The sequence below is a fragment of the Paenibacillus beijingensis genome (assembly GCF_000961095.1).
GTDB classification, from domain to species: Bacteria; Bacillota; Bacilli; order Paenibacillales; family Paenibacillaceae; genus Paenibacillus_O; species Paenibacillus_O beijingensis.
Map to the genome: position 1 here is coordinate 3,509,558 of NZ_CP011058.1, position 57,671 is coordinate 3,567,228.

At 53.1% G+C, this 57,671-nt stretch carries 50 protein-coding genes and 3 pseudogenes (1 of these 53 cut by a window edge); 41 read left to right on the top strand and 12 right to left on the bottom strand.

The genetic code is table 11. The annotated features are described in order from the left end of the window. Window positions 1-121, bottom strand: partial view of a 2Fe-2S iron-sulfur cluster-binding protein gene (locus tag VN24_RS15905; protein ID WP_052702992.1) — the start only. Its footprint begins 266 nt before the window's first position; 121 of the gene's 387 nt are visible here — the first part of the coding sequence; its start codon is at window positions 119-121; its stop codon lies off the left edge, out of view. A gap of 45 nt (window positions 122-166) precedes the next feature. Here VN24_RS15905 and VN24_RS28220 point away from each other — a divergent pair. From VN24_RS28220 to VN24_RS15915, 3 genes and pseudogenes are all read left to right on the top strand, one after another. Next, a pseudogene (locus tag VN24_RS28220) lies at window positions 167-760 on the top strand (IMEF encapsulin system ferritin-like cargo protein); the annotation flags it as partial. A gap of 48 nt (window positions 761-808) precedes the next feature. Next, window positions 809-1,654, top strand: coding sequence for a family 1 encapsulin nanocompartment shell protein (locus VN24_RS28225; protein WP_045673370.1), 846 nt, complete (start codon window positions 809-811; stop codon window positions 1,652-1,654). A 273-nt stretch (window positions 1,655-1,927) separates the two neighbouring features. Then, window positions 1,928-2,413: a hypothetical protein gene (locus VN24_RS15915; RefSeq protein ID WP_148505258.1), complete on the top strand. Its 486-nt coding sequence runs from the start codon at window positions 1,928-1,930 to the stop codon at window positions 2,411-2,413. A 104-nt stretch (window positions 2,414-2,517) separates the two neighbouring features. On the opposite strand, the gene VN24_RS15920 is transcribed toward VN24_RS15915, so the two are convergent. Beyond that, window positions 2,518-3,210, bottom strand: coding sequence for a class I SAM-dependent methyltransferase (locus VN24_RS15920; protein WP_045671195.1), 693 nt, complete (start codon window positions 3,208-3,210; stop codon window positions 2,518-2,520). A 226-nt stretch (window positions 3,211-3,436) separates the two neighbouring features. Here VN24_RS15920 and VN24_RS15925 point away from each other — a divergent pair, with 226 nt between their 5' ends. From VN24_RS15925 to VN24_RS15945, 5 genes are all read left to right on the top strand, one after another. Then, window positions 3,437-4,153, top strand: a complete 717-nt coding sequence (locus VN24_RS15925) for a response regulator transcription factor (protein ID WP_045671196.1) — start codon at window positions 3,437-3,439, stop codon at window positions 4,151-4,153. Then, on the top strand, window positions 4,150-5,400 hold the full coding sequence (locus VN24_RS15930; RefSeq protein ID WP_148505259.1) for a sensor histidine kinase: 1,251 nt from the start codon (window positions 4,150-4,152) through the stop codon (window positions 5,398-5,400). Before VN24_RS15925 ends, VN24_RS15930 begins: the two co-directional genes overlap by 4 nt. A 192-nt stretch (window positions 5,401-5,592) precedes the next feature. Further along, window positions 5,593-6,369 (top strand): ABC transporter ATP-binding protein, encoded by a 777-nt coding sequence (locus VN24_RS15935; protein WP_045671197.1) that lies wholly within the window; start codon window positions 5,593-5,595, stop codon window positions 6,367-6,369. Continuing rightward, window positions 6,344-8,299, top strand: a complete 1,956-nt coding sequence (locus VN24_RS15940) for an FtsX-like permease family protein (RefSeq protein ID WP_045671198.1) — start codon at window positions 6,344-6,346, stop codon at window positions 8,297-8,299. The genes VN24_RS15935 and VN24_RS15940 overlap by 26 nt, the downstream gene beginning before the upstream one ends. 305 nt (window positions 8,300-8,604) lie before the next feature. Further along, entirely contained in the window at window positions 8,605-9,108 is a 504-nt protein-coding gene (locus VN24_RS15945; protein ID WP_052702993.1) for an extracellular solute-binding protein, read from the top strand. A gap of 59 nt (window positions 9,109-9,167) precedes the next feature. Here the strand turns inward: VN24_RS15945 and VN24_RS15950 are convergent, their stop codons facing one another. Then, the gene (locus VN24_RS15950; protein ID WP_045671199.1) at window positions 9,168-10,391 is read right to left on the bottom strand and encodes an IS110 family RNA-guided transposase; all 1,224 of its coding nucleotides are present in this window, start codon (window positions 10,389-10,391) and stop codon (window positions 9,168-9,170) included. 241 nt (window positions 10,392-10,632) lie between these two features. Here VN24_RS15950 and VN24_RS15955 point away from each other — a divergent pair, with 241 nt between their 5' ends. The 5 genes from VN24_RS15955 (at window position 10,633) to sda (ending at window position 13,887) form a co-directional block, all read left to right on the top strand. After that, window positions 10,633-11,295: an extracellular solute-binding protein gene (locus tag VN24_RS15955; protein ID WP_052702994.1), complete on the top strand. Its 663-nt coding sequence runs from the start codon at window positions 10,633-10,635 to the stop codon at window positions 11,293-11,295. 48 nt (window positions 11,296-11,343) lie between these two features. Then, the gene (locus VN24_RS15960) at window positions 11,344-11,706 is read left to right on the top strand and encodes a sugar ABC transporter permease (RefSeq protein WP_045671200.1); all 363 of its coding nucleotides are present in this window, start codon (window positions 11,344-11,346) and stop codon (window positions 11,704-11,706) included. Window positions 11,707-12,165: 459 nt separating this feature from the next. Beyond that, on the top strand, window positions 12,166-12,576 hold the full coding sequence (locus VN24_RS28230) for a carbohydrate ABC transporter permease (protein WP_238590710.1): 411 nt from the start codon (window positions 12,166-12,168) through the stop codon (window positions 12,574-12,576). A gap of 237 nt (window positions 12,577-12,813) precedes the next feature. Next, window positions 12,814-13,485, top strand: coding sequence for a YheC/YheD family protein (locus VN24_RS15970; protein ID WP_193790073.1), 672 nt, complete (start codon window positions 12,814-12,816; stop codon window positions 13,483-13,485). Between the two features lie 258 nt (window positions 13,486-13,743). Continuing rightward, window positions 13,744-13,887 carry a sporulation histidine kinase inhibitor Sda gene (gene sda / locus VN24_RS15975; RefSeq protein ID WP_045671201.1) on the top strand — a complete coding sequence of 48 codons (144 nt, stop codon included), beginning with the start codon at window positions 13,744-13,746 and terminating at the stop codon, window positions 13,885-13,887. Between the two features lie 360 nt (window positions 13,888-14,247). On the opposite strand, the pseudogene VN24_RS15985 reads toward sda, so the two are convergent. Next, window positions 14,248-15,066, bottom strand: a pseudogene (locus VN24_RS15985) (NAD(P)/FAD-dependent oxidoreductase); the annotation flags it as partial. Window positions 15,067-15,417: 351 nt separating this feature from the next. Here VN24_RS15985 and VN24_RS15990 point away from each other — a divergent pair. Both VN24_RS15990 and VN24_RS15995 read left to right on the top strand, forming a co-directional pair. Next, on the top strand, window positions 15,418-16,611 hold the full coding sequence (locus tag VN24_RS15990; RefSeq protein ID WP_045673375.1) for an NAD(P)/FAD-dependent oxidoreductase: 1,194 nt from the start codon (window positions 15,418-15,420) through the stop codon (window positions 16,609-16,611). Next, complete coding sequence (locus VN24_RS15995) at window positions 16,611-16,871, top strand: hypothetical protein (protein ID WP_045671203.1); 261 nt, start codon at window positions 16,611-16,613, stop codon at window positions 16,869-16,871. The genes VN24_RS15990 and VN24_RS15995 overlap by 1 nt, the downstream gene beginning before the upstream one ends. Window positions 16,872-17,314: 443 nt before the next feature. Here the strand turns inward: VN24_RS15995 and hemQ are convergent, their stop codons facing one another. After that, complete coding sequence (gene hemQ, locus VN24_RS16000) at window positions 17,315-18,061, bottom strand: hydrogen peroxide-dependent heme synthase (protein ID WP_045671204.1); 747 nt, start codon at window positions 18,059-18,061, stop codon at window positions 17,315-17,317. Between the two features lie 650 nt (window positions 18,062-18,711). On the opposite strand from hemQ, the gene VN24_RS16005 reads away from it, so the two are divergent. The 3 genes from VN24_RS16005 (at window position 18,712) to dnaI (ending at window position 21,724) form a co-directional block, all read left to right on the top strand. Continuing rightward, a complete protein-coding gene (locus VN24_RS16005; RefSeq protein ID WP_082083796.1) occupies window positions 18,712-18,999 on the top strand; it encodes a YuiB family protein in 288 nt (95 codons plus the stop codon). A gap of 122 nt (window positions 19,000-19,121) precedes the next feature. Beyond that, the gene (locus VN24_RS16010) at window positions 19,122-20,663 is read left to right on the top strand and encodes a replication initiation and membrane attachment family protein (protein WP_045671206.1); all 1,542 of its coding nucleotides are present in this window, start codon (window positions 19,122-19,124) and stop codon (window positions 20,661-20,663) included. A 104-nt stretch (window positions 20,664-20,767) separates the two neighbouring features. Continuing rightward, a complete protein-coding gene (gene dnaI, locus VN24_RS16015; protein WP_045673376.1) occupies window positions 20,768-21,724 on the top strand; it encodes a primosomal protein DnaI in 957 nt (318 codons plus the stop codon). A gap of 188 nt (window positions 21,725-21,912) precedes the next feature. Here the strand turns inward: dnaI and VN24_RS16020 are convergent, their stop codons facing one another. Beyond that, window positions 21,913-22,497 carry a hypothetical protein gene (locus VN24_RS16020; protein WP_045671207.1) on the bottom strand — a complete coding sequence of 195 codons (585 nt, stop codon included), beginning with the start codon at window positions 22,495-22,497 and terminating at the stop codon, window positions 21,913-21,915. A 141-nt stretch (window positions 22,498-22,638) separates the two neighbouring features. Between VN24_RS16020 and VN24_RS16025 the strand changes: the two genes are divergently transcribed. Continuing rightward, window positions 22,639-23,586, top strand: coding sequence for an alpha/beta hydrolase (locus VN24_RS16025; RefSeq protein WP_052702995.1), 948 nt, complete (start codon window positions 22,639-22,641; stop codon window positions 23,584-23,586). Window positions 23,587-23,592: 6 nt separating this feature from the next. On the opposite strand, the gene VN24_RS16030 is transcribed toward VN24_RS16025, so the two are convergent. Then, entirely contained in the window at window positions 23,593-23,991 is a 399-nt protein-coding gene (locus VN24_RS16030) for a bleomycin resistance protein (RefSeq protein ID WP_045671208.1), read from the bottom strand. A gap of 184 nt (window positions 23,992-24,175) precedes the next feature. Between VN24_RS16030 and VN24_RS16035 the strand changes: the two genes are divergently transcribed. The 5 genes from VN24_RS16035 (at window position 24,176) to VN24_RS16055 (ending at window position 28,489) form a co-directional block, all read left to right on the top strand. Beyond that, the gene (locus VN24_RS16035) at window positions 24,176-24,847 is read left to right on the top strand and encodes a hypothetical protein (protein WP_148505260.1); all 672 of its coding nucleotides are present in this window, start codon (window positions 24,176-24,178) and stop codon (window positions 24,845-24,847) included. 535 nt (window positions 24,848-25,382) lie between these two features. Next, entirely contained in the window at window positions 25,383-26,492 is a 1,110-nt protein-coding gene (locus VN24_RS16040) for a sulfate ABC transporter substrate-binding protein (RefSeq protein ID WP_045671210.1), read from the top strand. A gap of 29 nt (window positions 26,493-26,521) precedes the next feature. Continuing rightward, window positions 26,522-27,355 (top strand): sulfate ABC transporter permease subunit CysT, encoded by an 834-nt coding sequence (gene cysT, locus VN24_RS16045; protein ID WP_045671211.1) that lies wholly within the window; start codon window positions 26,522-26,524, stop codon window positions 27,353-27,355. A 51-nt stretch (window positions 27,356-27,406) separates the two neighbouring features. Further along, window positions 27,407-28,297 (top strand): sulfate ABC transporter permease subunit CysW, encoded by an 891-nt coding sequence (gene cysW, locus VN24_RS16050; protein ID WP_045671212.1) that lies wholly within the window; start codon window positions 27,407-27,409, stop codon window positions 28,295-28,297. Between the two features lie 3 nt (window positions 28,298-28,300). Further along, window positions 28,301-28,489, top strand: coding sequence for a YezD family protein (locus tag VN24_RS16055; RefSeq protein ID WP_045671213.1), 189 nt, complete (start codon window positions 28,301-28,303; stop codon window positions 28,487-28,489). A 121-nt stretch (window positions 28,490-28,610) separates the two neighbouring features. On the opposite strand, the gene VN24_RS16060 is transcribed toward VN24_RS16055, so the two are convergent. Both VN24_RS16060 and VN24_RS27425 read right to left on the bottom strand, forming a co-directional pair. Continuing rightward, a complete protein-coding gene (locus tag VN24_RS16060) occupies window positions 28,611-28,955 on the bottom strand; it encodes a DUF898 family protein (protein ID WP_045673378.1) in 345 nt (114 codons plus the stop codon). A 566-nt stretch (window positions 28,956-29,521) separates the two neighbouring features. After that, window positions 29,522-29,674, bottom strand: a complete 153-nt coding sequence (locus tag VN24_RS27425) for a YqzM family protein (protein ID WP_148505262.1) — start codon at window positions 29,672-29,674, stop codon at window positions 29,522-29,524. A gap of 284 nt (window positions 29,675-29,958) precedes the next feature. Here VN24_RS27425 and uvrC point away from each other — a divergent pair, with 284 nt between their 5' ends. Beyond that, entirely contained in the window at window positions 29,959-32,007 is a 2,049-nt protein-coding gene (gene uvrC / locus VN24_RS16065) for an excinuclease ABC subunit UvrC (RefSeq protein ID WP_045671214.1), read from the top strand. 585 nt (window positions 32,008-32,592) lie between these two features. On the opposite strand, the gene VN24_RS16070 is transcribed toward uvrC, so the two are convergent. Continuing rightward, entirely contained in the window at window positions 32,593-34,212 is a 1,620-nt protein-coding gene (locus tag VN24_RS16070; RefSeq protein ID WP_045671215.1) for a CPBP family intramembrane glutamic endopeptidase, read from the bottom strand. A gap of 264 nt (window positions 34,213-34,476) precedes the next feature. Between VN24_RS16070 and VN24_RS16075 the strand changes: the two genes are divergently transcribed. Then, window positions 34,477-35,823 (top strand): TrkH family potassium uptake protein, encoded by a 1,347-nt coding sequence (locus VN24_RS16075; protein WP_045671216.1) that lies wholly within the window; start codon window positions 34,477-34,479, stop codon window positions 35,821-35,823. Window positions 35,824-35,829: 6 nt separating this feature from the next. Here VN24_RS16075 and VN24_RS16080 read toward each other — a convergent pair whose 3' ends face one another. Further along, a complete protein-coding gene (locus VN24_RS16080) occupies window positions 35,830-36,741 on the bottom strand; it encodes a LysR family transcriptional regulator (RefSeq protein WP_045671217.1) in 912 nt (303 codons plus the stop codon). Window positions 36,742-36,974: 233 nt separating this feature from the next. Here VN24_RS16080 and VN24_RS16085 point away from each other — a divergent pair, with 233 nt between their 5' ends. From VN24_RS16085 to VN24_RS16155, 15 genes and pseudogenes are all read left to right on the top strand, one after another. Then, complete coding sequence (locus tag VN24_RS16085; protein ID WP_045671218.1) at window positions 36,975-37,646, top strand: succinate dehydrogenase cytochrome b558 subunit; 672 nt, start codon at window positions 36,975-36,977, stop codon at window positions 37,644-37,646. Between the two features lie 106 nt (window positions 37,647-37,752). After that, the gene (sdhA, locus tag VN24_RS16090) at window positions 37,753-39,498 is read left to right on the top strand and encodes a succinate dehydrogenase flavoprotein subunit (protein WP_045671219.1); all 1,746 of its coding nucleotides are present in this window, start codon (window positions 37,753-37,755) and stop codon (window positions 39,496-39,498) included. Between the two features lie 26 nt (window positions 39,499-39,524). After that, window positions 39,525-40,289 carry a succinate dehydrogenase iron-sulfur subunit gene (sdhB, locus tag VN24_RS16095; protein WP_045671220.1) on the top strand — a complete coding sequence of 255 codons (765 nt, stop codon included), beginning with the start codon at window positions 39,525-39,527 and terminating at the stop codon, window positions 40,287-40,289. 518 nt (window positions 40,290-40,807) lie between these two features. Further along, a pseudogene (locus tag VN24_RS16100) lies at window positions 40,808-41,183 on the top strand (VOC family protein). A 212-nt stretch (window positions 41,184-41,395) separates the two neighbouring features. After that, window positions 41,396-42,628 (top strand): MDR family MFS transporter, encoded by a 1,233-nt coding sequence (locus tag VN24_RS16105; RefSeq protein WP_045671221.1) that lies wholly within the window; start codon window positions 41,396-41,398, stop codon window positions 42,626-42,628. A 101-nt stretch (window positions 42,629-42,729) separates the two neighbouring features. After that, window positions 42,730-42,912, top strand: coding sequence for a tautomerase family protein (locus tag VN24_RS16110; protein ID WP_045671222.1), 183 nt, complete (start codon window positions 42,730-42,732; stop codon window positions 42,910-42,912). An 8-nt stretch (window positions 42,913-42,920) separates the two neighbouring features. After that, window positions 42,921-43,880 carry an ABC transporter permease gene (locus tag VN24_RS16115; RefSeq protein WP_045671223.1) on the top strand — a complete coding sequence of 320 codons (960 nt, stop codon included), beginning with the start codon at window positions 42,921-42,923 and terminating at the stop codon, window positions 43,878-43,880. A gap of 4 nt (window positions 43,881-43,884) precedes the next feature. Next, entirely contained in the window at window positions 43,885-44,769 is an 885-nt protein-coding gene (locus VN24_RS16120; RefSeq protein ID WP_045671224.1) for a carbohydrate ABC transporter permease, read from the top strand. A 129-nt stretch (window positions 44,770-44,898) separates the two neighbouring features. Next, window positions 44,899-46,485, top strand: a complete 1,587-nt coding sequence (locus VN24_RS16125; RefSeq protein ID WP_045671225.1) for an extracellular solute-binding protein — start codon at window positions 44,899-44,901, stop codon at window positions 46,483-46,485. A 125-nt stretch (window positions 46,486-46,610) separates the two neighbouring features. Continuing rightward, on the top strand, window positions 46,611-47,657 hold the full coding sequence (locus VN24_RS16130) for a response regulator transcription factor (RefSeq protein WP_045671226.1): 1,047 nt from the start codon (window positions 46,611-46,613) through the stop codon (window positions 47,655-47,657). Next, entirely contained in the window at window positions 47,657-49,471 is a 1,815-nt protein-coding gene (locus VN24_RS16135; RefSeq protein ID WP_420798576.1) for a cache domain-containing sensor histidine kinase, read from the top strand. The genes VN24_RS16130 and VN24_RS16135 overlap by 1 nt, the downstream gene beginning before the upstream one ends. Window positions 49,472-49,491: 20 nt before the next feature. Further along, complete coding sequence (locus VN24_RS16140; RefSeq protein WP_045671228.1) at window positions 49,492-50,259, top strand: SDR family NAD(P)-dependent oxidoreductase; 768 nt, start codon at window positions 49,492-49,494, stop codon at window positions 50,257-50,259. After that, a complete protein-coding gene (locus tag VN24_RS16145; RefSeq protein ID WP_045671229.1) occupies window positions 50,256-52,373 on the top strand; it encodes a heparinase II/III domain-containing protein in 2,118 nt (705 codons plus the stop codon). The genes VN24_RS16140 and VN24_RS16145 overlap by 4 nt, the downstream gene beginning before the upstream one ends. A gap of 5 nt (window positions 52,374-52,378) precedes the next feature. After that, window positions 52,379-54,685 carry a DUF4962 domain-containing protein gene (locus VN24_RS16150; RefSeq protein ID WP_045671230.1) on the top strand — a complete coding sequence of 769 codons (2,307 nt, stop codon included), beginning with the start codon at window positions 52,379-52,381 and terminating at the stop codon, window positions 54,683-54,685. 398 nt (window positions 54,686-55,083) lie between these two features. Then, window positions 55,084-56,454: an FAD-dependent oxidoreductase gene (locus tag VN24_RS16155; protein ID WP_045671231.1), complete on the top strand. Its 1,371-nt coding sequence runs from the start codon at window positions 55,084-55,086 to the stop codon at window positions 56,452-56,454. A 54-nt stretch (window positions 56,455-56,508) separates the two neighbouring features. Here VN24_RS16155 and VN24_RS16160 read toward each other — a convergent pair whose 3' ends face one another. After that, a complete protein-coding gene (locus tag VN24_RS16160) occupies window positions 56,509-57,561 on the bottom strand; it encodes an S-layer homology domain-containing protein (RefSeq protein WP_045671232.1) in 1,053 nt (350 codons plus the stop codon). Window positions 57,562-57,671 lie beyond the last annotated feature (110 nt).

Sequence of the window (57,671 nt, forward strand, 5' to 3'; positions counted from 1 at the left end):
TGCCCGATATTGCAGTTCTTGATACCGTCTTTGGAATCCCGGGGGGAGTCGACGTTTTATGTTGTTGATTGACAACAACCGAGCTTGGCACTAAAGAGCCGACCGTCAATTTTCGATTCATAATCGGCATCTCCTTTCCAAGTGACAACGAAGTGTTATAAAATGAATGAAACAAGTAAATACTAGTTCAATAGCGAGAAAGGGGGAGAAACGATTGCAGCGAATCGCACAGTTAAGAGATATGTTTACCGTCACCAAAGAGAATATCCAATATTTTATGAACTTGATCAGTCCGATTATTGCAAACGCTGTCGATGAGCATCAACGGATGTACTTTCATCACATTTTCGAAGAAGAAGAACAGCATTTGGAGCGTCTGGAACTATTTCTCCCTAAGTTGGCCGAGCTGGCTATCGTTTCTCCGAACGAAGCTGCCGAGCGCAAATTGATAGGTTTGCTGCAGGATATCAACCTGGAAACGTTCGGGCAGCATAATTTTCTGGAGCACCTTGAACTGATGCTATTCCACTTTACATCCGGCGAGACCAACCAGAAGCTGCACGGAATGATTGACCAAACGAAACGTGATTACCTTATTATAAAAGATATTTTGTTTCAATTGAATGAAGAATTTCTTCCGGAAGCCAATCGTGCCAAAGCATCCGATCATCATGACGTGCACAGCGCGGCTCATCAAAGCCCCGTTTCAGCCGATTTCAATTGGAAGAACGAAGCGCCGGCAAGAAAAGGATTAACGGTTGGCAGCTTGAAAGGAATGAAAAAAGAGCAATTTTTCCGGAGGGTTACGATGGCAAACAAAGTCGATATTTATCCCGACTCCCCGCTAAATGCGGCGCAATGGGAGCAAATGAATGAAACCATTATTGAGGCCGCCCGCAAACAATTGATCGGCAGACGGTTTATCGAAATCTATGGTCCGATCGGAGAAGGCATCCAGTCGATCAATGTCGACATCTTCGACGAACTTCAGGGCGGGGGAATCGACGTTCACGGCAGTAAACTTGAACTTTCCGTCCCAAGCCGGAGAAGGAACTTGACCATACCGATGCTGTACAAAGATTTTACGCTGTATCGAAGAGATTTTGAATTGGCGAAAAGTCTTTCCATCCCGCTTGACTTAAGTCCGGCTGCCAATGCGGCAACGCAGTGCGCAAGACTTGAGGATGAGCTGATCTTCCAAGGCTCGGAAGAATTCGATCTTCCCGGGTTAATGAATGTTAAAGGCCGTCTGACCCACATTATCGAGAATTGGATGGAATCGGGAAAAGCGTTTGAAGATGTCGTAGAGGCAACCCGTAAATTACAGCAGGTGGGACAAACCGGGCCGTACGCGCTTGTGTTGTCGCCCGAATTATACGCATCGTTGCATCGTGTCCATCAAGGAACCAATGTTCTGGAGATCGAGCATGTGAAGGAGCTCGTAACCGACGGCGTATTCCAGTCTCCGTCGCTTAAAGGCCGATCCGGAGTGATGGTCAATACAGGGCGCCACAATTTTGACTTGGTCATCGCCGAGGATTTCGACAGCGCCTTCCTTGATTCGGAACATTTGAATTTTCTGTTCCGGGTTTATGAGACGATCGTGCTCCGCATCAAGCGGCCAATTGCGATTTGTACGTTTGAAGAAGCTTAAGTTTTGCATGCTCTCCTTTGTGGAGGGCATGCTTTTTATTTTTCTTGAATAATAACAGGAAGAAAATCATAAGTTAAGCACTGAGATGAGAATTTTGGGAATGAGAATCATTCTTGACAAATGCGACCGCCTTATACTATGATGGTCTCAAGATAATGAGAATCATTATCGCGAAGAAACGATCAAACTGCTGCTGTATTTCTGTTGTTCTTGCTCTTCTTTGCTTGTTTCGTACTGGGATATTTGAACTTCAACAGGAATTAACTGCATAAGATGGAGGCTATTATGATTACGTCAATTAATGGTTTGCAGGATATTCATACCGTGATACGAAATGAGCGAAAAGTCGGGGGAGCAGTAGAGGCAGAGCGAATCCGCTTATGTTCTGGCGAAGAATATGCTTATCCTGTCATAACAAGCGTGGATACCGATGGAAAAACAATCTATTCGATCGGTTTTTTTACCAATGACGGAACACGAATTATCGCAAATATAAGTGAGGTCGCCCAGATCTCCCAGCCGTCGCATAAATGGCTAAAGGATTTGGTCAATACAAATTATAAGTCGTTCAAGATCGGTCAGAAAGTAAACTATTTGCTTCGGCTTTGTGAACTGAACGAGGGAAGCGCAACTTCGATTTTTCGAGCGGAAGTGGAAAGAATCGTGGAAGATATCGGTGCAGATTCGATTGCGCATGTGAAAAATGCGCATCCAATCCTGCAGCATTCCGCCAAAATACTGCCGATGCGCATCGCCTAAGAACTAAAATCGGGAGCAAGATGCTGTCCCGTTTCATAAGCTTCAAAACAACGAACCGGTCAAAGGCTGATCTTGACCGGTTCGTTTGCTTGGAGAGTAGAAATTCAGCCCGGGGTTTTCCGGCCGAACATGACAACGAAGTTGAAATATTTGTACATACAGTCCACATCCGCAAAACCGGCTTCCTTCAGCCAACTTAGCTGCTCGTCCAAAGGCGACATTTTATCCAGCTTCGTCCGTTCATAGGCGGACAGGATCGCTTTTTCGGGCAGCCCGCTGCGTTCGACCTTTTGCTTCCAATCCTCCTTATAAAGCGTCTCCAGATACGGAGTGCTTCCGAGAACCTGGTCCGCATTAACCATTACCCCGTCGTCATTCAGGAGCGAGTAGATCTTCTTGTACAACGCCTTTTTTTCGATGTCCGTCAAATGATGAATGGAGAGGGACGAAATGACGATGTCGAAAGAACCGCTATAATCGTGCGTTGTGTAATCATCTGCGATGTAAGTCACATTTGGGCGATCGTTAAAGCGTTTTTTAGCGACCTCCAGCATTTTCTCTGAAATATCGATAAGCGTCACATTGGCCTCAGGATATTTCTCCAGCAGAAAGGCTGAAAAAAGTCCCGTCCCGGCGCCGATATCCAATATGGTCGGCGAATCTTTCGCCGTCGCGGCCAGCGATACCGCAATGTTGTAAAAATCGTCGAAGCAAGGGATCAGTTTTTTTCGCTGAAAGTCGTAGTCAAGCGCAATTTCATCAAATCGGGCGATTACGTTATGCCGGCCGTTGTCCATGTTCAATCTCCTCCGCTTAAAGTAATTTCCTTTCATTCCCTGTCATTATCATAACAAAAGGAATCGTTATTAAACAAATATATAATATTTATCTTATTTATAGTTTCTTTCTATAAATGGGATTTATTCGCTTGCGCATGCCGCAATGGTTTACTATAGTGACAGGACGGATGAAAACCGCCGACGCTGACTTGAGGTTTACATATATTTCAGGAGGACAACAGCAATGTATCGTATCTTGATCGTAGAGGATGATGAGAAGATCGGCGCGCTGCTTCAAAGCTATATTTGCAAATACGGCTTCGAGGCGATCATCGCCAAACGGCTGAACAAGTTGAACGCGGAGTTTGAAGAAACGGCTCCGCATTTGGTGCTGATGGACATCAACCTGCCTTTTTTCGACGGCTTTTATTGGTGCCGCCAGTTTCGCGTCCGCTCGAATGCGCCCGTTATCTTTATTTCCGCGCGGGCGGGGGAGATGGATCAGGTGATGGCGATCGAAAACGGAGGCGACGATTATTTGACGAAGCCGATTCATCTGGACCTGATGATCGCCAAAATCAAAAGCGCGCTTCGCCGCGCTTACGGCGAATATGCGTCGGCTTCGGCGGCCGGCAAAGCGGCCGGGCCGTCCTGCGGCGGCCTCCGTCTCGACAACGGGCGCAGCCATCTCGAGTGGTCGGACCGCCTTGTAGAGCTGACCCGCAACGAGCGGCTGCTGGCGGAATGTCTGCTGGAAGCGGAAGGTCGGATTGTTTCCCGCGAACGGCTGCTGGAAGCGCTCTGGGACGATGTTCAGTTCGTCGACGACAATACGCTGACGGTGAACGTGACCCGGCTGCGCAAAAAAATGGAGGAGCTCGGGCTTTCGGAAGCGCTCGAAACGGTGCGCGGACAAGGGTACCGGCTGCGGACGGAAACGTTGGCGGACAGGACGGTATGAGGAGCGGATGGACGTATGTGCTGGACAGGCTTTTTTACATCGTCTCTTTTCTGGCTGCAATCGGAGTCGGGTGTCTCATCTGGATATTGGACCGAACCGCTGCGCGGACAAGGGTACCGGCTGCGGACGGAAACGTTGGCGGACAGGACGGTATGAGGAGCGGATGGACGTATGTGCTGGACAGGCTTTTTTACATCGTCTCTTTTCTGGCTGCAATCGGAGTCGGGTGTCTCATCTGGATATTGGACCGAACCGCTGCGGGCAGCGGCTATTACGGGTGGACACTGCTTTATTTTGTGCTGCTGTCCGTTTTTGCGCTCGTGCTTTTTCTGGCGGCGGATTACGCCCGCCACAAACGTTATTTGCGCCAGCTGCAGGCGGCGCTTGCGCAGGCGGGCGATCCGCAAGCTCTGCAGCAGCTGAACGCGGGCGTCACGCGTGAGCAGCGCGCCGTGCAGGAGTTGCTTGCCGCCCGCCATCTGGCCTATCACAATGCGCTGGATGCATACAAGAAACGACAGGAGTTTCACCATCATTTTATCCATCAATGGGTTCACCAGATGAAGACGCCTGTTTCGGTCATCGATCTGATCGCGCAGCAGGAGAGCGGCGGCGGGCTGTCCGGAGCGGAAGCGAAGGCGTTGCTGCTGAGCGTCGGCGAAGAGGCGGAACGGCTCGCACGAGGGCTGGAGCAAATGCTGAACACGGCCCGCCTGGACAAATTCGAGCTCGATCTGCATCCGAAGCGGCTAGCGCTGCACGAGGCGGCGCGCAGCTGCATCAATACGCATAAGCGGCTTCTTATTCGCGGGAGCATTTTTCCGCAGGTGGAGGGCGAGGCTTGGGCGGAAACGGACGAGAAATGGCTGGCTTTCATTCTGAACCAGCTGATCGCGAACGCCATCAAATATTCCCGTCCGAAACCGGGCAGCAAGCGGCTGACAGTAAAAGTCGGGCACGCTCTGAACGGCGTCGCGACGGTGACCGTGCAGGATGAGGGCATCGGCATCCCGTCCCAAGACTTGCCGCGCGTGTTCGATCCGTTCTTTACGGGCGAGAACGGCCGCTCCAGCGAGGAGTCCACCGGGATGGGATTGTATCTTGTTCAGCAGGTGTGCCTGAAGCTCGGCCACCGGATCCGGATCGAATCGGCGGAGGGACGGGGAACGGCGGTGACCGTTGAAATAAGCGGCGGCGGAATTCACGGGATGGCGCGGGAGATGCAAACTTTTGCGGAAGAACGGTGAATGGTGAATGGGGAACGGAATGTCGGCGTAATTTTTCAAGGTTGCGCTTAAGGGTGTAAGGTACGGTGCTGTAAAGGTGACAACATTGTAAGGTTAGGGGCTCCGAATGAAAGGCAAATCGATGGGTAGAGGCTTCTATTCCGTTTATACTTGACATTAAGCTACTCCATTCGGAAAGGAAGTACCGCTCTTATGAATGTTTTGAACGTACAAGGCGTCGGCAAAATTTACAGTACGCAAGGGAATGTGAATTACAAAGCACTGGATGGAATCGATCTGCGGGTGGATGCGGGCGAATTCGTCGGGGTAATGGGACCGTCGGGAAGCGGCAAAACGACGCTGCTCAATATGCTGGCTACAATCGATAAGCCGACAACCGGATCGATCGAAATTAACGGAGTGAACCCGTCCATGCTGGGGGAGAAAAAGCTGGCGCTGTTCCGGCGCCGCGAGCTCGGCTTCGTATTCCAGGATTTCAACCTGCTCGACACACTCAGCATAAAAGAAAATATTGTACTGCCGCTCGTGCTGGACGGCCTTCCGCCGAAACGGATCGAAGAAGCGCTGGCGCCGTGCGCCGAGCTGCTTGGCATCACCGCCATTCTCGGCAAACGTCCCTATGAGGTGTCGGGCGGGCAGAAGCAGCGCGCGGCGATCGCCCGGGCCATCATTCACAAGCCGGCGCTGCTGCTGGCCGATGAGCTGACCGGCAATCTCGATTCCAAGGCGGCCAAGGATGTGATGGAATCACTCCAAGATATGAACGAAAAGTTTGGAGCGACGGTGCTAATGGTCACCCACGACCCGTTCTCGGCCAGCTACTGCCGGCGGATCGTGTTCATCAAGGACGGCCGTTTCTTCTCGGAGATTCGCCGCGGGACGAACCGGCAGACGTTTTTCCAGCAAATATTGGACGCGCTGAGCGTGTTGGGAGGGAATTTCGATGACGTTCCGTTCGCTCGCGCTTAGCAACATCAAAGGGAATCTGCGGACATACAGCGCTTTTTTTCTCAGCAGCGTGTTCTCGGTTCTCATCTTTTACTTGTACGCGGCGTTCCTGTTTCACCCCGACATCGTGAACGGCAACATTGCGGCGGCGGGCAAAGTGACGACGATGATGCAGGTGTGCGAATATTTGATCGTCATCTTCTCGTTCTTCTTTGTGCTCTATTCCAATTCGGCTTTTTTGAAAACACGGACGAAGGAGTTCGGACTGCTGACGCTCTTTGGCACGACTCGCGGCCAGCTGCGCATAATGGTGCTCTATGAGAGCGCTGCCCTGGCCGTCGTTTCAATCGCAGCCGGAATCGGTCTCGGCATGCTGCTGAGCAAGCTGTTTTTCATGGGGCTTGGCGTACTGCTGAATTCGGACGTTTCCATCCTTTTCGCGGTACCTATGAAAGCGGTCTGGCTTACGGCGGGCGGATTTTTTCTGCTGTTCATGCTCATATCGTCGGCAACGGTCCTCCGTGTCGGGCGGAAGCAAATTATCGATCTGCTTCAGGAAGCGCGCAAGCCGAAGCAGCCGCCCACTTTCTCGCCGCTGTTGTCGCTGCTCGCCTGCGTATGCCTTGCGGCCGGGTATACGATGGCGCTCAAGATGACGATGATGAATTTCACTTTGTTTGCGCTCCCGGTAATCGGGCTTGTGACGCTTGGGTCTTATTTTTTGTTCACCCAGCTCAGCGTCGCCCTGATCCGGCTGCTTCAGCGCAGCACTCGCTTTTTCTACAACCGCACCAACCTTATTACCGTATCCCAGCTCGCGTTTAAAATGAAAGACAATGCCCGAATTTTGTTTGCCGTATCGATTATGAGCGCGGTGATGGTGACGGCCGTCGGCTCGGTTTACTCGATCCAGAAAGTGAGCCGGGATCAGCTGCTCGAGCACGTCCCTTATACGGTCGGTTTTTTGGAACGCGGCCTGAACACGCATGAAGTTGCCGATCCGCAGGAGGTAAGGTCGGTTATCGCCGCATCGGGGGAGATGCTCGAAGCGGAGGCCCGGGTTGTCGGCATCGCCGCAGCAAAGGTCCGGATTCAGCAGACGAAAGGCAAAACGGCAAATTTCCCCGAACGTTCGGCGATGGCGATCTCACAGACGGATTATAATGCGCAGGCGCAGCGGCTGGGCAAAAAGCCGGTTAAACTTGAAGACGGCCATGCCGTATATGTGCTGCCTTACAAAGAAATGAATACCGGCGGCAGCGGCAAGGGCGGCGTTATCGAAGCGGTTATCAACGGCAGCCCGGTGAAACTGAGCCTGGACGATTACGCGTACGGCGCGGTGCTCAGTCCTGTCGCAGAAGCGACTTATCTGATCGTGGCGAGCGACAAGCAGTTTATGGAATGGGACCGGCAGACGCCGGCGGAGCGGAAGCTTGTTGCGTACGGCTACGAGATTCGCGGCTGGGAACAGGCTCTGCCGGCCGTACAGAAGATTGAACAGCTCATTCCGGCAGATAAAAAGGCTCAGGCCCAGACGTACCGGGTCAGCTCATATATCGAAACCCAGCAGTCGATATCGCTCGCGTTGTTCATCGGCATGTTCATCAGTCTGCTGTTTTTCATCGCGGCGGGCAGCATGATTTATTTCAAGCTGTTTACCGAGCTGCAGGAAGACCGGGCGCAGTTCAAGGCGCTTGCGCGGATCGGAATGACGGCCGGGGAGATCCGGCGCATCGTCGCCACCCAGGTCGGGATGGTTTTCTTCGTCCCCTGTCTGGTCGGAATCGGGCACAGCCTGTTCGCGCTGAAGGCGCTCGGCGATTTGCTGGCGGCGCCGGTGTGGATGTACGGGCTGCTCGTCATCGGTATTTATGTTGTCATGCAAACCGTATATTTTCTTTTTTCATGCTCCACGTATATTCACAGTATAAGACGCGGGACGGCCGGCTGATTAGCCGGTCTTTTTTTTTGTTGCCCAAGGCTTCAGAGCCGGAAAAGAAAACAGGATTTAACGAAGCGGCGGACTCTGCCCGGAATTCAAGCGGGGAGAGATCGCCGATTTTTCTTGTTCTCCCATCCACATTCGAACGGCTTTTTTCTTCGTCTCTTCTCTAAAGGACTGAACGTTTGTCTCTTTTAATCCGCGCTGCCGATAAGCCAAATGTTGACACATTCTTTCTCTTTGAGTCTTCGCGTAAATTTTGCCTTATCCACTTGTGTAAAGTACATGTTCCTTTATGGAAAAAAAGTTATTGAATGTACCAGATCGTCGAACAGGCGGGTCCGAAAATCAATGAACAAATGAAGCCGCGCTGGATTCAAGGCAATCCGCCGGATGTCGTCTACATCGATGGAGACGGTACATTTACAGAATCGCTGTTAGTTAAAAATCAGCAGCTGATGGATATTACCGATTGGGTCAAGACAGCCAAAAACGTCGATGGAGAAGTGATCAAGGATCAATTGATCGGTCAACCGAAGCTGTATGACGGTAAGAGTTACGCCATTCCGCTCGTTTTCGGAGTGTTCGGCTTGTGGTATGACAAAGCGCTTTTCAAAGAAAAGGGTTGGGCCGTACCTACGGATTGGACCAGCTTTTTGGAAGCCAACAAACAAGGCTTGGCATTCGGGGTTAAACCTATTATTCATCAAGGCCAATATCCGTACTATTTCATTCGCAACTTCATGAGACAAGGATTTGTTACGGCTACCCCGAAAATTACTATTAGCTCAGACCCAAAAATGGCAGCACGAAACTAAGCCCAGCTTTTATGGTTTTTAAAAACTGTGCTTCTTCGCAATTTTGAGACATTGAAACGCTAAGAGGCCTCCGAATTAAAGAGGGCTACCTGAAAACCAAGATTCTCAAGCTTTCGTACGGCTTGTCTCACGATCGCTTCTTGTTGTCGCTGTTCAAAATAATGACTTCCTAAATCTTTGTAATCTTCTTTTCGTGTAAGAACGTAATAAACAATGGTCATGATGGAGTGCGCGACGGCTACGGCTGCTCGGTGTCTGCCTTTTCGGGCGGCAATGCGTCTGTACTGTGCTCCTAGGTAGTTGTCGGATCTGCATACGGAATGGGCGACTTCAATCAGTGCCGCTCGGAGATATTTGTTGCCTTTGCGAGTTTTTGAGGATTTTCGTTTTCCGGCACTTTCATTCTGCCCTGGAACTAGGCCCGCCCATGAACAGAGATTAGGGGCGGATGGGAAGCGCGAACCGACATCAGTCCCAACTTCGGCAAGGATTTGTTCTGCGGTTCGTCGGCCGATCCCTGGAATGGTATCTAGACGTTCAATGTCTTGCTGAAAAGGGTCGAGCCGTTTGGCTACCTCCGTATCCAGTTCGAGAATCTGCTCATTCAGAAAATCGACGTGTGTGAGCATCGTTTTCAGCATGATCCGTTGGTGGGCACTCATGTTGCCGCGTAAGGCCAATTCCAACTCTTCCTTCTTTTTCTTCAGAGTTCGTCGCGCGAAAGCTGCCAGCTTTTCGGGATCTTCTTCTCCCTCGATCATGGCCCCCATCATATCGCGGCTGCTCACGCCCATAATGTCGGAGACAACAGCAGCGAGCTTAATGTTGGCGCCTTCAAGGACCTTCTGAACCCGGTTATGTTCACGAGAGCGTTCCTGCATCAGGCTGCGACGGTAACGGACTAATTCGCGGAGTTCGCGTTGGTTACGGTCCGGAATGTAGCTGGGTTTGAGCAGTCCATGACGCAGAAGGTTACAGATCCACTCGGCATCTTTCACATCCGTCTTCCTGCCGGGAACAGCTTTAATGTGCTGTGCGTTTACGACGAGGAATTGAATCTCCTCGGCTTCAAGCAGGTTGACGATTGGTTTCCAGTAAACACCGGTACTCTCCATGGCCACGTGCGTACAGCGATGCTGCTTGATCCAGTCGATTAAATCCAGCAGGAACACCGTATGCGTACGAAAGGTCTTAATCTCCTTTCCTTCGGGAGTCATGACGCAAGCGGTAATGGACTTCTTGTGAACATCCAAACCGCAAGCGCGCTCGATGAGGACATCCATAACATTCACCTTTCTACGGCAATTGAAATTGAGGACTGGTGCAACAACCAGAAAGGATTACTCTACCCCGCGTGCTTCCCAAAAGGAGCGACATACCGTGGTGCACCGTGATCGTCGTAGTCAGACTAACGGATGGGTTCGCGACACCATAGCTTAACGACCTTCCTCACCAGCCGTAAGAATAGTATAGAACGCCGCACCAAAATTTTCATTACTCTGTGGTGCCCCGAGAGGGGCATGGATGGCTAACGGGGACAATCCGGCGATTCTGGACGACATTAACAATTTGAAGGAAGGTGTCTTCAAGAGCGCACCGGTCATGGCTACATTGGACAAAGTCGAATCCTTGAACAAACTGGGCTATATTAACAAGGCAGCATTGGCTTTGAATCATACGGACTCCCAAAATCAGTGGTTGCAGCACAAGGCAATCTTCATTCCGTCCGGACTTTGGCTGGAAAATGAAATGAAAAAGACGGCTCCTGCAGGCTTCGAATATGGATTCATTCCTTCTGTTACTCAAGATAAAGGTGGAAAATATGTTGCCGTCCCTTATACGAACGAAATAGGGATCGCGAAGTACGCCAAAAATGTCGAAGCTGCAAAAGCATTTTTACAATTCGTCTTCACGAAAAAGGCTGCCATTAACTGGGCTGAAAAAACAGGCGCGTTAATGAATTATAAAGTTGATTTGGCTTCCACTCAAGCGAGCGGAGCCGTGAAAAGCGCCATGACCTACTTGAACTCGCCGGATACAATTGTTACTTCTACGGACAGCACGTTTGACCAGGATGTAGAGAAGGCTATGGAAGACGCAACAGCGGCCTTGCTTGGTGAGAAGATTACGAAAGAGGAATGGTCGGATCGAATGGAAAAAGCAGCAGCAGCAGCGCGGAAAAAATGAGCTAGGGGGGGAGCTTTCCCCCCTTTCTATTGATAGGATGGTGGTAATATGAACACTCAGAAGAAGAGCTTGTCCTCAAAAGGGCAATATCTTTTGTTTATCGGTGTTTTTATCGTTCCGACATTTTTGCTGTTTGGGCTGTTTACGTTGTACCCGATGGTAAAAGGGATGTATATCAGTTTGTTTGATTGGACAGGCAGTGCTTCGAATATGAAATTTGTCGGGCTGGATAACTATCGCAAATTGTTCGAGGATGCGATCATTCCGCGCACGATTTACCACGATTATTTTTTGGTGTTCTGGAAAGTCATTTTCATTATGTTGATCGCGATATTTTTTGCCGTCGGATGCGTCTACCATTGGTGTCATGATATTGGTTGTATCCCTGATTACGACCGTTATTATCAATAGGCTCATGAAAAAAGAAGTGGTTCAATGGTAGGAATGGGGGATTTCCATGTTTAAGCTAATCGCGAGGGCGCTGCTTTTCTGTTGGGCGATGTTTGTTCTGTATCCATTGTTTTGGACAGTCGCTACTTCATTGAAAAGGACGCAGCAATTCAATTTGGGAAAACCCTGGGATTTGCCTCAATGGCCTTTACAATTTATTAATTTTGCAACAGCCTGGCAAAAATCGCATTTTGGAGACTATTTCATCAATACCACTTTGATCGTTATCTCTGCGGTGATTATCTCCCTTTTGCTTTCCTCGACATCGGCCTTTATGATAACACGACATCCTTTCAAGGGCAGTCGTATGTTATTTATGGTATATCTCGACGATGATGATTCCAACCATTTTAGGGTTGATTCCTTTATTTTTCCTCATGTCGACCTTAGGTTTGACAGATTCCTTGATCGGTTTGACGATTGTGTATTGCGGTCATTCAGATTCCGTTTGGGATTTTTATTTTATCTGGCTTTTTCCAAGCACTTCCCAAAGAACTTGAGGATGCGGCTACAATCGACGGCTGCGGAATATTCGGCACTTTCTTCAAAATCATGCTGCCGCTGTCCCGATCCGGTTTAATTACCGTAGGCATAATGAACGCACTTACTTACTGGAACGAGTACATCATTTCGATGACTCTTATAAGCTCCCCGGGAAAATATACGGTGTCATTAGGTCTTGTTTTCATGCAAGGAGAGATGCAATACAGTGTCGATTGGGGAATCCTGTTCGCGGGATTGGTTATTTCGGTTATTCCCGTGTTTCTACTCTACACTTTTTTTCAACGACAAATTAGAGAAGGACTGACAGCTGGGGCGCTTAAAGGGTAAATATTGCTGAGGGCTTCGTTCCGAATATTAAGAGAATGTGATGTTAGCCGCCGGACTTTTATCGTGCGTCCTCTGCACATAAAGGTCCCGATTTCATTGGTTTCTGCACTCTCCCGTATACCTGTCTACTCTTGCAACCTAGCGGAATCAGGCGTTTCTACTCGGACAATCATCCAAGAGGGACGGATCTCCCATTCATATGATGAATAGAAAGATATGGAAAGGAGATTCATCGATATGAGTGAAATTCAAGGCCGGCAGCTCGCCAGCAAATGGGCCAAGACGGCGGCGCTGCTTTCCCACCCCAGGATTGCTTCCCATATTCCGCCCACTCGGATGTTTAACGGGGATAATCTGCGCAGCATGCTTCGGGTGCACGGAATGGTCGTCATCAAGCCGGTGAAAGGCGCAGGCGGACACGGTGTTATGAAGGTAACGTCCAGCGGAAGCGGATTCTCGTATACCTACTATTCGCGGACCCGGCATTTTAACAGTTTTCAAGGGCTTTTGCAGGCATTAAAGAAGGAACAGAAGGGCCGCCGGTATTTGATCCAGAAAGGAATTCGTCTCGCGGCAATAAGCGGACGGCCGATTGACTACCGGGTAAAATATGTGAAGACGGATACGGGCTGGCAAATCCGCTCGATGGTCGGACGGGTGGCAAGGCCGGGCCTGTTCGTGACCAATTTATGCCGCGGAGGAAGCATGCTGACTGCAGCGCAAGGAATCAGCCGTTCATTGTCGGGGGCGATGGTCACCCGCAAAAAACGGGAGATGAGAGAGCTGACACGAGTGTCTACGGCGGTACTGGAAGGGAAATTTCACGGAATCGGCCAGCTCGGCTTCGACTATGGCATCGACCGGAGCGGGAAAGTCTGGATTTTTGAAGTGAATACGCGTCCGCAGTAAAGGATAGGTAAGAAATAGAACCTAAAGAGAACAAAAATTCAAAAAATTTTTTGACCAAATTCGACATTAAATCCGGCTGTGCATAACTCTATCCACACTATCCCCATCTAAAACCCTCATTTTTCGACTCCTACCCACATATTGTACACACCTTGTCCACGACTGGCTGTGGATAACAGAACGCTTGTTCCGGTGATTAAGGGCATGTTAAGATGGGTTAGGAAGAATTAGGCAATATAGATGAAAGGAGTGTGAGGGATGGAGTTGCTGTCTGATGAGCTGTTGGTGGAAACGTATTTAGCGGCTGTGCAGTTCAATCTGGACCCTGAATTTATCGAGATGTTGATCGGTGAATTAAAGCGCAGACAGATCAACCCGGACAAAATTCGACTCGGTGCATAACGATCAAACGTTCAGGTTCGGTGATTCCCATTCGGCAACCGACACTTCATAGCTGCGGTTACACCCGGAACAATATACAATATGTTCACAATATAATTCCGTTCGGTTGAATAAAGGTTCCGTTGAAACGGGACTGTAGGGAGCATAAGGACCGCTCCAGTCCGCAATCCGACCGCAATCGTCCGCTTCGCAGCGGCAGTGCGGGCAGGGCACGTTGAGCAGTCGAATTCCATTGCAAACGGGACATAACATAAAAAAGGGTATCCTCCTTGCCTGCGGCCGCCGTCGCTTTAACGACTTCGAGCCGGTGATTCGAGCGCAAGGTTAGGATACCCTCTTTTGTTTCATTTAACCGACTTGCTAAAGCTTCATGTTGCTGCTGTGGCCCGGAGACAGCTTGGCGCCCGGATCGAAATAAACTTTGGCGTTGTTGACGGCGGTTGGCGCTTCGCCGAACCCGACTGCGATCAGCTTCACTTTGCCGGGATAAGTTGTGATATCGCCTGCCGCAAAGATGCCCGGGATGCTGGATTCCATCCGGGAGTCGACAACGATTGATCCGTGGTCGATGTTCAGACCCCACTCGGTGATCGGACCGAGCGACGAGACGAAGCCGAAATTGACAATGACGGCGTCAACGTCAAGCTTTACTTCTTCTTTCGTTTTGACGTTGCGCAGGGTGACGCTCTCGATTTGGCTTTCGCCTTCAAGCGCTGCGATTTCCGTCGGAACGACAACGTTTACTTTCGATTTCATCAGGTTTTCCACGCTGTGCTCGTGTGCCCGGAATTTGTCCCGGCGGTGAATGAGCGTTACGCTTTCCGCGATCGGCTCCAGCATGAGCGCCCAGTCGACTGCGGAATCGCCGCCGCCGCTGATCAGCACTTTCTGCCCATTGAACTGATGCAGGTCGCTCACAAAATAATGCAGGTTTTTCTTTTCGTATTTCGCCGCTTCCGGCAGCTCCAGACGGCGGGGTTCAAACGCACCGACGCCGGCCGTAATGATGACCGAACGCGCGAAGTGGACCGCTTTGTCCGTACGGATCTCAAACAGGCGCTCCTCACGCTTGATCAGCTCGACCACTTTCTCCTCCAGACAAACTTCCTGCGAGAAGTGACTCAGCTGCTTCTGCAGCGAATCGACCAATTCCTGAGCCGTCACTTTCGGAAATCCGGACGAAAAAGCCCTCCCAAACAACTAATTAGATTTTTATTATAACGTTTCTTGCGAAAGGAGGGAAATAACCTTTTTGTATGTTCTTCTAAAGTTTTTCGTATAAATGCACCTTGAACTTTATGCCAAAAATTTGTATCATTTCAGAAGTACTGGGGGATTCTCTCGATTCTGACCGGTGCGACCTGTTTGCAGGGCCTTTATTTTTTATTTCTAAAAATTTGTTTTCTAGCAGGGTTTGTGTAATTTTTCACAAACTTTTTTGTTCATTCGGACGTCTTTCGGAAGGATGAAATCATACACAAAACCGGCAATAACGATACTTAAATAGAGACGGAATGGATGGGATTTTTTATGAGCAATATACCGAAAATCGTTATATTGGGGGCGGGCTACGGAGGCGTGCTGACGGCGCTGAAGCTTCAGAAGCAGCTGAACTACAATGAAGCGGACGTAACGCTTGTCAACAAGCATGATTACCATTATATTACAACGCACCTTCATATGCCCGCAGCCGGTACCGACAACCCGGAAAATGCCCGCGTAAATATTTCCAAATTGATCGATGAGTTCAAAATCGATTTTGTCAAATCGACCGTGGTGCAGATCCGCGTTCAGGATAAAAAGGTCATTCTCGAAGACGGAACGTTATCGTACGACTATCTGGTCATCAGTCTGGGCGGGGAGCCGGAAACGTTCGGCATTCCCGGATTGGCTGAGCATGCGATGAATATTCGCAGCATCAACTCCGTCCGTCTCATCCGCGAGCATATCGAGTATCAGTTCGCCCGCTTTAAACGCGAGCCGCACCGCATTGATTATTTGACGTTTGTGGTGGGTGGAGCGGGCTTCACCGGCATCGAATTTATCGGGGAGCTGTCCGACCGCATCCCGGAGCTGTGCAAGGAATTTGACGTTGACCGCTCGCTGGTGAAAATTTATAACATCGAAGCCGCGCCGACCGCGCTGCCGGGCTTCGATCCCGAGCTTGTCCAATACGCGATGGATGTGCTGACGAAAAAAGGCGTTATTTTCAAAATCGGCACGGCGATCAAAGAGTGCACGCAGAGCGGCGTCATCGTCGGAGACGGCGAGGAAATCCGCTCCAAGACGGTCATCTGGACCGGCGGCATCCGCGGCAGCCGCCTCATCGAGGAAGCCGGTTTTGAAACGATGCGCGGCCGTGTTAAGATTGACGACTTCTTGCGCGCCCCGAGCCACGAGCAAGTCTATATTATCGGCGACAGCTCGCTGATGATGAACGAGGAAGGACGCCCGTATCCGCCGACGGCGCAAATCGCGATGCAGCAGGGCGTGACGTGCGCGCACAACCTGGTTGCTTCCATCCGCAACCAGCCGCTGAAGACGTTTCAATTCAGCAACAAAGGAACGGTCGCCTCGCTCGGCAAGGGCGAAGCGATCGGCATCGCGTTCGGCAAGAAGTATAAAGGACGCAAGGCGGCTTGGCTGAAAAAGCTGATCGACCTGCGCTACCTGTTCATTATCGGCGGCATTCCGCTCGTGCTGCGCAAAGGAAAGATTCTGTAATGCGGCACTGCAGCGTGCAAGTGCGGGGGCTGCTGACGCGGGATGAGCTGGACCGCTACAACGCCTTGATGGAGGTCGGATCGTTTCTGGAATCCCAGAACCGTTACGATTTGGCGTATACGGTCCAGCAGGAGGTTGACCGATTGATTCAGCCGGCGATCGAACGGCTGAAGGACAAAGGCCGCGAGCGCGACCGGGCGACGCAGGAATATTTGGAATCGAAGCGGCTGCAATTGGTTGAGGACGACGAGGAGGAGTGAAAAAGGGGGCGCTGCGGCTGACTTGATCTTCCGATCGCTCGCGGGGAGAGAAATGCGGTGAAGAAAGGTCGCTGCGCGGCTGACTTGTCTTACGGTCGCTGTCCTGGGGAGAAAGTGCGGTGAATTAAGGCCGCTGCGCGGCTGACTTGATCTTCCGATCGCTGTTGTAGTCGGATCCTTTGATTATATAACCCTTAGCAGGGTTACGATCCTCCTACAAAGGCGAACGCTGGCACTTCTCCAGATCAAGTCAGCCGCTCCGCTCTCCTTTTTCACGGTGAAGGAGCAGATGTGGCTGCGCGAGTGTTGCGCTTGCTGTCTGAACCGACCAAAGGTATAAGATTGTCTGAACAGCTGCGATGTCTAGAAAAGCCATGAAAAAAACATCTTGCCCTCAGCGCGGCAAGATGTTTTTTTCATATGTTTGAGGTGACTTAAATCGGTTAGACCCGCAGCAATTCGGCGAATTTGCCTCCGTCCAGCAAATTGCCGACGTAAAACTCGCCGAATTCGCCGTAGCGGGCGCTCACTTCATCAAAGCGCATTTCATACACTAGCTTCTTGAACTGCAGCGCGTCGTCCGCAAACAGCGTCACGCCCCATTCCCAGTTGTCGAAGCCGACGGAGCCGGTAATGATCTGCTTGACTTTGCCGGCGTAGCTGCGGCCGATCATGCCGTGGCTGCGCATCATCGCTTTCCGCTCGTCCATGCTGAGCATATACCAGTTGTCGTTGCCTTCGCGCCGTTTGTTCATCGGATAGAAACAAATATGGTTCGCTTTCGGCATCGTCGGCTTCAGGCGGGCGACGATATCGGGATTATCCAGCGGGTCGCTGCCCGGCTTCGCCATATAGTTGCTCAGCTCCACGACGCTGACGTAGGAGTGGGCCGGCTTCGTAAACGCCGCGAACGACGTTTTGTTGAAGGCCGTCTCTATCGCATTCAGATCCTCCAGCGTTTCGCGCAGGAACATCAGCACATAATCGGCTTTTTGGCCGACGATGGAATAGAAGGCCGTGCTGCCGTTTTTGTCCGCCTCTTCGCGGCTCCATACTTGAAGAAGCGATTGAAGCTCATCCAAAGCTTGTGCGCGCTCGGATTCGGCAGCCGCCTTCCAAGCCGCCCAATCGATGCTGCGGAAGTCGTGCAGCGCGTACCAGCCTTCCAATGTTTGTGCCGCTTCGCTCATTGAGATTCCTCCTTTATAATGGGGAAGGGTTCCCTCCCCTGATCTGCAATGTATATCATTGTAGCGTAACCGCTCCGATTAGAGCAAATGACGGATTTATGACCGCGTATGAGAGCGGGCGGGAATAAACAATGCGGAGAGGAAATCGGAAATTGACTTCGGCAGGACCTTCTACTACACTAAAAGCAAATGATAAAAACAGCGCGAGCAATGCGTCGTCATGCCTTACAACATCCAATGTTAAGCGCTTACAAACGAGGTTCGGAATCAGTTGGGAATAAAAGCCGGCTATCGGCAGCGTTATCCTTTTACCGGCTATAGGCGGCAAGCGGACCTATCCGCGCAGCAATCATCTGTTTCCCCACCGAAAAAGCTTCGCCTGAGCGGGCGGGTTTGAATCTGGATAAGCAGCGAAGGGTGCGGTGAAACGAGCGGAGTGGCTGACTTGTGACTGGAGAAGCGTCAGCGTTCGCCTTTGTTCTCGGATTTCTACCGTTGATAAATTCGAATCAGAAATCTGAGAACAACAGCGATCGGAAGCACAAGTCAGCCGCGAAGCGGCCTTACTTCACCGCACTTTTCATATTCTCAAACCCGCCCGCGCAGCGACTGCTTTTTCACCACTTCACGATTAAAGGAGGATGGCGGGCATGCTTCAAGTTGCCGTGGCGGTTGTGCTGTTCTGTGTGATGATGTTCGGGATCGGCTTTATCTTAAATATGCTGATGAAGACGACCTGGTTTCCGATCTATCTGTTTCTGGTCGTCATCGTGCCTCTGGGCGTTTGGGCCACATGGGATCACAACAAATCCGCTCTTGCCAATTTTACATCCTTTACGATCGTAGATTTGCTGCCCGTCATCGGCGCGATTATCGGCGCTTATATGAGCGGATGGGCGATTCGTGCGCTGCGGCGCGGCGGGTATAAAATGTTTTGACATGGCGGGTGCCGGGGTCATGTCTTTTTTTTGATCCCGCTTCCAATTTGTCGTTCCTTGTCATAACCGGTCCAACTTATGATAAACTAATAGAAAGATAGAAGAGGGATGGAGTAGGTAACATGAAAATCGGTAATCGGCTGCAGTTCACGGAGCATCATCGTTTCTACTTGTACCGGGACTTCTCGCTGAGTGCCCTTGACCATAAAATGCTTACGCTAATCTATCAGCCTATGATCGGCGCTTTTGCCGCCTCGCTCTACCAGCTTCTCTATTTCCAGGTGGCGGAAGGTTTTACCGGCTATTCGCCGCTGGAGCCGCAGCGGAAGCTGTTTCTCGGGCTGGGGCTGGAGATGAATGAGCGGGGCAGAGCTTTCTTGGCGGATCAGGCATCGGCGCTGGAAGCGGTCGGACTTCTGCAGACGTCTCGTCTCAGCGTTCCGGAAAACGACGACGTCGTCTATGAATATGAGCTGGCCGCTCCGCTGACGCCGGCGGAGTTTTTCCGGAATCAGCACCTGAGCATGCTGCTGCGGGACAAGGTCGGCAAATTTGCGGTCATTTCGCTGCGGGAGGCGTTCTTCGTCCGCGAGCCGGATGAGCTGGCCGGGGCAGAGCTGCAAAAGGAAAATATTTCCGTGCCCTTCTACGAGCTGTTCCGGCTTAATACGCAGGTGGTTGATTATGAGCTTGAGCAGGCGCTGACGGAGGTGGCTCCTTCCCGCCCGGCCGCTGCGCCTGCGGGACCGCTGCCGAGCGAGACGGCGGGCATTCCTTACGGGGAAATTCTGCTCCGTTTCCCGCGCCATTCCGGCAACCGCGCTTATGTGGAACGGCTGCGCGGCGACAAGGATGCGTTGGCACAGCTGAACTACGTCGCGTATAAGTACAGCCTGAACGCTGCCGATATTAGCCGGCTGCTGGACGAGGACGGCGTCTTCGGCTCCCGCGGGGAGCTGCTCATTGACGAGCTGCAGCTGAAGGCCGGGCAGCTGTACCGTCAGGACCGCAAACGGGAATCCGAACGGGAACGCCACCTTGCGCGGGCGGCTGCGATGAGCCACGAAGGCGGCGCCGCCGAGCCGCTTGAGGAATACGCTGTGGAAGCGAAGGATTATATGGAAGTGCCTCCGCGGCTCGCGGGGCGCTGCGATATTCACCAGTACAATATGCTGATGCGCAACGAGCCGCATACGAAGTTTTTGCAGCGGTTTTTTCCCGGGGCCGTACCGGAATGGATAGAGCGCACGTACGAACGGATCGATCTCAATTACCGTCTTCCCGCACCGGTTATTAATGTCCTGATCCATTATGTGCTCGGGATGAACGAATCGAAGCGGGTAACGAAAACATTCATCGAAGCGGTTGTGTCCAACATGCTCGTTCAGCAGGTGGATACTTTCGAGAAGGCGGTGATGTACGTCCGCGAGCAGGTGCAGATGGAAAAGGAGAAGCAGCTCCGCAAGCAATCGCCGGCAGGCGGCGGCGCGGCCGGGGCGCGAGGCGCGAGAAGCGGGGGTGCCAGAGGCTCTGCCCGCGGCGGTCTGTCGCGCAAGCCGGTCATCCCGATCGTGCAGGAGAAGACGTCCTCCTCTGCGGCGATTACGCCGGAGGAGCTGGAAGAGATGCGCCGGCTGGCCCGCAAGCTGGACGGCAACAACTAGCGGCTATTCGAGCAAGCTGAGGGCTTGCGCTATTATATTTAAGCCATGGACGGCGGCGTATGGAAGGAGGCCGCCGTCCTTTGCGTCAGAGGGGAGAGACGCCGGTGGAATCGCTTGGCGAATTGCTGAAGATGTGGCCCCGGGGCGGCGAAATGACGGTGCGCGCAGAGCAGAAGGCGGCACAGCTGCTGGAGGAACCGCTCGTTATCCGGCTGAGGCAGAAATATCCGGAGCTGGACGAATCGATGATCCGGCTGAACCTGAACGTGGTCTACCAATATGTGAAGGAGCACCGGAACTGCGCCGATTGCCCGGGGCTGGACCGGTGTCCGAACGATTATGAGGGACACTATACGATGCTTTCCTGCAGCGGGGAGTCCGGAAGCGCGCAGCTGATCGACCGCAAGGCGGAGTGCCGCAAATTTATCGCGCGCCGCAATGAAGAGCAGATCCGCAGACGGATCCGCAGTTTCTATGTAAGCGAGAAGACGCTGCAGCGGGCTTATTCCGCCGACGAGATTTTGACCAAGGACTTGGAGCGGGCGCCGGCGGTGATGAAGGTGCTGCGGTACATCGAACGGACGAAGGAGCAGGGGTTGCAGGCCGACGGGCTCTATTTGGCCGGACGGTTCGGCACCGGCAAAACGTTTTTGATGGGCTATTTGCTCGGAGAACTGGCCAAATCCGGCTATTCCGGCGTCATCGTATATATGCCGGATTTTGTGGAGGATTTGAAATCGATGCTGGGAGAGCCGGGCAAGCTGAAGGAAACGGTGGACTTGATGAAAGAGGCCGACCTGCTCGTCTTCGACGACATCGGGGCGGAAAATTTAAATCCGTGGGTGCGCGACCATGTGATGGGTTCGATTTTGAATTACCGGATGGAGCGCAAGCCGACTTTTTACACGTCCAACCATGAACTGGATGATCTCGAACGCCATTTCAGCTTTACGAGCAAGGATGGGGAAGAATTCCACAAGGGCCAGCGGCTGATGGACCGGATCCGTCCGTTCGTGGAAGTGGTCATGGTAACCGGAGAGAACAAACGCGGCCGCAGTTAGCGCCGTCTTTATGCAAGAGGATCTGTATGTTCAGATCCTCTTTTTCCAGTACCTTATATTGAAAGTTTCAAAAGTGCACGTTCATATTTCCTCAGTTCATTCCTCTGCTCATGTTACCTTATTACTAAATTCACGGAGGAACACTCCAAGAGCAGTATAGCGCAAAGAATTATTTTTATTTGATTAACCTAATCTGCATGTATTACGATTTCAACCGATGAATTGTCTTTAGCTGTAAAAACAAAATCAAGTCCTGAAATGTCGTCAGGTAAAGGTGGAGTCACAACAAAGTTAAAAGATGAATGTCCGGTGGAACCACTTCCTCTATCCATCCGACAATGATACTGAGCGCCTATATCTAGTTTTAAAAAATGGTGTTGAGGCCGTTCACCAGGTCCATCGCTAGTAGGGTCCCAATCTATAGACAAATTTACAACACTCGCATTCGTATATTGCCGTATAGAGGTTACGGAATATATATATTGCTCCCGTTCGATTGCTTTTAGGACCTGTACATGCTTTCTGAACCCTGTTGGTTCCACAACAGGTCGGAACTGTTCTTCATTTTCCAATACTCCAAAAACGGCATATAAAAAATCGTCGAGCAGGTCATACGCTCTTGCCCACTTAGAGATATATTCAAGAGGTGGAAAACCGGGGTTTTTATTTGTAGCAACCCGGCGTTGGTTTAACAAGGCACAAATTTGCTCGTCAATTTGTGATGCTCGTTCATCATAATGTTCGTTTGGACGTTTAAATGGCAAACGTTTCATGCTAATCCCTCCTCGCTTCAAGTTGTGATCATTCAACTAATTTAAAATGGTTTAGGAACATTTTACCATTTTATTTTTCGTTCCTGGTTGTTCGATGAAAAAAGGATCCTTGACATTTATGTTGAAAATTAGCAGTGTCGATTGATTTCGCTCATCAGGCCCGTTAATTATGTTCATTTGGAGGAGATCCGTCTGGTTTATGTAAATCCGTCCCAATATCCCGTTCCAGAGCTGCAGCCTTACGCGACCCGCAATGGGAGCGAGCTTTATTATCGGTATTACCCCAGTGCGGCTGAAACGGCACCCGTGATTATTCTTCTTCATGGAATATCCGAAGACAGCAAATATTTATACCCTTACGCGCAAAAAGTTTCATCGACTGGACTCGCCCACGTTTATACGCCTGATCTTCGAGGCTACGGTCCGAGAGCCGCACGCCTTGGCGACGTCGATTATATCGGCCAGTTAGAGGATGATCTCGCGGATCTAATCCCGCACATTAAAGCCGAGCTCTCTCATGTCAAACAAATCGTGATGGCCGGTCACTCAGCCGGGGGCGGCACCGCGATCCGCTTCGCCGGGAGCCGGTATGCCGACCTCGTCGACTCGTATTTGCTGCTTGCGCCGCACCTGGGTCCGGGCAACCCGACGGAGCGCCCGGCAAACGGCCACCGCAAGCTCCATATGGGAAGGGTGATCATCCTCAGCCTGCTCGATTCGCTCGGCATCAAGGGCTGGCACGGACTCACGGCCATGGAGCTGTACAAGCGTCCGGAGGAGCTGCACGATGGAATGGCTGCAAAGCTCAGCTTTCGGCTTCTGCTGTCACGCTCGCCGATGAAGTACAGACGCAGCCTGATGAAGCTGACGAAGCCGACTCTTGTGCTGGTCGGGGCTGAAGACGAAGTCTTTTATGCTGATCGCTATGAGCCGCTGCTTGGGAAGTATACGAAAGCGCAGCTTCACATCGTTCCCGGTTCGAATCATGACGGTCTGCTCGACAATCCGATCGCTTATGCGCATACCGCCAATTGGCTGCAATCAAACTTGCTGGGACAATCCGCATTTTCACAAATCGCCAATCCGTAATTCGCGCTACAGACGTTCGAAAAATGTAATGAGATTATTGTCCGGATCCAGGACGCCGAAATCGCGGACCCCCCATGGCCGGTCGCTCAGTTTCGCACGGGGATGCAAGATGCCCATGGGCTCAATTTCGTGATAAAGTTCGTCAACGCCTTCTACGCCGATCTGGCAGCTGGCCGTCCCGGCAATAAACGATTCGGCGCCTGAAACGACCGGCGATGAAGCGGTGCGGGCACGCCAGCTTTCATCGCTTGCAGCCCAAAGATGAATGCGGACATCGTTGCGCAGAAGAACCGCGAAGCCGTCTTCCTGGTGGACGATCGTGAAACCAAGGTTATCGCGATAAAAGTCAGCGCTGAGCGCAACGTTCCTTACAGGCAGGGCAGGGATAGCTTGCAGCATTTTCATCTGGATCCCCCCATTAAACTCTTCTCGTACTGCGATTACTTCACCACGCTCACTGCAGTTTCCTGCTTTAGCGAGAAGGCCGGTGATTAACGATTCAAGACGGGAACATATTTCAACGCGGCACCGTCTGTAAAAGAAATAGGAAAGGGGCTGACCGACCATACCTGCCAAGCGGAAAATGTTCATGCTGCTGCTTGTCGCTGCCGCCACCGCATTCGCCTCGGCTTGTACCAACGTCGTGGACGATGCAGCCAAGCGGAACGCCAACACCGTTCAGTCGAACGAGGGCGGGCAGACCGGGACTGCGCCTGAAGCAACGGAAACGGACCAACCCGGGAAGGATGCTGCTCAGGGCGCTTCGGGGCAATCTGAGGAATCCAGGGAATCTGGCATGAATAAGCAATTTCTGTTCGCCGACATTCCCGAATACGACGGCACGAACGAAATAAGCATAACTTTGGACGGCAAGGAAACGAAAGCGGCGTTCCAAACCGATCCGATCAATTCCCCGTTCGGTTTCTTCATTCCTTCTGTTCTGGAACGACAAGATTTTGAAGATGGATCCGAATGGAGCTTCGAGTCACGAAACCGTCTTACGCTGCTGAAGTTCGACCAATTCGGAGTCAACGAAAGCGAATTGAAGCGAACCAATGACCTCTTGCTTCCGTATGCCGAATACGTCGGATCGCAGCCGGAAGGCGGCGACAGCAGCGCGGTCATGACAAGCTATTTTGCCTTCGATTACAACGGCGAGAAGTACGGCATTTGCTTCCGTTATTTCAAGGACGATGAGCAGCGCGCCGTTCCGCTCTTTTTGGAGGTTATCCGCACGATCCGTCACGTCACGCTCCCCTAAAACCACAGACCAACGACCATTAACGGCCATTAACGACGATTGAAAAGACCGCGGCTTCGCGGTCTTGCCCGTTTTTTCTCCGTATGACAGCCTGAATCAACGCGAGCGGACACAGAATCCGCTATATCCGTCTAATCACTCATTTTTTGCCTAAATACGGACTGACGATCCGTTATTGGCTGTGAATCTTCTCAAATTGACTTAAGAATGATCAAATAACGGCTTCTCTGTCCGCGAATATTGCATGTAAGCGATCACAGCACGAAATAACGGCCTGACGGTCCAACTGCTTTGTTGATTGTAAGGTCTACCGCTCTTATTGCCCCTGAACTTTATCCAATCTCTGGTTCATAAATAATTCTGATAAAACCAATAAGTTAACCTGAAAAAAGTCGTTGACAAGGACACGGGCCTGCTGGTATTATTTCCACATAACCGACTAAACAAGTAGGAATTTAAGTTTTTTGTGACCGGACCAACCGGAGCAGGAGCGGAGATTCGATTGTTTGGCAACAAACAAGGGGTGTGTTAAAAAATGAAAAAATGGAATTTGATTCGTTCGTTTGCCGTCCTGCTGATCTTCTCGCTCGCTCTTACAGCATGCGGCTCCGCCGGCTCGAATACGAACAAATCCGCGGGAAGCGGTACAACAGAACAAAACAGCTCCGCAACCACTGAAACGACAGCCGACAATACCTCCGAGGCGAAACCGCCGGTCGAACTGCTTAACGTCTCTTACGATCCTACACGGGAATTATATGTTTCCTTTAACGAAGCATTCGCAGCTTATTGGAAAAATAAAACGGGCCAAGATGTGACGATCAAGCAATCGCACGGCGGCTCGGGCAAACAGAGCTTGTCGGTCATCGGCGGCCTGAAGGCAGACGTCGTGACGCTGGCGCTCGGGTACGATATCGATGCGATCGCGGACAAAGGGCTGCTGAACGCCGATTGGCAGACGAAGTTCGATCTGAACAGCTCGCCGTATACGTCAACAATCGTATTCCTCGTCCGCAAGGGCAACCCGAAAGGCATTAAGGACTGGGGCGATTTGGTCAAGCCCGGTGTGCAGGTCATTACCCCGAACCCGAAAACGTCGGGCGGCGCCCGCTGGAACTACTTGGCCGCATGGGGATATGCGCAGAAGCAGGACAACAACGATGAAGCGAAGACGCTTGATTTCATCAAGAAGCTGTTCAAAAACGTACCGGTGCTCGATTCCGGCGCGCGCGGCGCAACGACGACGTTCACCGAACGCGGCATCGGCGATGTGCTGCTCGCCTGGGAGAATGAAGCGTTCCTGTCCCAGAAGGAGCTTGGCGACAAATTCGAAATCGTCTATCCTTCCGTCAGTATTTTAGCCGAGCCTCCGGTTGCCGTCGTCGACAAGGTGGTCGATCAGAAAGGCACTCGCGAAGTAGCCGAAGCGTACCTGGAATATTTATACACCGAAGAAGGGCAGACGATCGCCGCCGAGAACTTCTACCGTCCGACGCTGCAATCCGTCGCCGACAAATTCAAGGATCAATTCAAGCAGCTTGACTTGCTGACGATCGACAAAGACTTTGGCGGCTGGGCCGAAGCGCAGAAGAAGCATTTTGCGGACGGCGGCACATTTGATCAGATTTATCAGCCGGGATCGTAAGCCGGCGGAAGATGAGGAGCTGACTTCACATGAAAGGTTCCCGAGCGAAGAGCGTCCTTCCGGGCTTCGGATTGTCGATGGGAATTACGGTGTTTTACCTTTGCGTCATGGTGCTCATTCCGCTGTCTTGCGTCTTTCTCAAGACAGCGGAGCTCAGCTGGAGCGAGTTCTGGCAGACGGTTACGAATCCGCGCGTCGTGGCTTCGTTCCGGATCAGCTTTGTGACCTCTTTTATCGCCGCTTTCATTAATTTATTTTTCGGACTCATTATCGCCTGGGTGCTCGTCCGTTACCGCTTTCCGGGGAAAAAGATCGTCGACGCGCTCGTTGATCTGCCGTTTGCGCTGCCGACCGCTGTGGCGGGCGTGGCGCTCACCACAATCTATGCGCCAAACGGCTGGATCGGCAAGCTGATGGAGCCGCTCGGATTCAAGATCGCTTTTACGCCGCTTGGCATTACAATTGCGCTGATGTTTATCGGACTGCCGTTTATCATCCGGACCGTGCAGCCGGTGCTGCAGGATATGGAGCAGGAAACGGAAGAGGCCGCGGTCATGCTGGGCGCGTACCGCTGGAGGACGTTCCGCAAAGTGGTGCTGCCCGAGCTTGTGCCGGCGCTGCTGACCGGCTTTGCGCTCGCCTTCGCCAGAGGCGTCGGCGAGTACGGCTCGGTCGTCTTCATTTCCGGCAACATGCCGATGAAGACGGAAATTGCGCCGCTGCTCATCATGTCGCAGCTGGAGCAGTTCGAATACGGCAAAGCGACGGCGATCGCGCTTGTCATGCTTGTCATTTCGTTTCTCATGCTGCTCGTGATCAATATGGTGCAGTGGCGGGTCAACCGGCGCGTCGCCGCCAGCTGAAATTCGCTTTAAACATGATTTGTTTTGGTCAAAACTGAAGGAGGCTGAAATATGGCCGGAGCCGTCACCGTCCGTTTGTCGGAAGAAGCTTCGCACAGGCCGAAGCATATTACCGAATCGGGCCCCGTAAAGTGGCTGCTGATTGGAATCGCGTTTCTGTTCCTGACTCTTATCGTTATCCTGCCGCTTATTACCGTCATTACGGAATCGTTCAAAAAAGGCGTCGACGTCTATTTCGCCGCCCTGCAGGACCCGGACGCGCTGGCGGCGCTGAAGCTGACGCTGCTCGTCGCCGGCATCGCCGTACCGCTCAATACGATCTTTGGCGTAGCGGCGGCGTGGCTGATCGCGAAATTTCCGTTCCGCGGCAAAAACACGCTGCTGACTCTGATCGATTTGCCGTTTTCGGTATCTCCGGTTATCGCCGGCCTGGTGTTCGTGCTGCTGTTCGGGGCGCAGGGATATTTGGGACCGTGGCTTGACGAGCGCAACATCCAGATTGTCTTTGCCGTCCCCGGCATCGTGCTGGCCACCATTTTCGTTACGTTTCCGTTTGTCGCCCGGGAGCTCGTCCCGCTCATGCAGGCGCAAGGGACGCAGGACGAGGAGGCGGCGGCAAGCTTGGGCGCGGGAGGCTGGCAAATTTTTTGGCGGGTGACGCTGCCTAATATTAAGTGGGGGCTGCTGTACGGCGTCATCTTGTGTAACGCCCGCGCCATGGGCGAGTTCGGCGCCGTGTCGGTCGTGTCGGGGCATATTCGCGGAGAGACGAACACGCTGCCGCTGCATATCGAAATTTTATATAACGAATATGCCTTCTCCGCCTCGTTCGCGGTCGCATCGCTGCTGATGCTGCTGGCGCTGCTGACGCTGGCCGTGAAAGGGTTCGTGGAATGGAGAACCGCCGCGCTGGGGCGGAATACAACAAAATCGGAGGGATAGCATATGGCAAAACCGCTGGAAATTGATGAGGCTTGGATCGACCGGATCGCCGACCAGGTGAATGGTCTGGAGTACGGTTCGGTACTGATCACGGTGCATGACGGACGCATAGTGCAGATTGACCGGACGGAGCGCAAGCGTTACGACGCCGCTGCCCTTACCCGTCAGGAAAACTCCGCTTCAGCGAAATAATGCAAGAAGCCCGTCCGTTGATGGAACAAAAGATGAAAACTAAACCGTTGAAACCGAAAATCCCTGCCGCTTCCAGGAAGCTCCGGCAGGGATTTTTTTTACAGCCCGAATCGGTCATGTATTACATGAAGTAAGTATTTTTCGTTTTCCATTCTTTAAGCTTGATCGACAACCAAAAAGAATAGATGCCTAAAGTTACAATCGTAAGCAAAAACCATTTGATCCACTGTCCAAACAGACTAATCGCCGTTCCTTCAAAACGGAGCCGCCGCCCCTCTATAACGGTGTGCTCGATTTCCCATTTGTAAATCATCGTGATGCTCCAAGGATAACAAATGCCAAATGTGATGATCGTAACAAACCAACCGGCAATGTATAGACCGATGAGTTGTCGGAGCTTCCCGTCAAAATAGGATTGAATCTCCAGTCTGGCTGGCTGTGGCGCAGCATCATTGACGCTTGCCATATTGAAGCTCATTCAACCTCCGCCCTTCTCCCTTGATTTCCGTAATTTGATTCGACTTCCGGGACTAATTTCCTGCAAAAAACGAATGAAACAAGAAAAATCCCCACTAGCCGTGCCAGCGGGTATTCATCCGTGCGACCTTTGGTCGATTGCTTTGCTCTTATGAACTTGTCACTTCCACCCATTTAACGAACACTTCGGTAAGCTTTTGTTTCTTGGCTTGCACATCATTCATGTCGGTCAATTTAACGATCGCTCTGTCAACAGAAACTCGGCGCATTCCATTTTATGTGTTCGGTAATTTGGCTATTTGCACTTAAAATGATTTTTCGAAACTCCTCTATTTCCTGCTTCAGAGATGTTCGAGATGATTCATGAATTCCATGACTTGTTGATGACCGGATAATTTCATTGATTGCTTGCCTCCTGAGAACTTAAGGAACATTGATCGATTGTCATTCGATTCGAAATTCAACAATGAAGTTAACCGATTGATGCAGCAAAAAAAGAAAGCGGTTACGGAAACGGTGACTAATAGGTGAAGGTTAACAGGTCTGAGCAGGGGATCAGGAGATCAAGTACTTGATCACGACGGCAGCGGCAAACACGATAATCATAAAAGCGGACATACCGACGGCGCCCATCATGAGATCGCCCAAATCATCGCGCGGCTCCTCGTTCACATGCTCGCGCGGATCGCGGACATTAGCGTTATCCATCGAACATACCTCCCCGGGACGCGGTCCAACGACTGGAGCGACTCTCCCGTCTTTGCCGCCATCCGTAAATGGTTGATCTACAGCTACAGTATACCCAACTTACCCGGAATCTGTAAACGGCGGCTTTGGCCGGCAGCCTGATTTGACCCAGGCGATTGCCGAGCTCGTTTACAGCAGGTGATGAGAGTTGATGCTGGCGGGATACCGAACGCTTGCTCCCTGTGCTAAAATAAGTGTGAGGCGTTTAAGACGTTTTGAAAGAAAGGTGGTCGGTGAAACGAAAGATGGACACGATTCGGGGCAAGCTTGCGCTGCTTCCGGACCAGCCGGGCTGTTACTTGATGAAGAACGGGGAAGGCGACATCATATATGTCGGCAAGGCGAAGGTTCTCAAAAACCGCGTCCGGTCTTATTTTAACGGTACCCATAACGGGAAAACACAGCGGCTTGTTTCGGAAATCCGCGATTTTGAATATATCGTCACCTCCAGCAACATGGAGGCGCTTATTCTGGAATGCAACCTGATCAAAAAATATCATCCGCGGTACAACGTGCTGTTAAAGGATGACAAGTCGTTTCCTTATATTAAAATTACGAATGAAACCCACCCGCGACTGGAAGTGACGCGGCGCATCGTGAAGGATAAAGGCAAATATTTCGGTCCGTACCCGAATGCGTTCGCCGCCCAGCAGACGAAGAAGCTGCTGGATCGGCTGTACCCGCTGCGCAAATGCAAAAGCCTCCCGGACAAAGTGTGCCTGTACTATCATATGGGCCAATGCGTCGCCCCGTGCGAGTTCGAGGTGGAGCCGGGAACGTACGAAGCGATGGTGCAGGAGATCAGCCGTTTCTTGAACGGCGGCCACGATGAGGTGAAGGCGGAGCTGCAACGCAAGATGGAAGCGGCGGCGGAATCGCTGGAATTCGAGCGGGCGAAGGAATACCGGGATCAAATGACGGCGATCGACGCGGTGATGGAAAAGCAAAAAATTACGCTGGCCGACGCGATGGACCGGGATGTGTTCGGCTACGCCGTGGACAAAGGCTGGATGTGCGTGCAAATTTTGTACATGCGCCAAGGCAAGCTGATCGGACGCCATGCGTCTTCCTTTCCTTATTACGGGGAGGCGTACGACGATTTCATCACGTTCGTGACGCAGTATTACAGCGACAACCCGGCGCTGCCGAAGGAAATTTTGCTGCCGGCTCCGCAAGAGGAGCAAGGCGGAGCGGCAGCTTCGGTGTCGGGATCCGGCGCGTATGGCGAGGCGAGTGACGGCGCCCGGGAGCGGGAGCATGCGGCCGCTGCAGCCGCGGAACCCAGAGCGAATGCCGAGTCCAGTGGCGATGCAAGGGAGCATGCGGCCGCTTCGGCCGCTCCCGCGGCGGAAGGCGGGGCGGAACCGGCCGCACCGAATGAGGGCGATGAATCCGCGGGAATAGCTTCCCCAGCCGAGGAAGAACATGCCCCCGGTTCCCATGCCGATGATGTCCGTTCCACGCTGCAGTCGTGGCTGAAAGTAAAGGTATACATGCCGCAGCGTGGACGGAAGCGGGAAGTGGTCGCGATGGCGGTCGACAACGCGAAGGTGACGCTCGACGAGAAGTTCCGGCTGATCGAACGGGACGAGGAGCGGAGCGTGAAAGCGTCGGGCGGTCTGGCCCGTTACTTGGGGCTGGAGACGATCCGCCGCATCGAAGCGTTCGACAACTCCAACATTCAAGGGACGAACCCGGTATCGGCAATGGTCGTCTTCACCGACGGCAAGCCGGACCGCAAGGAATACCGCAAATACAAGGTGCGCACGGTGCAGGGGCCCGACGATTATGAAACGATGCGGGAAGTGATCCGCCGCCGGTACGAGCGGGTGCTCAAGGAAGGGCTGGAGATGCCCGACCTGATCGTCGTGGACGGCGGCAAAGGCCAAATTTCCGCCGCCATCGACGTGCTGGAAAATGAACTGGGCCTCTATTTGCCCGTTTGCGGCCTTGTGAAGGACGCCAAGCACAAGACGGCCCAGCTGATGACGGGAGACCCGCCGGAGGCGGTGCCGCTGCCGCGCGACAGCCAGGAATTTTATTTGCTGCAGCGCATCCAGGACGAGGTGCACCGCTTTGCCATCTCGTTTCACCGCGAGCAGCGCGGCAAATCGATGGTGGCGTCCCGGCTCGACGCCATCCCCGGCATCGGGGAGAAGCGGCGCAAGCTGCTGCTTAAGCATTTCGGCTCGCTCAAAAAAATTCGCGAGGCGTCCATCGAGGACTTCCGTCCGCTGTCGATCGGCGACAAGCTGGCGGCGCAAATTTTGGAGGCGCTGAACGAAGAGGAATAGGCAACGCGGAGTCGGAGGTCCTTTCCTCGTTAAACCTGCAACGGTGCAGAGAATACCTGTAACAGAGTGGTGGAGGTTTTTCGACCGAAATTGCATGTCTTGAGAGAATACCTGCGATTGTGCAGGTATTATCGATCGAAATCGCATGAATAGAGAAAATGCCTGCGATGGTGCAGGAATTACGGGCTACAATGGTCTGAACGTGAGATCGGGTCAACAATAAAAGCACTTTTGCAGGAATTTTATCGTAATCAATAAATAAAATGAAAAAAGATGTACGAACGCATCATTTTCAACAATCACCCCTTCGTTCAAAGCGATAAAGCCGAACGAACCGGCCAAGGATAGCCCCTTGATCGGTTCGTTTTTCGCTTTTGAAGCGGAAAAACTTGATTGATACGACTCAAAGCCTGATTATGGGACAGCCCCGTTCGTTTTGTAATTGTGATTTGGCGATTCGCTCCGGATTGGGTAGATTGGACGATTTTGCGATGTGATTGATAATTTGCTATCGGCTTTGCGACGCACCGCCGTTATTTGATGGACGTATTAAAGGATACCCTGATGAAGACGGCCTTGGGAGGGTTACGCGATCGTGGGGCTGCCCGTCCGACTTCCGCTGTATTTGCGCAGCAGCCAGGCGACTCCGACAGGAGCCAAAATATAGACGATGCCTGCGATGATGTCGCGGACCGAGCCCAGGAAGAACAGCGAGCTCGACATCAGGACGCTGTCCATAATGGCGTGTGTGAAGACCGCGGTAATAAACCCGTACCGGAGGAAAATAAAACTGAACAGCAGCCCGAGCAGCGTCACCTCGATCAGGCGCGTCGTCGACGGATAGATCGGGTAAGTAACATGTCCAAGCGCCCAAATAACGGTCGGAATAAGCGAGGCGACGAACGGGCTGCGCAGCCATTTGCGCATCAAGCCGATACCGAACAGACGATATACGGCTTCTTCCTGGATCGCGGCACACCACGCCAGCAGCGGCAGCAGGAAGGGATAAGCGAAGTTATAGGTGGACTGCGTCACGTCGGTCGTCGACCAGGCGCCGGTCGTCTGCTGGAGGACGATCAAAACAACCGATTGCAAACCCATCACAATGAAAGCAAAAATATAGGCCAGCTTCATGCTGTTCCAGACGACGCTGCCGTAATCGGATTCGCCCGCTCTCGGCCACAGGCTTCTCCCCATAGCGCGCCACAGCCCGTCTCCCGCGACGAGAGAGAAGTAACAGGAAGCGCCGAGCAGCAGCGTTATTCCCATCGTGACGGTCACCGCAATGATCGCGTACAGTTCGGCATTTAGACTTTCGCCCATGCTGGCGCGGATGCCGTCCATCATGTTCAAGTTGTTCACGACATAAAAGGCGAGGAAAATCGCACTGATCAGCCAGCCCCTTTTGAAGGAGGTATGTTTCCGGTACAGCGCCGCATAAACAATCGCGAGAATGAACAGGACGGCGCTCAGCAGCAGGCTGCCGCCGATCGAAAGAAGATCGGCGAGGCGGTCCTGACGCTTCACGTAGGCAACGTATTCCGACGGAACGTTGAATACCGGCTCATACCGGGTAACGAGTACCGAGCCGGAAGCCGTCTGCTGCGCCCGGATATGCAGCTGCAGCTTTGCTTGGCCGATCATGCCGTCTTTCGGCTTCAGAACCTGTACGCTTGGATCGCCGCCCGCTTCGGCGATTTCAAGCTCGGAAGCGGTGAAGCCTCTGTTCAGCGCTTCCGAGCGGGCAGCTCTCAGCAGCTTGCTGCCGGTAAGGGTTGTATTTGTATTCCGCTCCAGCGCGAACAGATGCCAGCCGACGACGGTTCCTTTCGTCATATGTATATAAATATAGGCGGTTTCTCCATTGCCCAGTTCGGCCGCAATCTGAAACGTGTCGGTAGGGAAACGATCCTCGTATTTCTCTGCGAAATCATCCAGCAGCCCCTCTCTGGACAAATATCCGTAAAAAACGCTGTCCGACTGGTAAACGGCATGCGTGCGCACGACGGCTTGTCCGAACTGGAGGCCGGCGAACGCGGCAGCTTTCAGCTCGGCGGAAGATTTGGAGATCGTCTTCCCGGTTGTGCCCGTAAAGAAGCTGTCCGCCGTCGAAGGGAGGATTTGGATCAATACGAACAGAATCGCTCCGATAATTCCAATCCAGAAATAACGTTTAATATCCGCTTGCAGACGATTGTGCTGCATGTCATTCCTCCTAAAGGTTTTGCCGGAGGCAAAACCACTTCGTAAGATTAAGCTTAGGTTTTGCCGGAGGCAAAACCACTTCGTAAGATTAAGCTTAGGTTTTGCCGGAGGCAAAACCACTTCGTAAGATTAAGCTTAGGTTTTGCCGTCGGTTTTCGTGCAAACGATGCTTTTTTACCTTATCATAAGATCTGTGAATTTATCCAATTTCATTAGCTGATGACAACCGTTTAAAACTTGTTAAGATGGGAGAACGTGTCCAAGATGAAAGAGTTGAGAAAGCGGGGGATTTGGGATTGGTCGCCGCCGCGTGTTTTGTCCGCAGGATTTGTTATGATCATTTTGTTGGGAGGGCTGCTGCTTTCTCTGCCTTATGCTTCAGCTGACGGCGAAGGGACAAACCTGCTGGATGCGATATTCACGGCGACTTCGGCCACCTGTGTGACCGGACTCGTTGTGGTGGATACCGGAACGCATTATTCCGTGGCGGGCCAGATCGTCATTATGCTGCTGATCCAAACCGGCGGCCTTGGCTTCATGACGATGACGACGCTGTTCGCTCTTGTTATACGAAAGCGCATTTCCTATAAGGAGAGGCTTATTCTTCAAGAAGCGATGAACCAGCAAAGTATGGAAGGCATTGTGCGGCTCATCCGCAAAGTTATTTTTTATTCGCTGTCGATCGAATTAACAGGGGCGCTTCTTTATGCGATCCGCTTCGCCGCCGATATGCCGCTCGGGAGGGCGGCTTATCTCGGTCTGTTCCACGGCATATCGATGTTTAACAATGCCGGGTTCGATCTGTTCGGCGATTTCCGCAGCTTGACGGGGTATGTGAACGACCCTGCCGTCAATATCATTACGATGCTGCTAATTGTGCTGGGCGGACTTGGTTTTGTCGTATTGTCCGATCTGCTCCATTTCCGCGGAATCAGGAAGCTGTCGCTTCATTCCAAAGTGGTGCTGTCGATGACGGGCGTTCTTATTGTGACGGGAGCCGCGGTCATTTTTCTGTTCGAATTTTCAAATGCGAGGACGCTTGGTTCGCTCGGGCCGGGCGGCAAAGTATTGGCGGCTTTTTTCCAATCCGTCACCACGAGAACGGCCGGCGCCAATACGGTCGATATCGGGGCGTTAAGGCAGGGAACGGTCTTTTTCATGATTATTCTCATGTTTATCGGCGCTTCGCCGGGATCGACGGGCGGGGGGATCAAGACGACAACGTTTATGACGCTGATCGGAGCGGCGATTGCGATGATGAGAGGCAGGGAAGACGTCGTGTTGTTCCGTTACCGGCTCGAGCGGGGGCGGATTTACAAAGCGCTTACTCTTACGATTCTGTCGCTGGGGCTCGTCATTGCCGTCACCATGATATTGTGTACGACGGAGGACCGGGATTTTCTGCGAATTCTGTTTGAAACGACCTCCGCTTTCGGAACGGTCGGTTTGTCCACGGGCATCACGTCCACATTAACCCCAGTCGGCAAAATTATGATCTGCCTGACGATGTTTGCCGGACGGCTCGGCCCGATGACGCTTGCTTATGCGCTTGGACCGAAAGCGGAGAAGGAGTTGTACCGTCATCCGGAAGGCAAAATTATTATCGGATAGACGGTTTTACAGATCGGGCCGCAGGCTGCCGCGGAAGCTGTGCGCGGCAGTTTCCGCGATCCAGCGTCTGACCGAAGGCAGCAGCCCCTCCGAATTGCTGTAGATAAGGGACGTCGTCCTTTTGGACTCCGCCAGCTCCGGAATGGAGACGACCGTAAGGTCGTTGTCTGCAAGAAGCTGCGGACGCAGGTAGGATTCGGGAAGAAGTGTGCACGCCCGGCACGTCTGAAGCAGCCGCAAAATCGCTTCGAACGAATCGATTTCCATCCGCACATCCGGCTGCAGATGATATTTTTCGAACAGCTCGTCCGTCAAAATCCGGTACCACGTCCCTTTGGAAAACAAAATCATCGGCATGCCGCTCAGGTCGCCGATCGATTGATAATTTTTTTCGGCCACGAGCCGGTTGCGCGGAACGACCAGCTGCAGGTGATCGTCGAAGAGCGGGACGCAAGTGAGCTGCGGATCGTCGATGACGGAAGCGACCAGGCCGAGGCCGATTTTTTTCTCTCGTACCAGCGTGACGATTTCGTGCGTTTTCCCTGTAACCGCTTTAATATCGATTTCCGGATGGCTGTTCGTCAGCGCCTGAATGAAATCCGGCAGCGTCGTCTGCAGCGTCGTCAGGCTTGCTCCCACAGTCAGCAGCGAGCGGCCCGTCGTCATGAATTCTCCGAGCGTCCGCAAATAGCGGCGGTTCAGCCGGCGCAGTTCCACGGCATATTCGTATGTCAGTTCGCCCGCACGCGTCAGCTCAAGCCGCTTGCCGATCCGCCGGAACAATTTGACGCCGAGCTCTTCTTCCATCTTGCCGATTTTTCGCGATAAAGCGGGCTGGGACAAGTTGAGCAGGGCGGAAGCTTTGTTCATGCTGGATTGTTCGACGACCGCAGCGAATACATGCATTTCTTCGAGCATAATGCCAATCATCTCCTGCTATTTGTTATGCGCAGCGGTTATAAGAGCTAATAAAAAATAAGCAATTCCATTATAAGCCTAAAAGGAGTAGGATGGGAACTGTGACTGAAATGTGTCAAGGGGGCATGCCGATAAATGTCACGATTTGTTGACGCTGTTCGGGGCCGGGAGTAAAATAAAACAGATTTGGTAGCGCATGCATGACAAAGTCTGGAAAGGGGAACGCACAAGTTATGACAGGAAATTCGTATTTTGCGCGCAAGTTTCACTCCTTGCTTGGGGTGATCCCGCTCGGCTTGTTCATTATTGAACATGCCATCACGAACTACACCGCGTTCGAAGGCGGACCGGAAGGGTTTGAGGCGAGCGTAAAATTTTTGAACGGACTCCCGCTCGTCTGGTTTCTGGAAATCTTCGGGATATTTCTGCCGCTGCTTTATCACGGGATTTACGGTCTTTATGTGGCGTACCAGTCCAACTGGAACAACAGCCGCTTCGCTTACGGCCGCAACTGGGCGTTTACGCTGCAGCGGATTACGGGGATCATCACCTTCATCTTTTTGATCTGGCACATTTTCGATACGCGCTTTCAAGTTGCCGTCGGCAATTTGACGCATGAGCAGCTCGGCGCCCATATGCACGACATTTTCACCAATCCGGTGACGGTTGTCCTGTACTGCATCGGCGTTCTTTCGGCCGTGTTCCATTTCAGCAACGGCATGTGGTCGTTTCTTGTAAGCTGGGGCATTACGGTAGGACCGCGCGCGCAGCGGATTTCTTCTTATATCTGGATGGCGGTGTTTGTTCTCGTATCGGCGCTGTTCCTGCTTTCGCTTGCGGCGTTTACGGGAAGCGATTTCGCGGAGACGGCATCGTCTGTTACCGCTTTCATTCCGATCGGCTAACAGAAAGAGGCGGCTTACGCTTTCGAAGTGTTTTTGCATTCGCAAAAACTAAGCTTATGCTTTCGAAGTGTTTTTGCATTCGCAAAAACTTAAGGAGGATATCGAGATGGCAAAAAATAATATTATCGTCGTCGGAGGCGGTCTCGCAGGCTTGATGGCGACTGTCAAAGCGGCGGAAGCGGGCGTACACGTCGATTTGTTCTCCCTTGTCCCGGTCAAGCGCTCCCACTCCGTATGCGCGCAGGGCGGCATTAACGGGGCGGTGAATACGAAAGGGGAAGGCGACTCTCCTTGGCTTCATTTTGACGATACGGTATACGGGGGCGACTTCCTTGCGAACCAGCCGCCGGTCAAAGCGATGTGCGACGCGGCGCCCGGAATCATTCACCTGATGGACCGGATGGGCGTCATGTTCAGCCGCACGCCGGAAGGCCTGCTTGATTTCCGCCGGTTCGGCGGCACGAAATTCCACCGCACCGCGTTCGCGGGGGCAACGACCGGCCAGCAGCTGCTGTACGCGCTGGACGAGCAGGTGCGCCGCTGGGAAGCGGCGGGGCTCGTCACGAAGTACGAGCATTGGGAGTTCCTTGGCGCCGTTATGGACGACGACGGGGTTTGCCGCGGCATTTCCGCGCAAAGCCTGCGCACGATGGAAGTGCATGCGATGAAGGCGGATGCCGTCATACTGGCAACGGGCGGACCCGGCATCATTTTCGGCAAAACGACGAACTCCGTCATTAACACGGGGACGGCGGCGAGCGCCGTTTACCAGCAGGGCGTCCATTACGCCAACGGCGAGATGATCCAGATTCATCCGACAGCCATTCCCGGCGACGACAAAAACCGGCTTATGTCCGAATCGGCGCGCGGCGAAGGAGGCCGGATCTGGACGTATAAAGACGGCAAACCGTGGTACTTCCTGGAGGAAAAATATCCGGCTTACGGCAACCTCGTGCCGCGCGACATTGCGACTCGCGAAATTTTTTCCGTTTGCGTCGACCAGAAGCTCGGCATTAACGGTGAAAATATGGTTTATCTCGATCTGTCGCACAAAGATCCGAAGGAGTTGGACGTCAAGCTCGGCGGCATCATCGAAATTTACGAGAAGTTCGTCGGCGACGATCCGCGCAAGCTGCCGATGAAAATTTTCCCGGCGGTCCACTATTCGATGGGCGGCATGTGGGTCGACTACAACCAGATGACCAACATTCCCGGCCTGTTCGCCTGCGGCGAATGCGAATACCAGTATCACGGCGCGAACCGGCTGGGCGCAAACTCGCTGCTGTCGGCCATTTTCGGAGGAATGGTTACCGGGCCGAAAGCCGTCGAATATATTAAAGGGCTCAAAAAGTCGGCGGAAGACATTTCTTCCTCCGTCTACGACCGCGAGATTAAGCGTCATACCGAGAAGTACGAAAGCATCCTTGGCTTGGACGGAACCGAGAACGCCTATGTGTTGCACAAAGAGCTGGGCGAGTGGATGACGAACAATATGACGGTCGTGCGTTTCAACAAGCGTCTGGAAGAGACGATCGGCAAAATCAAGGAACTGAAGCAGCGGTACACGAAGATCAACATTAACGATACTGCGCGCTGGAACAACGCCGGTGTGGCGTTTACCCGCCAGCTCTGGAACATGCTGGAGCTTGCCGAGGCGATGACGGTCGGAGCGCTGCTGCGCGACGAAAGCCGCGGCGCCCACTACAAGCCGGAGTTTCCGGAGCGCGACGACGACCGATTCCTGAAGACGACGATTGCGAAGTGGACGCCGGAAGGTCCGCAAATTTCGTACGAAGAAGTGGACGTCTCGCTTATTCCTCCGCGCAAACGCGACTATTCGGGCTCTCATTAATCCGTGTGAAAGAAAGGAGAATGAACATGGCTGAAACGACTACGGCAGCGAAAACAATCAAGCTGATCATTTCCCGGCAGGATGCTCCGGATAAGCAGCCCTATACGGAAGAGTTCGAAATCCCTTACCGTTCCGGCATGAATGTCATCAGCGCGCTGATGGAAATCCAGCGCAACCCGACGAAAGCCGACGGGCAAAAGACGACCCCGGTCTGCTGGGAGTCCAATTGTCTCGAGGAAGTGTGCGGCGCGTGCTCCATGGTGATCAACGGCAAGCCGCGCCAGGCGTGCAGCGCCCTGATCGACAAGCTGGAGCAGCCGGTCCGCGTCGAGCCGATGCGCACGTTCCCGGTTGTGCGCGATCTCGTTATTGACCGCGAGCGGATGTTTAACGCGCTTAAGCGCGTGAAAGCGTGGATTCCGATCGATGGAACGTACGATCTCGGTCCCGGTCCGCGGCTCGCGGAAACGAAGCGGCAGTGGGCCTACGAGCTGTCCAAGTGCATGACGTGCGGCGTTTGTCTGGAAGCTTGTCCGAACGTGAACGACCGCAGCAGCTTCATCGGTCCGGCAGCGATCTCGCAGGTGCGCCTGTTTAACACCCATCCGACGGGCGAAATGAACAAGGACGAGCGGCTGGAGGCGCTGATGGAAGACGGCGGCATCGAAGGCTGCGGCAACTCGCAGAACTGCGTCCGCTCCTGCCCGAAAGGCATTCCGCTGACGACCTCGATTGCGGCGATCAACAAAGACACGACCAAGCAGCTGTTCAAGAAATGGCTTGGCGTTTAATCGAAGCATTTAGCCCTTCCCGGCGAGCGGGAAGGGCTTTCTTTTTTAGGTGCAGTCGGAGCGGGAGCGGGTTTTCCGCCTCGTTTTTGTTTAGTTATGGCCGCAGGGTTTGGGAGAATCTTGAGGTAGGGGGAGTCTTCGAGCAGTGAACGGAAGCGAACGCCTTATGAAACTGGCCTAAGGAATCGTAAAACAGTTATTTCAGGAATAATGAGATTTCTTGAGCGGTAACGAACCCTACAATCATTATTTCATAAAAAAACAACCCAACCGAGTCGATCGGAATCGAATAGTGAATCTCCGGTTCGTTAGAGATTGGAACAGGTTCAATATGTACAAATAACGATGGCTCGGTTCGTTAGCCAATATCATCAGCATTCATAACTCGCTTGCCAAGGAATCCATCGTTTCGGTCGGTCAGCCTCAGGATTATCCGTATTTGTACTCATATAACAAAGGATTACAGGCTTTTTTAGGTGCAGTTGGAGCATCTTTGTGCTGTCAATGAAATCATGACGATGAATTTCTCGTTTACTGGAATTGATCATATTCAATTGGCAGCTCCTGAAGGCTGCGAAACGGCGGCAAGAAGTTTTTTTGCAGAATTGCTAGGCTGGGCTGAAATTCCGAAACCCGAAAACTTAAGAAAGCGCGCCGGGGTTTGGTTTCAGTGCGGACAGCATCAAGTTCATATCGGGGTTCAGAACGATTTTGTTCCTGCCGCAAAAGCACATCCGGCGTTTCAAGTCGTACAGCTGGATCATCTTCGTCAGCATTTAATCAGTCAAAATATACAAGTGACGGATGACGATGCGAGAAAACGACGAGGGCGTTAAACGATTCTACATAAACGACCCGTTCGGCAATCGTCTTGAATTTCTTGAATGGTTCTAAAATCTGCTTCCTACCGGGAAGCCAAAGGGCTGAAAAGTTTGTTTTCACGACCTGAAACGATCCCAAGCGAACATAAAAAAACCGATAGGTGCGCGCTCCGGCTTCACCGTACAATGAAATGGAAAAAAGATAGCGCATAAACAACCGGCAATCCTCTGTTTGGACCCGGATATCGAAGCGGAGTATTCCCCTTTCAGGAGTGAAAGCGATCCATGCATAATGACCTGCAAACCAAGCAAGGCACGCGGCAGGCCGCGGAGCAAAGCTTGTTCGCGCCGGCGCTGCTCGTGATGTACGCGGATACGTTTATGATAGCGGTCGGTTTTTTTATGTTCGTACCGATACTCGGCTATTATTTTATTAATGAACTGGGCTGGAGCGCCGCCTTGTCGGGAGGCGTGCTGGCAATTAGCGGCGTTACGCAGCAGGGCTTCAAATTTCTGTGCGGCGTCTTTGCCGACCGGATCGGCTACAAGCGGGCGATCTTGCTAGGGCTCGTGACGCGGGTCGCCGGCTTTGCGCTATACGGGGCGGTGTCCGATCCGGCCGGCTATGCGGCGGCGGCATTCCTTTCCGGCCTGGGCGGCGCACTGTTCCATCCGGCCAGCTATGCCGCTTATGTGCGATTAACCGGTCCGGCCGGCAAAAGCCGCATCTTCGCCATCAGGGAGATGCTCAGCAATACCGGCTTTATTGTCGGTCCGATCGTTGGCATGTACCTGCTTGGTTTCAACTTTCGGACTGTCAGCTTCACGGCTGCAGGCCTGTTCGCGGCAACAGCAGTTCTCTCCTGGCTGCTCCTGCCGGCTATGGAGAGGCGCTCGAGCGTGGACGGCGCTCTGCTGCGGGTGCTGCGCAGGATAATTCGAGACCGTACATTCCTGCTTTTTAACGGGCTGCAAATGGGCGTATGGGCGCTGAACTCGCAGTTGTATCTAGCCGTTCCTGTGCAGGCGGAGTCCGCGCTGTCCGATCCTGCTTCCATAGTCTATCTGTACACGGCGGGAGCGGTGTTCATGGTGCTGTTCCAACTGCCCCTCATCCGGCTGCTAAATGAACGTTGCCCGTCCAACCGGATTTTGGCGTGCGGCACGCTGATCCTCGGGATTGGCTTGTTTTCGCTCGGTTTTGCAACAAGCGGTCCGCTTCTCCTGTTGTCGGTGCTGATCTTCATGCTTGGACAAATGATCGTCGTGCCGACACTGAATCAGATCATATCGGACTTTGCGGACGAACGCGATTTTGCCTCGTATTTCGGCTTCTCCGGCATCGGGCTTGCGATCGGCGGCTTCCTCGGCAGCAGCGGGGCCGGTTACTTATATGATTTGGCTTCACAGCACCCCGAGCATCCGTTCTTCGCATGGCTGCCGTGGGCCGCGCATCTGCTGCTGGCTGCACTTTTATTCGGCGGGCTTCTCGCAATCGGCAAGCGGATTCGGGCTTAAAAAAACACAAGACGCTTAAAGCGATTCCATTGTTGCGTTTGCGATAAAAATATAGGATTGAAAGTAAGCGATTTCAAAGCTGATTTAAGGAGGAAAGGACGATGCCGCAAATCACGATCAAAATGTACGAGGGACGCACGCAGGCGCAAAAGAATGAAATTGTCGAAGTATTCACACGGGAGCTCTCCCGAATCATCGACCGGGAACCGAAGCACATCCACATTCATTTCGACGAAATCGAGATTGATGAGAACGCGCCGGACAATCTGAAGAAGAAGAGGTGAGTTCCCACATGGCCGGAAAAATCAGCACCGCAGGCTACAGCTCCGTTATTCCGACCGTCAGGAAAAACAGGCTGCTCGGGTTTATGTGGAAATACAAGGCGCTGTACTTCATCTCCATTCCCGGCATCCTTTATTTTCTGATCTTCAAGTACGTTCCTCTGGCGGGCTCGGTCATCGCTTTTCAGAACTACAATCTGTTTAAGGGCATTTCCGGCAGCCCGTGGGTCGGGCTCGAGCATTTTCAAAGGATGTTCTCGCATTACGACTTCCTGAACATTCTGAAGAACACGCTGCTTCTGGGCATATACGACATCGCATTCGCCTTTACCGCACCGATTATTCTTGCGCTCCTGCTGAACGAGGTGCGGCTTATGCTCTACAAAAAAATCGTGCAGACGATCATCTACGCGCCGCATTTTTTGTCATGGGTAATTGTAAGCGGTATCTTCGTTGGCATTCTTTCGCCATCGTCCGGGATCGTCAATGTGATGCTCGGATGGATCGGCATCGATCCGATCTATTTCCTCGGAGAAGAATCGTATATTCGCAGCATCCTCGTCGGTTCCGGCTTGTGGCGCGATGTAGGCTGGGGCACGATCATTTACCTGGCTGCGCTCGCGGGCATTCATCCGGATTTGTATGAAGCGGCCGAGATTGACGGAGCGGGGCGTTGGAAGCAGACGTTTAGCATTACACTGCCTTCCCTGCTGCCGGTTATTACCATACTGTTCCTTTTGAAAATCGGCGATTTTCTGGATTACGGCTTCGAGCGCGTCTTCGTCTTCCAAAATCCTCTTAATCTGCGCAACAGTGAAATTCTCGACACTTATATTTACAAGGCGGGTTTAAGACAGATGCAGTACAGCTATGCCACGGCAATCGGGCTGTTCAAATCGGTAGTCGGTCTGTTTCTGCTCGTCATTGCGAATACGCTGAGCAAGAAAGCGACCGGGGAATCACTCTATTAAGGGGATGACAAAAGTGGAAATATATGGTAGTATTAGCCGCAGGGCGTTTCTTATTTCCAACTACGCTTTCTTAACGCTGCTGTCTTTAATCATGTTCCTGCCGTTTATGAACGTAATCGCCCAGTCGCTAAGCAGCCCGGGCGCGATCGAACGCGGGGAGGTGATGTTCTGGCCGATCGAATGGACAACTCAATATTACCAGTACGTGTTCCAAGATATAGCGATATGGAGAGCGTTCGGTATCTCCGTCTATATTACGGTGCTGGGCACGCTCATCAATCTGGCCGCCACCGCATCGCTTGCTTATCCGCTGTCGAGACCGGAATACGTCGGCAGGCGCACGCTTCTTATTTTCATCATGCTCACGATGATTTTCAGCGCGCCGCTCATTCCGCAGTTCATCCTGATGCGCGAGCTCGGCCTCGTCAACACGCTTTGGGCACTGATGATCCCGACTGCAATCAGCGCATTCAACCTGTTCGTGCTGCGCTCGTTCTTCATGCAGCTGCCCAGCGAAATTATCGATTCCGCCCGCATCGACGGCTGCGGAGAGCCGCGCATCCTGTGGAACATCGTATTGCCGCTGTCGAAGCCGGCGCTCGCCACGATCGGCATATTTTATTCGGTGACGAACTGGAACAAGTATATGGACGCGCTGTATTATATTAATGACAGGCAGTTGTATCCGCTGCAGGTAAAGCTGCGCGAGCTTCTGATTACCGACGATCTGACCGACACCGGCAACCTCGCCTTCGAAGTGACCTCCCAGTCGGTGCAAGGCGTGCAGATGGCCGTCATTTTGGTGGCTACGGTTCCGATCATCATGATATATCCGTTTCTGCAGCGCTTTTTCATCAAAGGCATGCTGATCGGCTCGATAAAGTCGTAGCCCGAACGAATCGGCAAACGCACCCTCATTCACTGGATTCTGGGCCGATAACCTTTTGAAATGAGATGAAGACGAATTTTTGAAAGCGCTATCTTTTGAAAACGATACATTCGAAAGAGGGGTTAATCCATGAAAAGGTTGTTCACCCGCTCGATGATTACTTTACTTGTCATCGCCACGCTTGCCGGCTGCACAAGCAACAATGGCGGAACGAACGCGTCGAACAAAACGCCCGGAGATACGCCTGCTGCCGAAGAGCCGCAGAAAGAGCCCACGAAGTTCTCGATCGCAATGCGTACACTTAACGTCGCTTATGTCGAGAAAAGCCCGGATATTAACAAGGACAAATATGTGCTTGAACTGGAAAAAATGACGAATACGGATCTAGACATTCGGTTGATCCCCCATAACGAATATCAGGAAAAGATGATTCAGATGTTCGCTACCAACGATATTCCCGACGTCGTGCAGGGCAGCGGGGGCATAAGCGGACCAGAGCTTGCCGGTGCGGTGCAGAACGGCGTGCTGCTGCCGCTCAACGATTTGCTGCAGGAATACGGCCAAGACCTGCTGAAATTCATTCCGAAGGATGCCTGGGACCGGTTGACCGATTCGAAAACCGGCACCATTTACGGTATTCCCGAGGTGCTGTCCAATCCTTCCCGCCGTGCCACCTGGATACGCACCGACCTGCTTGAGAAAGCAGGCAAGCCGGTCCCGAAGACCGTCGAAGAGATGATCGACGTGCTGCGCGCCTTTAAGGAAATAGGCGTCGAGCATCCGTTTGCCGGACGCAAAAATTTCAAATATGCGGACACGATCTTCGGCGCTTACGACGTCTTCGGTTATAACAATCAGTTCAAGCTGTTCCCTGACGGCCAGGTGAAGCCGAGCTTCTTCGACGCCGAAAACATGAAGAAAGCGATCGGACTGTATAAGACGATGCATGACGAGGGCTTGATCAGCCGGGAATTCGCCACGATCGAAAGCACCGATTTCCGCAATATCATTACGAGCGGAAAAGCCGGCATGTGGTCGATGAACGCCAACGAGCTGCCGATCTGGGGCGCGCAGCTGATGAATAACGTGCCGACGGCCAAGGTCGCGCTGATCCCGTCTCCGATCGGACCGGACGGAAGCGGCGGATATGCCCATTACAATCCGGTTACCCGGTCGTTCTTCATCAATGCCAACGCGAAGGATAAAGCGGCCGACATCGTGAAGTTTTTCAATTGGATGGTCAGTGAGCAGGCGGAGCTGTTCTTCAGCTTCGGAATCGAAGGAGAGGATTACAAAGTGGAGAACGGCAGGCCGGTTCTGGAGATTCCGACCGATACCGAGGGAACCGACAAGCTGCGCTACCTCAACTACTGGCTATGGATGGTCCAGGACACGACGTATAACAAACGGGTTTCCTCGCTCTCCGAGACGGGCCTGCAGATGATTGATGCGTTCGACAACATGCTGTCCAAGGAAGGACGGCGCGGCATCGAGTTCGACCCGAGGCTTGACGCGTTGATCAGATATCCGGACTTGAATCCGAAATCCGACGAACTGCCGCCGCTCATTCTTGAGCACGTGCTGCGAATGGTGTATGGCAGAGAACCGGTCGACGATTACGAGAAGGTGCTGGAGGAGTATTTGTCCAAAGGCGGACGGGAAGTAATCGAGGAAGCGACTGCCCGTTTCCAAGCAAAAGAAAACGCTTTCGAATAACTTGCCGCCGGATCGACTACGGATACGTTACTCCCCTCCCTGCGTTTTTTGCCCGGGAAGGGAGCATCCCGGCACTACAGCCTTCTTTGGCCGGCACATCCATGAATCGTTGAGGAGGGATTGTCATGTTCCGCATTCTTGTTGTCGATGACGAGCCGATGATTCGCACAGGTTTGGTCAAGCTGCTGCAAGCGGCGGACGGATCAATCTCCGCAGCCGAGACCGCGGCGAACGGCGAGGAAGCGATGGAGCTCATGCGCCGGTGCCGGCCCGATTTCCTGATCACAGATATTAAGATGCCGCGTATGGACGGATTGGAGCTGTGCCGGCAAGCCAGGGAGTTGTACAAGGATTTGCCGATCGTCGTCATTTCCGGATACGGCGAATTTGAATATGCGCGGCAGTGCATGTCCTGCGGGGTCAAGCAATATCTGCTTAAGCCCGTCACCCGCGACGGGGTGAGAGAAACGGTGAAAAAGCTGATCGCCGAAGCGAACGAGCGGTACCAGCCCGCTTATTTCTCGATCGCGAAGCTGGAGCAGTGGCTGGACCTGCTGGAGCAGGCGGTCTGGCATCTGGAGCAGAAGACGATCGGCGAAACGATAGCGGAAATGGAAAGCTACTGCCGCACGCAGTGCCTGGACGGGGTGCAGACGCGCCAGCTGCTGACGGATGTTTATGCCAATCTGCTCAAGAAGCTGAACAAGCGCGACGTTTATAAAGTCGAAGCTCAGGATCCGCTGCCGCTGGCGGCCGGATTGAAGGAGCAGGCGGAGATCTACGCGTGGTTCGGGCAGTCGCTGCAAGGGCTCGTCAACTGGATCAAAGGCAAGCGCAAAGGCAATCTGAAGGAGCCGATCGAAGAGGCGAAGGATTACATCGAGCGCAATCTGTCCAGAGAGCTGTCGCTTGATGAGGTCGCCGATATGGTCGGACTGAATCCGTCTTATTTCAGCCAGCTGTTCAAGCAGATGACGGACGAGACATTCGTCCATTACCGGATTAAACGGCGGATGGAGAAAGCGAAGAAGCTGCTGGCGGTTCCGCATTATAAAATTACGGATATTTCGTTTGAAGTCGGATACGCCGACCATCCGCATTTTACGAAAACGTTCAAGCGCATGACCGGCTGCACCCCGTCCGAATATCGAGAGAAGCTGGGGATCGATTGATGAAGCGCAGCTTGTCCCGTACGGTTTTCATTTACTTTTTCGTCGTCATTCTGTTCTCGTTGTCCACCGTCGGTTTCTTTTCTTATCTTGAGTCGTCGCGCGCGATCGACGAGCAGGTGGAGAAGTACGTTACACAGGTCATCAACAACGCCTTGCTGCAGACCGACAACCATCTGAAGACATTCGAGCGGCTGTCGAACTCCATATTGTCCCAGCAGATTGTAAAGAGATTTCTTGACATGGATCCGGAAGACAGCTACGAATATTATCGGTTTCAAAACGAAGTGCGCAAGAACGTCTTGCAAAAAATATTTATCACCTATCCGACGCAGATCAATATGATTTATATTTTGGGCTACCACGGACGCTCGATTTTCGACGACAATCAAAATTTTTCGGCCAACACGGTCGATCCGTCCGACCGGCTGCGGGAGTTGATCGAAAAGACGCCGGAGCAGGGCGAAATCGCGATAATGAATACGAGTCTGCTGGAAAAGGACCAAGGCCATGTCATTACGATCGCACGCAAAATTCGCGGTTACAATTCTTACGCGGTGAAAGGCATTCTGGCGATCGAGATCAAGGATCAGCCTCTGACCAGCTTATGGAGCACAGTTGATCTGGGCGAGCAGGGATTTTTCTTCATTCTGAACGACAACGGGAACGTCGTCTACGCACCTGAAACTGACAGGTTGGGGGATGTGCTGCAGACCGATATTTCGCAGCGAGTACAGGAAGGGAACGAACGGTTCATCCGGAACGTCAGGGGCGAGCCGATGATGTTTGTCTCCCGCAAGTCCGGCTACTCCGGGTGGAGTCTCGTCGTATCGCTTCCGGTCAAGGAGCTGCGCGCACCGATTTCCAGCATTCGCTCCACGACGATCGCGGTCGGCATCGTTACGCTGGTAGTCGCGCTGTTTCTGGCGGTCCGTTTCGGACGCTCGATCGTGCGTCCCCTCCGCCATTTAAGGGAGAGCATGAGGGAGACGGAGAAGGGCAATTGGAGCTCGATCAGCGGCGAAGCGAGGGAGGACGAGATCGGCGGCCTTATACACAGCTACAACGTGATGGTGAGCCGCCTGTCCGAGATGATCGAGCGGGTCTATCGCGCGGAGCTGCGCGAGTACAAGACGCAGCTGGAGCTGCAGAACATTCAGCTGGAACGTCAGCGTGCAGAATTTCAAGCGCTCCAATTGCAGATTAACCCGCATTTTCTGTATAACACGCTGGAAACGATAAACTGTTATGCCATCGTGCAGGATTCCGACGACATCTCCGAGATGGTCGCAGCGATGGCGTACATGCTGCGTTACTCGATTCAGACGAACCTGGAGGAAATCACGATCGCCAATGAGCTGAACCATGTCCGAAATTACATGATGATTCTGAAGCACCGGATCGGCAGGGAGTTCGAAATCGACGTGATCGTCCCGCCCAAGCTGCTGCTCGAGAAAACGGTGCGGCTGACACTGCAGCCAATAGTTGAAAATATTTTTCAGCACGCGTTTGCAGATGGCATCGAGCCGCATCATTTCGTCTGCATCGACGCGCGAAAAGAAGACGGTTATTTGCAGATCACTGTCGAGGATAACGGAGTCGGCATTGAAGCGGAAAAGCTGAGGCAGCTGCAGGAGCGGCTGCGCCGCAATCGGCTGGCGGACACTGCTGAGGAGACGGAACCGTACAAGCGAGGCGGGATTGGCCTCATCAATGTTCATCGGAGAATTCAAATGGTTTACGGGGACGAGTTCGGCATTCGAATCGAGAGCACGCGGGATTTCGGCACAAAAATTATGATGACGATGCCGCTATAATTTGGAGAGGAGAAATGAACATGAACATTGATCTGACGGGGAAAATCGCATTGGTAACAGGAGCAAGCGGCGGCATCGGCCGCGCCGCGGCGCTTGCGCTGGCCGCAAACGGCGCCGCGGTGGCGGTCAACTATTTGAACAGCAGGGGAACGGCCAAGCAGGTTGCCGCCGAAATCGCGCAAAACGGCGGCAAGGCGGCGGCGCTGCAGGCGGACGTCACGAAGGTGGAGGAGGCCCAGAGGCTTGTCCGCTCGGCCGAGGAAGAGCTTGGCGGCAGCATCGATATTTTGGTCAACAATGCCGGCCATTTGGTGCAGCGTCTTCCGAATGAGGAGATGACCGAAGAGCTGTACAACAAAGTGATGGACGTAAATATGAAGAGCACGGTGTTCGTCAGCAAGGCGGTCATTCCGGGCATGAAAGCGAAAGGAGCGGGGCAAATCGTCAACCTGACCTCCCTCGCGGCGCATAACGGCGGCGGACCCGGCGCTTCCATCTACGCGGCGAGCAAAGCGGCAATCCTGACGTATACGAAAGGGCTGGCGAAAGAGCTTGCTTCCTGCGGCATTCGTGTGAATGCAGTATCACCGGGCTTCATCGGACAGACGGCGTTCCATTCGACCTTTACGCCGGAGGCGGCGCAGAAGGCGACGATCGCGGGCATCCCGCTCGGCCGCGCCGGCACGCCGGAGGATGTGGCGGGCGTCATCTTGTTCCTCGTTTCCGATCTCAGCGCGTATTTGACGGGCGAGACGATCGAGGTTAACGGAGGCATGTTCATGCGATGAGGACGGACGGGAAGAAATGGCGCAGCGGTTGGTACGTGGAGTCGGTACAGGAGCTGAAGCGGGAGCTGGATCAAGTTATCACGCTTCGGCCGGACATTCCGTCCGAACCTGGCGGTTGGTGGCATCAATACGTCTGTCCGCAGCATCATACGGAGCTGCTGTTCGATCCGCTCGCGCCGGATTGCGGCGAGTACGCGTGTCCTTACGGTTGCCGGTTGACCGGGGAGCCGTACCGCGCAGCCTGGCTCGTCTTCAAGCATCAGGCGATGGCCCGTTATGCGCTTCAGGCAGCTGCTGTCTACGCGGCAACAAGGGAGACGGCTTATGCGGATCTGGGTACGTCGATCATTGTGCGGTATGCCGAGCGGTTCCCGAACTACCCCGTACACCCGGATGCACAGCCATGGATGTTGAAGGGCAGGGCGTTTCACCAGGCGCTGACAGAAGCGATCTGGGCGTCAACGCTGCTGCGGGCGCACCTGCTGCTCGCGGACGAAGGGAATAAGCTTCAGAAAGGGCAGGCCCAATCGTTCGACCGTTTTCTGTTCATGCTGGAGAGCAGCATGAAGGAATATCACCGGATATTGACATTCGAGCGCGGCAATCCCGAGAACAATTACACGGCCTGGCTGAACGCTGCGCTCTGCTGCATCTATGCGGTTCGTGGACAGAAGGAAGAGCTGCAGGCCCATATCGAGCGTGTAGGCGGCTTTCGTCATCATCTGTCGATCGCCGTCAGGCCGGACAACTTCGAATTCGAGGGCAGCACGTATTATCATCTGTTCGTGCTGCGGGCGTATTTCATCGCGGCGGAGATGGCGCAGCGGTTCGGCATCGATCTCTATTCGGCGGCCGGCGACCGGGGGCAGACGCTGCAGGGCATGCTGGATGCGCTGCTGCCGCTTGCGGACCGCAGCGGTTATTTGGCCGCACTGCACGACGGCCCGTATGCAAGGGAGCCGTTCGCCAGGGAGATTGCGGAAATTGCGGAGATCGGTCTGGCGAAATATGGAAGAACCGACTATGTGCCGCTGCTTGCGCAGGCGTACCGTCAGCTGTACGGCTCGCCGCGGCGCTTCGGCCTGGAAGCGGTCGTATTCGGGTCCGGGGAATGGGACCTGTCCCGGCCGAACGATGGCAGCGGCAGCTTGCTGCTGGAGGACAGCGGCTTCGCGGTGCTGAGGCAGACGGCGAACGGGCTGAGCTGCATCGTCGATTTCGGGCCGCACGGCGGCTCGCACGGCCATTACGACAAGCTGAATCTGATTGTCAACGGTCCCCGTTCACCACTTGCGCCCGACCGTGGCACGGTGCCGTACGGCTCGCCGCTGAAGAAGATGTGGTATCCGGCAACGGCATGCCATAATACGGTAACCGTCGGCGGCAGGTCGCAGCGTGAGGCCGAAGGCCGCTGCCTTCGTTTCGAAGCGACGGAGATGCACGCCTACGGCTGGTTCAGCTCGGAGCAGGCCTATAAAGGCTGCAAGCTGGATCGTCATTTGTTCGCAGCCGGCGAGTTCGTGCTGGACTGGTTTACGGTCGAGCTTGACGCTGCGGAGCCAAGGGCGGTGCAGTGGTGGTTCCACTCGCTTGGCGAGCTGCTGCCTGGCAGCGGAAAGGGCAGCAATGGCGTCAGTGACGGAAACAGTGGAACTTCTGGAAATAACGCTTACAGCAGCAACGATGGCAATGGGGGATGGGCGGCATGCGCGAACCCGCCTGCAGGCGGCGACGGTTATTCCTATATTGAATGGCTTGGGCAATGGGAGAGGCAGCGGGCCGGCGAGGCGGTGCAGCTGAAGTTCCGCCAAGCGGCCGGAGATTGCCTGTCTGTTTCGCTGCTGACGGCGGAAGGCTCTGCTCTCTACCATGTGGCGTCACCGGGTACGGCGGACGATCCGACGCGGCCGATGCATGGCATCATGCACGAACAAAGCGGAACAATGCTGCATTTCGTTGCCGCCTATCGCTGCAGCGATGAGCCTTTCTCATTATCATGGGCCGGTAGCAATAGCGATGATGCCGGGACTAATAAATCGCTGGAAGTAAGCCGCAAGGACGGTAAGCTTGTCTGCCGCTTTGCTTTAACCGATTCCGGTTTGAAGGAGAGGTAGCCATCTTGAAGAAGCTTTTTGAACCGATAAGCGGTCTGCTGTCCGTGCCTTATGAACCGAACGAGCAGACGGTAATACTGGAAAATCCGCCGCGCTTTACATGGATGCCAGCGCAGCTGGGTGACGACCGTTATGTGCTGCAAATTTCCGATTCGGCCGATTTCGCTTCCGGCCGGACCGAAACGATAAGCCCGATCCCGCACAACCTGTACACGCCGGATCACCCCCTGGCGCCAGGCCGTTATTATTGGCGGTATGCGTTGCTGGAGGAAGCGGGCGAAGCGGCGCAAACCGAATGGAGCCGGGTACGCAGCTTCAACGTACCGGAAGGCTTGCCCGAGACGCCGCTGCCAGCGCGTGAGACCAGATTTGCGGACGCGAAGGCCGGCCATCCCCGCTTATGGCTGTCGCCGGAGGGCGTCGCCGCCTTTCGTGAGCGGCTCAAGGCCGATCCTGCCTTTTGCGGCTGGGATGTCTTTTGCGAGCAATCGGTGCGTCCATGGATCGAAAGGACGCCAACCGCTGAACCCGCCCGTTATCCCGGCAATAAACGGGTTGCCAAGCTGTGGCGCCAGATGTATATCGATTGCCAGGAGACACTTTACGCCATCCGTCATTTAAGCGTGGCGGGCATTATTCTGGAGGACAAAACGCTGATCGATCGCGCCAAGACGTGGCTGCTTCATGTTATCTCCTGGGATACGGAGGGCACGACCTCGCGCGACTATAACGATGAAGCTGCCTTCCGGATAGCGGGAGCGATAGCCTGGGGCTATGACTGGCTGTACGAACATCTGTCAAGACAGGAGCGGGCCGACGTGCGCGCCAATCTGCTGCGGAGGACCGAGCAGGTGGCGTTCCATGTCATTGAGCGATCCAAAATTCATCAGGTGCCGTACGACAGCCATGCCGTCCGCTCGCTCTCTTCGGTGCTCGTGCCGGCTTCGATCGCGCTGTTGCACGATGAGCCGAAAGCAAAGGAATGGCTCGACTATACAGTGGAATATTACGCATGTCTTTATTCGCCTTGGGGCGGCGAGGACGGCGGTTGGGCGGAAGGTCCGCTCTATTGGACGAGCGGCATGGCTTACGTGATCGACGCGCTCAATCTGCTGCGCAATTATACGTCGCTTGATTATTTCAAACGGCCGTTCTTCGCGAAGGCCGGCGACTTTCCGCTCTACTGCTGCAGTCCGGACACGATCCGCGCGAGCTTCGGCGACCAGTCGTTCCTCGGCGAGCCGGCCAGTCTCAAAACCGGCTTCAATATCCGCCAGTTTGCCGGCTTGACGGGCAACGGGCTCTATCAATGGTACTACGAGCGGGTGAAGATGTCGGACACGGACGCCGATGAGAAATTTTACAATTATGGCTGGTGGGATTTCCGGTTCGACGATATGCTCTACAAACATGATTATCCCGAAATCCAGGCGGTCGAACCTGTCGATAACGCGATCCAGCCGGTCAAATGGTTCCGCGACATCGGATGGGTCGCGATGCATCACCGAATGGATGACCCGGGGGAGCATATTATGGTGCTGGCCAAGAGCAGCAAATACGGCTCGATCAGCCACAGCCACGGCGACCAGAACGGCTTTCTGCTGCACGCTTACGGCGAGCCGCTGGCGATCGAGAGCGGGTATTACGTTGCCTTCGGCAGCACGATGCATATGAACTGGCGGCGGCAGACGCGTTCGACCAATACGATCCTCGTCGATGGTCAAGGCCAATATGCGGGCAAGGATAAAGTGCTCTGCAAGGAAGCTTGCGGCGTCGTGGAGGAGGCCTATTACCGACCTGGTTTCGGCTACGCACGATTGAACGCCAAAGCGGCTTACAAGAAAAACGTCCCTTACCTGAGCCGCTATATACGGGAGATTTATTTTTTCAATCGGACTTATGCGGTTATCGTTGATTACGTGGATCTTGCGCAGCCGGGCACGGTCGAATGGCTGTTCCACACGCTGTATCAGATGACACTGAAGGGACAATCGTTCCGCGTGAACGGCGTGAAGGCCGAGCTGGAAGGACGGTTTGTCTACAACTCCTCCGGCGATTTGGCCTTGTCGCAGCATGACCGGTTCACGGATGTCGATCCGGCCGAGACCGAAGGATTGGCCAGCCAGTGGCACCTGCACGCGGCGACGAAGCCGGCGGCGAGCCATCGCCTGGTCAGTCTGCTTGTGCCGATGAAGAAGGGCGAGCGCAAATACGTCTCTTACTTCTTGGATGACCAGGACCACGGCGTGCACATTTATTTCACCAACGAGCAGGGAATTACACAGAAGGTGGAAGTGCAGAAGGCGTATTGAGGAGAGGGCAGAAGAGTCCGAGTTGTCAGTTTTAGAGTTCGAACGGACCCGGGAGGCTCAATTTACGGTTACAGTCCGCATGTTGGCTTTCAGCTTGCCTACAAGGGCATAGGGGTCCGTTAGAATTATCATCGAGGCTATTTGACTGAAACGATCCGGCTGTTACGTACGTGAAAAAAATCACATTCGCCCCTTGCAGTGTCGGATCGAATGTTGTATGCTAATTACAGAAAGATAATGTGAATTAAATCACAAACATTTTCTTTCGGATCTGTTAGTTCAAGTCATTAAAATACAGATGCTGTATACAGACGAGGCGGATAAGCAAATATTCGCATTCGATTCTTCAGCTTCATTTGTGAATTTTTTCACGATATTAATTTGAGGAGGAATTTTCAATGAAAATCGCAGTCATCGGTTGTACCCATGCAGGTACCGCAGCCGTAACGAACATGGCCCGCTTGTATCCCGAAGCCGACATTACCGTGTATGAAAAGAACGACAACATTTCGTTTCTGTCGTGCGGCATTGCGCTTCACGTCGGCGGCGTCGTCGAGCATGCGGAGCAGCTGTTCTACAGCAACCCCGATCAGCTCGCGCAGCTTGGCATTCAAACGCACATGCGGCATGAAGTGCTCGCGGTTGATACAGCGGCCAAAACGATGGAGATCCGCAACTTGGCTACAGGCGAACGGTTTCGCGACGCATACGACAAGCTCGTGATCACGACGGGATCGTGGCCGATCATTCCGCAAATGGAAGGCATCGGTCTGGAAAATATTCAGCTTTGCAAAAACTATAACCACGCCCAGGCGATCATCGAAAAAGCAAAGCATGCCGAAACGGTTACCGTGGTCGGAGCCGGATATATCGGCATCGAGCTGGCGGAAGCGTTCCAAATGCTCGGCAAAAAGGTCATACTGATCGATAACACGGATCGGATCTTGTTTAAATATTTGGACCGGGCCTTCACCGATCCGATCGAGAAACTGCTCGCGGACAAAGAAATCCGTCTCGCGCTCGGTCAAAGCGTGCAAGCATTCAAAGGCGAAGGCGGGAAAGTGCAGTGCGTCGTGACGACGGCCGGCGAGTATGAGACCGATATGGTCGTCCTTTGCATCGGATTCCGTCCGAATACGGAGCTGCTCAAGGGACAGATCGACATGCTGCCAAACGGTGCGATCCTCGTTGACGAGTATATGAGAACGAGCAACCCGGATGTGCTTGCGGCAGGCGACAGCTGTGCGATCCGGTACAACCCGACGGAGCAGCCGCTTTATATCCCACTCGCGACGAACGCCGTGCGCATGGGCACGCTTGCCGCTCATAACCTTGTGCAGCCGGCTATACCGTACCGAGGGACTCAAGGCACGTCGGGCATCAAAATCTACGATCTTAACATTGCATCGACGGGACTTACGGAACAAGGCGCTCTTGCTGCGGGAATGAATGTGAAAACAATCACAATCATTGATCATGATAAGCCCGAATTTATGCCCCATTACGAAAACGTCATGCTGAAGCTTGTCTATGAGGAAGAAGGCGGTCGGATCGTAGGAGCGCAGGTGCTTTCGAGAGCGGATATGACGCAGTCGATCAACACCCTCTCGGTTTGCATTCAGAACCGGATGACGACCCGGCAGCTGGCATTCGTGGACTTTTTCTTCCAGCCGCATTACAACAAGCCCTGGAACCTGCTGAATCAGGCCGGCTTGCAGGCGATGGAACAGGAGCGGAAGGAGCGGGACGGCAAAGTATTGGCGCAGTAACATGACGCAAAACGGACGGCCTTGGATTTCCAAAGCCGTCCGTCATGTTAGCCATTATTCGAAATCAAATTGTGCGTATAGTTTCCAAGAATTGTCGGCCATTTTTTTCATCATATAGATACCATCCGATTTTACGGTTTCCTCGTGCTTTTCCGAGCCTTTCGTCACCGTAATTTTCATTTCTCCGCCGGTTGACTCCAGCGTGGCGAAGCGCTGCGACTTTTGAACCACTTTATAGCTCGGTTCCTGAACCGACTCGAATTGAATCGCGGCTCCGCTTTGTACCATATCGGTCAGCGATTGAAGCGCACTGTGGCTGTAAGCCAAATAGTATCCGGTGAAAAACTTGCGGAAGCTGGCGGAAAGCTCGTCAAATTTGTTTTCCTGCATGAGCTTGAGCTGTTCCGAATCGGCGCTTACCGCAATTGCGATCAAATCGTTGTCATTTGCAAGATCTTTTTGCTGCAGATCCAGTGCCCGCTGGAGCATGACAACCGATTGGGCGCGTGTTGCCTTATTGAACGGTTTAAACATCGTTTCCGTTACGCCGCCAACGATTCCGGCCTGACTCGCTTTATCGATTGCCGCTTTTCCGTAGTAATCCGGAACGTCTGAAAATGTTTTGGCCGTACCTTTGAAATCGACTGTCGCCGAAAAAGCTTTCACGACCATCACCGCGATATCGCCGCGCGTAATGGGACGGTCGGGTCCGAATTCCGTGCTGCTGATTCCGCCGACGATGCCAAGAGAGCTCGCGATCCGGATCGGCTCGTAATACCATTTTCCTTTTTTGACATCCGTGTACGATTTGGCAGGCTTGTCGCTCGTTAGTCCCGCGGCGTTTACAAGAATCGCCACAAACTCGGCACGGCTGATCGAATTGTTCGGCTTGATGGTCACATTTCGTTCACTGTCAACATAGCCGCTTACCAAGTCGGCATTGATGAAGTTGTCGAGTGCATCGTAAGCCCAATGATCATCAATGTCGACAGGATAATATTTATCCAGTGGAGCGATTGAAGCGGTCTCGGCAGAAGCTGTGCCAAGAGGTTGAACGAGAAAAATCGATAAAACAATGAATAGCGTAATCCGAAGTGCCTTTTGCATGACCAAGATCTGCCTCCTATGCTGAATTTCACAGAATTCAGCATAGCAGAACATTTCCAATGGTACTAGCAGCATTATTTGTGCGATTTGGAAATATTTATTATATCTTC

Bases quoted from the DNA above. Each gene is read 5' to 3' on its own strand.
- VN24_RS28225 (WP_045673370.1), top strand. From the start codon at position 809: ATGGCAAACAAAGTCGATATTTATCCCGACTCCCCGCTAAATGCGGCG.
- VN24_RS15915 (WP_148505258.1), top strand. From the start codon at position 1,928: ATGGAGGCTATTATGATTACGTCAATTAATGGTTTGCAGGATATTCAT.
- VN24_RS15920 (WP_045671195.1), bottom strand. From the start codon at position 3,210: ATGGACAACGGCCGGCATAACGTAATCGCCCGATTTGATGAAATTGCG.
- VN24_RS15925 (WP_045671196.1), top strand. From the start codon at position 3,437: ATGTATCGTATCTTGATCGTAGAGGATGATGAGAAGATCGGCGCGCTG.
- VN24_RS15930 (WP_148505259.1), top strand. From the start codon at position 4,150: ATGAGGAGCGGATGGACGTATGTGCTGGACAGGCTTTTTTACATCGTC.
- VN24_RS15935 (WP_045671197.1), top strand. From the start codon at position 5,593: ATGAATGTTTTGAACGTACAAGGCGTCGGCAAAATTTACAGTACGCAA.
- VN24_RS15940 (WP_045671198.1), top strand. From the start codon at position 6,344: ATGACGTTCCGTTCGCTCGCGCTTAGCAACATCAAAGGGAATCTGCGG.
- VN24_RS15945 (WP_052702993.1), top strand. From the start codon at position 8,605: ATGTACCAGATCGTCGAACAGGCGGGTCCGAAAATCAATGAACAAATG.
- VN24_RS15950 (WP_045671199.1), bottom strand. From the start codon at position 10,391: ATGGATGTCCTCATCGAGCGCGCTTGCGGTTTGGATGTTCACAAGAAG.
- VN24_RS15955 (WP_052702994.1), top strand. From the start codon at position 10,633: ATGGCTAACGGGGACAATCCGGCGATTCTGGACGACATTAACAATTTG.
- VN24_RS15960 (WP_045671200.1), top strand. From the start codon at position 11,344: ATGAACACTCAGAAGAAGAGCTTGTCCTCAAAAGGGCAATATCTTTTG.
- VN24_RS15970 (WP_193790073.1), top strand. From the start codon at position 12,814: ATGAGTGAAATTCAAGGCCGGCAGCTCGCCAGCAAATGGGCCAAGACG.
- sda (WP_045671201.1), top strand. From the start codon at position 13,744: ATGGAGTTGCTGTCTGATGAGCTGTTGGTGGAAACGTATTTAGCGGCT.
- VN24_RS15990 (WP_045673375.1), top strand. From the start codon at position 15,418: ATGAGCAATATACCGAAAATCGTTATATTGGGGGCGGGCTACGGAGGC.
- VN24_RS15995 (WP_045671203.1), top strand. From the start codon at position 16,611: ATGCGGCACTGCAGCGTGCAAGTGCGGGGGCTGCTGACGCGGGATGAG.
- hemQ (WP_045671204.1), bottom strand. From the start codon at position 18,061: ATGAGCGAAGCGGCACAAACATTGGAAGGCTGGTACGCGCTGCACGAC.
- VN24_RS16005 (WP_082083796.1), top strand. From the start codon at position 18,712: ATGCTTCAAGTTGCCGTGGCGGTTGTGCTGTTCTGTGTGATGATGTTC.
- VN24_RS16010 (WP_045671206.1), top strand. From the start codon at position 19,122: ATGAAAATCGGTAATCGGCTGCAGTTCACGGAGCATCATCGTTTCTAC.
- VN24_RS16020 (WP_045671207.1), bottom strand. From the start codon at position 22,497: ATGAAACGTTTGCCATTTAAACGTCCAAACGAACATTATGATGAACGA.
- VN24_RS16030 (WP_045671208.1), bottom strand. From the start codon at position 23,991: ATGAAAATGCTGCAAGCTATCCCTGCCCTGCCTGTAAGGAACGTTGCG.
- VN24_RS16035 (WP_148505260.1), top strand. From the start codon at position 24,176: ATGCTGCTGCTTGTCGCTGCCGCCACCGCATTCGCCTCGGCTTGTACC.
- VN24_RS16040 (WP_045671210.1), top strand. From the start codon at position 25,383: ATGAAAAAATGGAATTTGATTCGTTCGTTTGCCGTCCTGCTGATCTTC.
- cysT (WP_045671211.1), top strand. From the start codon at position 26,522: ATGAAAGGTTCCCGAGCGAAGAGCGTCCTTCCGGGCTTCGGATTGTCG.
- cysW (WP_045671212.1), top strand. From the start codon at position 27,407: ATGGCCGGAGCCGTCACCGTCCGTTTGTCGGAAGAAGCTTCGCACAGG.
- VN24_RS16055 (WP_045671213.1), top strand. From the start codon at position 28,301: ATGGCAAAACCGCTGGAAATTGATGAGGCTTGGATCGACCGGATCGCC.
- VN24_RS16060 (WP_045673378.1), bottom strand. From the start codon at position 28,955: ATGGCAAGCGTCAATGATGCTGCGCCACAGCCAGCCAGACTGGAGATT.
- VN24_RS27425 (WP_148505262.1), bottom strand. From the start codon at position 29,674: ATGGATAACGCTAATGTCCGCGATCCGCGCGAGCATGTGAACGAGGAG.
- uvrC (WP_045671214.1), top strand. From the start codon at position 29,959: ATGGACACGATTCGGGGCAAGCTTGCGCTGCTTCCGGACCAGCCGGGC.
- VN24_RS16070 (WP_045671215.1), bottom strand. From the start codon at position 34,212: ATGCAGCACAATCGTCTGCAAGCGGATATTAAACGTTATTTCTGGATT.
- VN24_RS16075 (WP_045671216.1), top strand. From the start codon at position 34,477: ATGAAAGAGTTGAGAAAGCGGGGGATTTGGGATTGGTCGCCGCCGCGT.
- VN24_RS16080 (WP_045671217.1), bottom strand. From the start codon at position 36,741: ATGCTCGAAGAAATGCATGTATTCGCTGCGGTCGTCGAACAATCCAGC.
- VN24_RS16085 (WP_045671218.1), top strand. From the start codon at position 36,975: ATGACAGGAAATTCGTATTTTGCGCGCAAGTTTCACTCCTTGCTTGGG.
- sdhA (WP_045671219.1), top strand. From the start codon at position 37,753: ATGGCAAAAAATAATATTATCGTCGTCGGAGGCGGTCTCGCAGGCTTG.
- sdhB (WP_045671220.1), top strand. From the start codon at position 39,525: ATGGCTGAAACGACTACGGCAGCGAAAACAATCAAGCTGATCATTTCC.
- VN24_RS16105 (WP_045671221.1), top strand. From the start codon at position 41,396: ATGCATAATGACCTGCAAACCAAGCAAGGCACGCGGCAGGCCGCGGAG.
- VN24_RS16110 (WP_045671222.1), top strand. From the start codon at position 42,730: ATGCCGCAAATCACGATCAAAATGTACGAGGGACGCACGCAGGCGCAA.
- VN24_RS16115 (WP_045671223.1), top strand. From the start codon at position 42,921: ATGGCCGGAAAAATCAGCACCGCAGGCTACAGCTCCGTTATTCCGACC.
- VN24_RS16120 (WP_045671224.1), top strand. From the start codon at position 43,885: ATGACAAAAGTGGAAATATATGGTAGTATTAGCCGCAGGGCGTTTCTT.
- VN24_RS16125 (WP_045671225.1), top strand. From the start codon at position 44,899: ATGAAAAGGTTGTTCACCCGCTCGATGATTACTTTACTTGTCATCGCC.
- VN24_RS16130 (WP_045671226.1), top strand. From the start codon at position 46,611: ATGTTCCGCATTCTTGTTGTCGATGACGAGCCGATGATTCGCACAGGT.
- VN24_RS16135 (WP_420798576.1), top strand. From the start codon at position 47,657: ATGAAGCGCAGCTTGTCCCGTACGGTTTTCATTTACTTTTTCGTCGTC.
- VN24_RS16140 (WP_045671228.1), top strand. From the start codon at position 49,492: ATGAACATTGATCTGACGGGGAAAATCGCATTGGTAACAGGAGCAAGC.
- VN24_RS16145 (WP_045671229.1), top strand. From the start codon at position 50,256: ATGAGGACGGACGGGAAGAAATGGCGCAGCGGTTGGTACGTGGAGTCG.
- VN24_RS16155 (WP_045671231.1), top strand. From the start codon at position 55,084: ATGAAAATCGCAGTCATCGGTTGTACCCATGCAGGTACCGCAGCCGTA.
- VN24_RS16160 (WP_045671232.1), bottom strand. From the start codon at position 57,561: ATGCAAAAGGCACTTCGGATTACGCTATTCATTGTTTTATCGATTTTT.